Annotated in this window: 48 protein-coding genes and 1 tRNA gene; 15 read left to right on the forward strand and 34 right to left on the reverse strand. The window is 48.6% G+C overall.

The genetic code is table 11. The features are described 5' to 3' along the window. Positions 1 to 3: 3 nt before the first annotated feature. The 16 genes from tuf to BFC17_RS20870 all read right to left on the reverse strand — a co-directional run bounded on the left by tuf (position 4) and on the right by BFC17_RS20870 (position 20,547). Positions 4 to 1,188 (reverse strand): elongation factor Tu, encoded by a 1,185-nt coding sequence (gene tuf, locus BFC17_RS20800; RefSeq protein ID WP_070178447.1) that lies wholly within the window; start codon positions 1,186 to 1,188, stop codon positions 4 to 6. Between the two features lie 64 nt (positions 1,189 to 1,252). After that, the gene (fusA, locus tag BFC17_RS20805) at positions 1,253 to 3,349 is read right to left on the reverse strand and encodes an elongation factor G (protein ID WP_070178455.1); all 2,097 of its coding nucleotides are present in this window, start codon (positions 3,347 to 3,349) and stop codon (positions 1,253 to 1,255) included. A gap of 24 nt (positions 3,350 to 3,373) precedes the next feature. Continuing rightward, positions 3,374 to 3,844, reverse strand: a complete 471-nt coding sequence (gene rpsG, locus BFC17_RS20810; protein ID WP_070178456.1) for a 30S ribosomal protein S7 — start codon at positions 3,842 to 3,844, stop codon at positions 3,374 to 3,376. A gap of 74 nt (positions 3,845 to 3,918) precedes the next feature. After that, on the reverse strand, positions 3,919 to 4,293 hold the full coding sequence (gene rpsL / locus BFC17_RS20815; RefSeq protein ID WP_032097755.1) for a 30S ribosomal protein S12: 375 nt from the start codon (positions 4,291 to 4,293) through the stop codon (positions 3,919 to 3,921). Between the two features lie 307 nt (positions 4,294 to 4,600). Beyond that, complete coding sequence (rpoC, locus tag BFC17_RS20820) at positions 4,601 to 8,782, reverse strand: DNA-directed RNA polymerase subunit beta' (protein WP_070178457.1); 4,182 nt, start codon at positions 8,780 to 8,782, stop codon at positions 4,601 to 4,603. A 79-nt stretch (positions 8,783 to 8,861) separates the two neighbouring features. Next, a complete protein-coding gene (gene rpoB / locus BFC17_RS20825; protein WP_070178458.1) occupies positions 8,862 to 12,890 on the reverse strand; it encodes a DNA-directed RNA polymerase subunit beta in 4,029 nt (1,342 codons plus the stop codon). Between the two features lie 283 nt (positions 12,891 to 13,173). After that, on the reverse strand, positions 13,174 to 13,548 hold the full coding sequence (gene rplL / locus BFC17_RS20830) for a 50S ribosomal protein L7/L12 (RefSeq protein ID WP_070178459.1): 375 nt from the start codon (positions 13,546 to 13,548) through the stop codon (positions 13,174 to 13,176). Positions 13,549 to 13,605: 57 nt separating this feature from the next. After that, positions 13,606 to 14,124 carry a 50S ribosomal protein L10 gene (gene rplJ, locus BFC17_RS20835; RefSeq protein WP_070178460.1) on the reverse strand — a complete coding sequence of 173 codons (519 nt, stop codon included), beginning with the start codon at positions 14,122 to 14,124 and terminating at the stop codon, positions 13,606 to 13,608. 299 nt (positions 14,125 to 14,423) lie between these two features. Further along, positions 14,424 to 15,119 carry a 50S ribosomal protein L1 gene (gene rplA / locus BFC17_RS20840; protein ID WP_070178461.1) on the reverse strand — a complete coding sequence of 232 codons (696 nt, stop codon included), beginning with the start codon at positions 15,117 to 15,119 and terminating at the stop codon, positions 14,424 to 14,426. A gap of 4 nt (positions 15,120 to 15,123) precedes the next feature. Beyond that, positions 15,124 to 15,552: a 50S ribosomal protein L11 gene (gene rplK / locus BFC17_RS20845; protein ID WP_070178462.1), complete on the reverse strand. Its 429-nt coding sequence runs from the start codon at positions 15,550 to 15,552 to the stop codon at positions 15,124 to 15,126. 211 nt (positions 15,553 to 15,763) lie between these two features. Next, positions 15,764 to 16,315, reverse strand: a complete 552-nt coding sequence (nusG, locus tag BFC17_RS20850; protein ID WP_070178463.1) for a transcription termination/antitermination protein NusG — start codon at positions 16,313 to 16,315, stop codon at positions 15,764 to 15,766. Between the two features lie 3 nt (positions 16,316 to 16,318). Continuing rightward, complete coding sequence (secE, locus tag BFC17_RS20855) at positions 16,319 to 16,696, reverse strand: preprotein translocase subunit SecE (RefSeq protein WP_070178464.1); 378 nt, start codon at positions 16,694 to 16,696, stop codon at positions 16,319 to 16,321. A gap of 247 nt (positions 16,697 to 16,943) precedes the next feature. Beyond that, positions 16,944 to 17,020 (reverse strand) — tRNA-Trp (locus BFC17_RS20860). A gap of 156 nt (positions 17,021 to 17,176) precedes the next feature. Beyond that, complete coding sequence (locus BFC17_RS22675) at positions 17,177 to 17,344, reverse strand: hypothetical protein (RefSeq protein ID WP_175439609.1); 168 nt, start codon at positions 17,342 to 17,344, stop codon at positions 17,177 to 17,179. A 726-nt stretch (positions 17,345 to 18,070) separates the two neighbouring features. Then, on the reverse strand, positions 18,071 to 19,912 hold the full coding sequence (locus tag BFC17_RS20865) for an ABC transporter ATP-binding protein (RefSeq protein WP_070178465.1): 1,842 nt from the start codon (positions 19,910 to 19,912) through the stop codon (positions 18,071 to 18,073). A gap of 17 nt (positions 19,913 to 19,929) precedes the next feature. Further along, positions 19,930 to 20,547, reverse strand: coding sequence for an RraA family protein (locus BFC17_RS20870; RefSeq protein ID WP_175439610.1), 618 nt, complete (start codon positions 20,545 to 20,547; stop codon positions 19,930 to 19,932). A 143-nt stretch (positions 20,548 to 20,690) separates the two neighbouring features. On the opposite strand from BFC17_RS20870, the gene BFC17_RS20875 reads away from it, so the two are divergent. Then, on the forward strand, positions 20,691 to 21,554 hold the full coding sequence (locus tag BFC17_RS20875; RefSeq protein WP_070178467.1) for a CPBP family intramembrane glutamic endopeptidase: 864 nt from the start codon (positions 20,691 to 20,693) through the stop codon (positions 21,552 to 21,554). An 11-nt stretch (positions 21,555 to 21,565) separates the two neighbouring features. On the opposite strand, the gene BFC17_RS20880 is transcribed toward BFC17_RS20875, so the two are convergent. The 6 genes from BFC17_RS20880 to pyrC form a co-directional block, all read right to left on the reverse strand. Further along, positions 21,566 to 22,090 (reverse strand): RidA family protein, encoded by a 525-nt coding sequence (locus BFC17_RS20880; protein WP_083271883.1) that lies wholly within the window; start codon positions 22,088 to 22,090, stop codon positions 21,566 to 21,568. A gap of 15 nt (positions 22,091 to 22,105) precedes the next feature. Next, the gene (locus tag BFC17_RS20885) at positions 22,106 to 22,504 is read right to left on the reverse strand and encodes a c-type cytochrome (protein WP_070178468.1); all 399 of its coding nucleotides are present in this window, start codon (positions 22,502 to 22,504) and stop codon (positions 22,106 to 22,108) included. 14 nt (positions 22,505 to 22,518) lie between these two features. Then, positions 22,519 to 24,102, reverse strand: coding sequence for a flavin monoamine oxidase family protein (locus tag BFC17_RS20890; protein WP_217494046.1), 1,584 nt, complete (start codon positions 24,100 to 24,102; stop codon positions 22,519 to 22,521). Between the two features lie 364 nt (positions 24,103 to 24,466). Beyond that, positions 24,467 to 24,868 carry an ACT domain-containing protein gene (locus BFC17_RS20895; RefSeq protein WP_070178470.1) on the reverse strand — a complete coding sequence of 134 codons (402 nt, stop codon included), beginning with the start codon at positions 24,866 to 24,868 and terminating at the stop codon, positions 24,467 to 24,469. A gap of 9 nt (positions 24,869 to 24,877) precedes the next feature. Beyond that, entirely contained in the window at positions 24,878 to 26,251 is a 1,374-nt protein-coding gene (gene dbpA, locus BFC17_RS20900; protein ID WP_070178471.1) for an ATP-dependent RNA helicase DbpA, read from the reverse strand. Between the two features lie 6 nt (positions 26,252 to 26,257). Further along, positions 26,258 to 27,289 carry a dihydroorotase gene (pyrC, locus tag BFC17_RS20905; RefSeq protein ID WP_070178472.1) on the reverse strand — a complete coding sequence of 344 codons (1,032 nt, stop codon included), beginning with the start codon at positions 27,287 to 27,289 and terminating at the stop codon, positions 26,258 to 26,260. Between the two features lie 374 nt (positions 27,290 to 27,663). Here pyrC and BFC17_RS20910 point away from each other — a divergent pair, with 374 nt between their 5' ends. The 3 genes from BFC17_RS20910 to BFC17_RS20915 all read left to right on the forward strand — a co-directional run bounded on the left by BFC17_RS20910 (position 27,664) and on the right by BFC17_RS20915 (position 31,858). Further along, positions 27,664 to 30,207 (forward strand): EAL domain-containing protein, encoded by a 2,544-nt coding sequence (locus tag BFC17_RS20910; protein WP_070178473.1) that lies wholly within the window; start codon positions 27,664 to 27,666, stop codon positions 30,205 to 30,207. Between the two features lie 66 nt (positions 30,208 to 30,273). Beyond that, positions 30,274 to 30,438: a helix-turn-helix transcriptional regulator gene (locus BFC17_RS22475; RefSeq protein ID WP_139142161.1), complete on the forward strand. Its 165-nt coding sequence runs from the start codon at positions 30,274 to 30,276 to the stop codon at positions 30,436 to 30,438. Between the two features lie 232 nt (positions 30,439 to 30,670). Beyond that, the gene (locus tag BFC17_RS20915) at positions 30,671 to 31,858 is read left to right on the forward strand and encodes an exo-alpha-sialidase (protein WP_217494047.1); all 1,188 of its coding nucleotides are present in this window, start codon (positions 30,671 to 30,673) and stop codon (positions 31,856 to 31,858) included. 373 nt (positions 31,859 to 32,231) lie between these two features. Here the strand turns inward: BFC17_RS20915 and BFC17_RS20920 are convergent, their stop codons facing one another. Together BFC17_RS20920 and BFC17_RS20925 are read right to left on the reverse strand one after the other, a co-directional pair. Further along, entirely contained in the window at positions 32,232 to 32,789 is a 558-nt protein-coding gene (locus tag BFC17_RS20920; RefSeq protein ID WP_070178474.1) for a PhnA domain-containing protein, read from the reverse strand. A 79-nt stretch (positions 32,790 to 32,868) separates the two neighbouring features. Further along, on the reverse strand, positions 32,869 to 33,387 hold the full coding sequence (locus BFC17_RS20925; protein WP_070178475.1) for a lipocalin family protein: 519 nt from the start codon (positions 33,385 to 33,387) through the stop codon (positions 32,869 to 32,871). 114 nt (positions 33,388 to 33,501) lie between these two features. Between BFC17_RS20925 and BFC17_RS20930 the strand changes: the two genes are divergently transcribed. Then, entirely contained in the window at positions 33,502 to 34,446 is a 945-nt protein-coding gene (locus BFC17_RS20930) for an aldo/keto reductase (RefSeq protein WP_070178476.1), read from the forward strand. A 2-nt stretch (positions 34,447 to 34,448) separates the two neighbouring features. Then, positions 34,449 to 34,832 carry an SMU1112c/YaeR family gloxylase I-like metalloprotein gene (gloA2, locus tag BFC17_RS20935; protein WP_070178477.1) on the forward strand — a complete coding sequence of 128 codons (384 nt, stop codon included), beginning with the start codon at positions 34,449 to 34,451 and terminating at the stop codon, positions 34,830 to 34,832. Between the two features lie 2 nt (positions 34,833 to 34,834). On the opposite strand, the gene BFC17_RS20940 is transcribed toward gloA2, so the two are convergent. Further along, positions 34,835 to 35,719 (reverse strand): ROK family protein, encoded by an 885-nt coding sequence (locus tag BFC17_RS20940; RefSeq protein ID WP_070178478.1) that lies wholly within the window; start codon positions 35,717 to 35,719, stop codon positions 34,835 to 34,837. 280 nt (positions 35,720 to 35,999) lie between these two features. Here BFC17_RS20940 and BFC17_RS20945 point away from each other — a divergent pair, with 280 nt between their 5' ends. Both BFC17_RS20945 and BFC17_RS20950 read left to right on the forward strand, forming a co-directional pair. After that, complete coding sequence (locus BFC17_RS20945; RefSeq protein WP_070178479.1) at positions 36,000 to 37,949, forward strand: amylosucrase; 1,950 nt, start codon at positions 36,000 to 36,002, stop codon at positions 37,947 to 37,949. A gap of 313 nt (positions 37,950 to 38,262) precedes the next feature. After that, positions 38,263 to 38,466, forward strand: a complete 204-nt coding sequence (locus tag BFC17_RS20950) for a hypothetical protein (RefSeq protein ID WP_070178480.1) — start codon at positions 38,263 to 38,265, stop codon at positions 38,464 to 38,466. Positions 38,467 to 38,531: 65 nt separating this feature from the next. Here the strand turns inward: BFC17_RS20950 and folE are convergent, their stop codons facing one another. Beyond that, positions 38,532 to 39,218, reverse strand: a complete 687-nt coding sequence (gene folE, locus BFC17_RS20955; RefSeq protein WP_070178481.1) for a GTP cyclohydrolase I FolE — start codon at positions 39,216 to 39,218, stop codon at positions 38,532 to 38,534. Between the two features lie 145 nt (positions 39,219 to 39,363). On the opposite strand from folE, the gene folM reads away from it, so the two are divergent. The 3 genes from folM (at position 39,364) to BFC17_RS20970 (ending at position 42,092) form a co-directional block, all read left to right on the forward strand. Further along, positions 39,364 to 40,074, forward strand: coding sequence for a dihydromonapterin reductase (folM, locus tag BFC17_RS20960; protein WP_070178482.1), 711 nt, complete (start codon positions 39,364 to 39,366; stop codon positions 40,072 to 40,074). 82 nt (positions 40,075 to 40,156) lie between these two features. After that, entirely contained in the window at positions 40,157 to 41,206 is a 1,050-nt protein-coding gene (locus BFC17_RS20965; RefSeq protein WP_070178483.1) for an agmatine deiminase family protein, read from the forward strand. After that, complete coding sequence (locus BFC17_RS20970) at positions 41,199 to 42,092, forward strand: carbon-nitrogen hydrolase (RefSeq protein ID WP_070178484.1); 894 nt, start codon at positions 41,199 to 41,201, stop codon at positions 42,090 to 42,092. The genes BFC17_RS20965 and BFC17_RS20970 overlap by 8 nt, the downstream gene beginning before the upstream one ends. Positions 42,093 to 42,097: 5 nt before the next feature. Here BFC17_RS20970 and pdeM read toward each other — a convergent pair whose 3' ends face one another. Together pdeM and BFC17_RS20980 are read right to left on the reverse strand one after the other, a co-directional pair. Continuing rightward, positions 42,098 to 42,823, reverse strand: coding sequence for a ligase-associated DNA damage response endonuclease PdeM (pdeM, locus tag BFC17_RS20975; protein ID WP_070178485.1), 726 nt, complete (start codon positions 42,821 to 42,823; stop codon positions 42,098 to 42,100). Between the two features lie 9 nt (positions 42,824 to 42,832). Continuing rightward, positions 42,833 to 45,289: a ligase-associated DNA damage response DEXH box helicase gene (locus tag BFC17_RS20980; RefSeq protein ID WP_229681122.1), complete on the reverse strand. Its 2,457-nt coding sequence runs from the start codon at positions 45,287 to 45,289 to the stop codon at positions 42,833 to 42,835. 136 nt (positions 45,290 to 45,425) lie between these two features. On the opposite strand from BFC17_RS20980, the gene BFC17_RS20985 reads away from it, so the two are divergent. Genes BFC17_RS20985 through BFC17_RS20995 form a run of 3 tightly spaced genes read left to right on the forward strand, consistent with a single transcriptional unit; the run spans position 45,426 to position 48,403 of the window. Further along, a complete protein-coding gene (locus tag BFC17_RS20985) occupies positions 45,426 to 45,749 on the forward strand; it encodes a hypothetical protein (protein ID WP_070178486.1) in 324 nt (107 codons plus the stop codon). Between the two features lie 57 nt (positions 45,750 to 45,806). Beyond that, complete coding sequence (locus BFC17_RS20990; RefSeq protein ID WP_070178487.1) at positions 45,807 to 46,829, forward strand: ligase-associated DNA damage response exonuclease; 1,023 nt, start codon at positions 45,807 to 45,809, stop codon at positions 46,827 to 46,829. Next, positions 46,829 to 48,403: a cisplatin damage response ATP-dependent DNA ligase gene (locus BFC17_RS20995; RefSeq protein WP_070178488.1), complete on the forward strand. Its 1,575-nt coding sequence runs from the start codon at positions 46,829 to 46,831 to the stop codon at positions 48,401 to 48,403. The genes BFC17_RS20990 and BFC17_RS20995 overlap by 1 nt, the downstream gene beginning before the upstream one ends. Positions 48,404 to 48,807: 404 nt before the next feature. On the opposite strand, the gene BFC17_RS21000 is transcribed toward BFC17_RS20995, so the two are convergent. Further along, on the reverse strand, positions 48,808 to 49,506 hold the full coding sequence (locus BFC17_RS21000) for a PEP-CTERM sorting domain-containing protein (protein WP_070178489.1): 699 nt from the start codon (positions 49,504 to 49,506) through the stop codon (positions 48,808 to 48,810). A 728-nt stretch (positions 49,507 to 50,234) separates the two neighbouring features. Between BFC17_RS21000 and BFC17_RS21010 the strand changes: the two genes are divergently transcribed. Further along, entirely contained in the window at positions 50,235 to 52,454 is a 2,220-nt protein-coding gene (locus BFC17_RS21010; RefSeq protein WP_070178491.1) for a cytochrome c3 family protein, read from the forward strand. 372 nt (positions 52,455 to 52,826) lie between these two features. Here the strand turns inward: BFC17_RS21010 and BFC17_RS21015 are convergent, their stop codons facing one another. The 5 genes from BFC17_RS21015 to BFC17_RS21035 all read right to left on the reverse strand — a co-directional run bounded on the left by BFC17_RS21015 (position 52,827) and on the right by BFC17_RS21035 (position 57,550). After that, positions 52,827 to 53,435: a glutathione S-transferase family protein gene (locus tag BFC17_RS21015; protein WP_070178492.1), complete on the reverse strand. Its 609-nt coding sequence runs from the start codon at positions 53,433 to 53,435 to the stop codon at positions 52,827 to 52,829. Between the two features lie 53 nt (positions 53,436 to 53,488). Continuing rightward, positions 53,489 to 54,262 carry a bifunctional 2-polyprenyl-6-hydroxyphenol methylase/3-demethylubiquinol 3-O-methyltransferase UbiG gene (ubiG, locus tag BFC17_RS21020; protein WP_070178499.1) on the reverse strand — a complete coding sequence of 258 codons (774 nt, stop codon included), beginning with the start codon at positions 54,260 to 54,262 and terminating at the stop codon, positions 53,489 to 53,491. Between the two features lie 139 nt (positions 54,263 to 54,401). After that, positions 54,402 to 54,815: a DUF4112 domain-containing protein gene (locus tag BFC17_RS21025; protein WP_070178493.1), complete on the reverse strand. Its 414-nt coding sequence runs from the start codon at positions 54,813 to 54,815 to the stop codon at positions 54,402 to 54,404. Then, complete coding sequence (hemH, locus tag BFC17_RS21030; RefSeq protein WP_070178494.1) at positions 54,812 to 55,891, reverse strand: ferrochelatase; 1,080 nt, start codon at positions 55,889 to 55,891, stop codon at positions 54,812 to 54,814. The genes BFC17_RS21025 and hemH overlap by 4 nt, the downstream gene beginning before the upstream one ends. Positions 55,892 to 55,957: 66 nt before the next feature. Continuing rightward, positions 55,958 to 57,550, reverse strand: a complete 1,593-nt coding sequence (locus BFC17_RS21035) for an AbgT family transporter (RefSeq protein ID WP_070178495.1) — start codon at positions 57,548 to 57,550, stop codon at positions 55,958 to 55,960. Positions 57,551 to 57,671: the final 121 nt, after the last annotated feature.

Below are 57,671 nucleotides of genomic sequence, written 5' to 3' on the forward strand. Positions count from 1 at the left end.
CGATTAAGCGATAATTTTAGATACAACACCAGCACCTACTGTACGACCACCTTCACGGATCGCGAAGCGCAGACCTTCGTCCATCGCGATTGGTGCAATCAGTTCTACTACGAACTTCAGGTTGTCACCAGGCATTACCATTTCTACGCCTTCTGGCAGCTCTACAGCACCAGTTACGTCAGTTGTACGGAAGTAGAACTGTGGACGGTAACCTTTGAAGAATGGAGTGTGACGACCGCCTTCATCTTTAGACAGTACGTATACTTCTGCTTCAAACTTAGTGTGTGGCTTGATTGAACCAGGCTTACAAAGAACCTGACCACGCTCAACGTCATCACGCTTAGTACCACGTAACAGAACACCAACGTTCTCACCTGCACGACCTTCGTCAAGCAGCTTACGGAACATTTCAACACCAGTACAAGTAGTCTTGGTAGTATCTTTGATACCAACGATTTCTACTTCTTCACCTACTTTAACGATACCTTGCTCAACACGGCCAGTTACAACAGTACCACGACCTGAGATTGAGAATACGTCTTCGATTGGCAGGATGAACGGCTTATCGATGTCACGCTCTGGCTCTGGGATGTAAGAATCCAGTGCTTCACCTAACTCAACAATCTTAGCTTCCCACGCTGCATCGCCTTCAAGAGCTTTCAGTGCAGAACCCTGGATTACTGGCAGGTCATCACCTGGGAAGTCGTACTCAGACAGCAGTTCACGTACTTCCATTTCAACCAGCTCAAGCAGCTCTTCATCATCAACCATGTCACATTTGTTCATGAATACGATGATGTAAGGTACGCCTACCTGACGACCTAACAGGATGTGCTCACGAGTCTGAGGCATAGGGCCGTCAGTCGCAGCTACTACCAGGATCGCGCCGTCCATCTGAGCAGCACCGGTGATCATGTTTTTAACATAGTCAGCGTGTCCAGGACAGTCTACGTGAGCGTAGTGACGAGTTGGAGTGTCATACTCTACGTGTGAAGTAGAGATGGTAATACCACGTGCTTTTTCTTCTGGCGCGTTATCGATTTGATCGAATGCTTGCGCAGAACCACCGTAAGTCTTTGCAAGAACAGTAGTGATTGCTGCAGTCAGAGTGGTTTTACCGTGGTCAACGTGGCCGATAGTACCCACGTTTACGTGGGGTTTCGACCGTTCAAACTTTTCTTTTGCCATTTTTCTCGTTTCCTAAGTTAAAAGTCCGCTCCAATAGCAGACCGGACCGAACCTTCAAAATTTATTAGCTTCGTGCTTCAATGATTGCTTTCGCCACATTGTTAGGGGCTTCTGCATAGTTGAAGAACTCCATCGAATAGGAGGCGCGCCCCTGCGTAGCAGAACGCAGGTCAGTAGCATAACCGAACATCTCGGAAAGTGGCACCTTTGCCCGCACAATTTTTATGCCGGCTACGCCTTCTTCCATACCTTCGATCATACCACGGCGACGATTCAGGTCACCAACGACATCACCCATCCAATCTTCAGGTGTAGTTACTTCAACGCTCATCATGGGTTCAAGCAATACCGGATTTGCCTCAGCAGCTCCTTTCTTAAAGCCCATAGAACCGGCGATCTTAAACGCCATTTCAGAAGAGTCAACATCATGGTACGAACCATCGAACAAAGTTACCTTTACATCGAGAACCGGGTAACCTGCGAGCACACCATTTTGCGTTTGCTCCTGAATACCTTTGTCCACCGAAGGAATGAATTCTTTAGGAATAACACCGCCTACGATTTCATTGACGAATTCGTAACCAGCACCTTCTTCATTCGGCTCAATACGCAGCCAGACATGACCAAACTGGCCACGACCGCCTGACTGACGGACAAACTTGCCTTCGACTTCCACTTTTTTGCGGATAGTCTCGCGATAAGCCACCTGAGGCTTACCAACGTTACATTCAACTTTAAATTCCCGCTTCATGCGGTCAACGATGATGTCCAGGTGCAGTTCACCCATACCGGAAATAATAGTCTGACCGGTTTCTTCATCGGTTTTTACGCGGAACGATGGATCTTCAGCCGCAAGCTTACTCAGGGCAATACCCATTTTTTCCTGGTCAGCCGTTGATTTTGGTTCAACGGCAATCGAAATCACCGGATCAGGAAACTCCATACGCTCCAGCGTAATAATGTGATTAGGATCACACAACGTGTCACCAGTAGTGACGTCTTTCATGCCAATTGCGGCGGCAATGTCACCTGCACGAACTTCTTTTAATTCTTCACGGTCTTTGGCGTGCATCTGAACAATACGACCAAAGCGTTCGCGCTTACCCTTAACAGGGTTATATACGGTATCACCGGTGTTCACTACACCAGAGTAACAACGGAAAAAGGTTAACGTGCCCACAAACGGGTCGGTAGCGATCTTGAACGCCAGCGCCGAAAACGGCTCATCATCACTGGCGTGACGCTCACCGTGGCTTTCATCTTCAAGCTCACCATTAATCGCAGGGATGTCAACCGGTGCAGGTAAATAGCGAATAACTGCATCCAGTACTGCCTGCACACCTTTGTTTTTAAACGCACTACCACAGGTAGCCAGCACGATTTCGTTGTTCAGCGTGCGAATACGCAGACCTTCGTGAATTTCATCTTCAGTCAGATCACCGTTTTCTAAATACTTTTCCATTAATTCTTCGTTGGCTTCGGCAGCCGCTTCTACCATTTCAACACGGTATTCTTCGGCCTTATCCTGAAGATCCGCCGGAATGTCTTCATAGGTAAAAGTCATACCCATGTCTTCGGCGTTCCAGTTAATGGATTTCATTTTAATCAGGTCAATCACGCCACGGAATTCTTCTTCCGCACCGATGTTAAGCTGAATGGGTACACAGGTCGCGCCCAAACGCTTACGGATTTGACCAACAACCCGTTCAAAATCCGCCCCGGCACGGTCCATCTTATTAACGAAGACCATGCGCGGAACGTGATATTTATCCGCTTGTCGCCAAACGGTTTCTGATTGAGGTTCAACGCCAGAAGACCCGCAAAATACCACTACAGCACCATCCAGAACACGCAATGAACGCTCTACCTCAATGGTAAAGTCAACGTGCCCGGGGGTGTCGATAATATTGATACGATGCTGATCGAATTGTTGCTGCATCCCGGCCCAGAAACAGGTTGTCGCAGCGGAAGTAATAGTAATTCCGCGCTCTTGTTCCTGTTCCATCCAGTCCATGGTTGCAGCACCATCATGCACTTCACCAATTTTATGCGATAACCCGGTATAGAATAGTACACGCTCAGTTGTTGTGGTTTTACCCGCATCAACGTGCGCAACAATACCTATATTCCGATAGCGATCAATTGGGGTCTTACGTGGCATACTTCTCTCTCAGTTAAACGTTGATTACCAACGATAGTGAGCGAACGCTTTGTTCGCTTCGGCCATGCGGTGAACGTCTTCACGTTTCTTAACCGCTGAACCTTTGTTGTCAGCTGCATCTAACATTTCGGCTGCAAGGCGTTGAGCCATTGACTTCTCGCCACGTTTACGTGCCGCTTCTACCATCCAACGCATACCTAATGCATTACGACGAACCGGACGAACTTCTACTGGAACCTGGTAAGTTGAACCACCTACGCGGCGAGACTTAACCTCTACAGTAGGACGAATGTTGTCCAGAGCTTCTTCGAATACATCTAAGTGTGCTTTGCCGGTTTTTTCAGCAACAATATCAAGCGCACCGTAAACGATTTTTTCTGCAATCGATTTCTTGCCGTCGAGCATTACGACATTCATGAATTTAGCAAGCAGCTGTGAACCAAATTTTGGTTCTGGTAGGATTTTACGTTGACCTACGACTCTTCTTCTTGGCATCTTCTATTCTCCGTGGAATTCAGGGATAACCCAAAACTCAATTAATTCAGTTTGGCCTTACTAACGGAGAACCGTTAAGACTTAGGCCGTTTTGCGCCGTATTTAGAACGGGCTTGTCTACGATCGTTTACGCCGGCGCAGTCAAGAGTACCGCGAACAGTGTGATAACGAACACCTGGCAGGTCTTTTACACGACCGCCACGGATAAGAACAACACTGTGCTCCTGCAGGTTGTGGCCTTCACCACCGATGTATGAAGATACTTCAAAACCGTTGGTTAAACGCACACGACATACTTTACGAAGTGCTGAGTTTGGTTTCTTAGGCGTAGTGGTATATACGCGAGTACATACGCCACGTCTTTGCGGACAAGCTTGCAGGGCAGCAACGTTGCTTTTTTCAACGGGCTTTCTGCGTGGCTTGCGCACTAACTGGTTAACTGTTGCCATTAACTAGCTCCTGATTAAAAACTACAAAAACCCGGGCCTTTGTCCGGGTCGATTAATTTACGACTTTAATTCGTCGTCAGACCGTATGCTCGTTACGATCCCGGTGACATCGAATCTTTAAAACCGCGCCCTTTTTGGCGGCAAATAATACTGCTACCTTTTTTCGGGTCGCGGAATATTAAAGATCAAAGCCAGTGCTGTCAAGGTGTACAAAGGTTAACCACGCAATTATGCGATATTTCCCCGGTACAGATGACAAAATGGGGCACTACCTCCCGGTAGTGCCCCAATTTCTTTCTATTAACGCTTATTCGTCTGACGTAGATTCGTCAGAAGATACTTCGGCGTTTAACGCTTCGGTCAGTGCTTGTTCTGCTTCAGCAGCAGACACTGATAGTTCAGCAATTTCTTCATGGCGACGCTGAGCACGTTTTTCGTGATAAGCGAAACCGGTACCCGCTGGGATCAGACGGCCAACGATAACGTTTTCTTTCAGACCACGTAAATCGTCTTCTTTGCCCTGAACCGCTGCTTCGGTAAGAACGCGCGTGGTTTCCTGGAACGATGCTGCAGAGATGAAAGACTCTGTAGACAGCGACGCTTTGGTGATACCCAGTAACTGGATTTCGTAAAGCGCAGGCAGTTTGCCCTGTTTTTCCATTTCACGGTTAGCGATCTTAACAGCAGACACTTCAACCTGCTCGCCTTCCAGGAACTGAGTATCGCCTGGTGCGGTAATCATACACTTACGCAGCATCTGGCGAATAACTACCTCGATGTGCTTATCGTTAATTTTTACACCTTGCAGACGGTATACTTCCTGAACTTCGTTCACGATGTAGTTAGATACCGCACTTACGCCACGCAGACGCAGGATATCGTGTGGTGACTCAGGACCGTCAGCGATAACTTCGCCGCGTTCCACGTTCTCACCTTCAAACACGTTAAGCTGACGCCACTTCGGAATCATCTCTTCGTATGGGTCACCATCTTTCGGGGTGATAACCAGACGTTTCTTACCTTTGGTTTCTTTACCGAAGCCAATGGTACCGGAAACTTCAGCCAGGATTGCAGGTTCTTTCGGCTTACGCGCTTCGAACAAGTCAGCAACCCGTGGCAGACCACCGGTGATGTCACGTGTTTTCGAGCTTTCCTGAGGAATACGTGCCAGCACGTCACCTTCGTTAGCCACTTTACCGTCCGCCGCTTCGATGGTGGTAAAGCTAGGCAGGCGAATTTCCTGCAGACCAAACTCGTCGCTCTCCAGAATCAGTTTAGGCTCTTTCGCATTCAGCTTGGACAGGTCTTTAACCACAACACGGGTCAGACCGGTCAGCTCATCCTGCTGCATCTCGGTATTTGAATCGTCGATATCAGCAAATGAGATCTTAGACGCACGCTCAACAATGATTGGGTGACTATGCGGATCCCAGTTAGCAACAATGTCGCCAGCCTGAACAGCAGCACCGTCATCAACGGTTAAGGTTGCACCGTAAGGTACTTTATAACGCTCTTTCTCACGACCCTGCTCATCTGTCATGGTCAGTTCGGTTGAACGAGAAACGATAACTACTTTACCGTCAGTGTTGCGTACATATTTAGCATTGTGCAGCTTAAGGTTACCGGCGGTTTTCACCTGTACACTGTTTTCTGCAGACGCCCGTGATGCCGCACCACCGATGTGGAACGTACGCATGGTCAGCTGGGTACCCGGCTCACCGATTGACTGCGCAGCGATAACACCAACAGATTCACCTTTACCAACCATATGACCGCGAGCCAGGTCACGACCGTAACAGTTAGCACAAACACCAAAGTCATTGTCACAGGTAATTACTGAGCGTACTTTTACCTGGTCAACAGAGTTTGACTCAAGCAGGTCTACCAACGCTTCGTCGAGCAGCGTGTTACGTTCAAGCAGTACTTCTTCGGTACCCGGGATGTAAACGTCTTCAGCAACTACACGACCCAGTACACGTTCACGCAGCGGTTCTACAACGTCTCCACCTTCGATCAGCGGAGTCATCAGTACGCCTTCGTAAGTACCACAGTCTGAGTTAGTGATAACCAGATCTTGGGCTACGTCAACCAGACGACGAGTCAGGTAACCTGAGTTCGCAGTTTTCAGTGCGGTATCGGCAAGACCTTTACGAGCACCGTGGGTTGAGATGAAGTACTGGAGTACGTTCAGACCTTCACGGAAGTTTGCCGTGATTGGCGTTTCGATGATTGAGCCATCCGGCTTCGCCATCAGACCACGCATACCCGCTAACTGACGAATCTGAGCGGCACTACCACGAGCACCGGAGTCGGCCATCATATAAACAGAGTTAAATGAGGCTTGCTCTTCTTCTTCGCCTTTGGCGTTAATAACCACGTCAGTTTTCAGGTTATCCATCATGGCTTTCGCGACTTTTTCGTTCGCGTTTGACCAGATATCAATAACTTTGTTGTAACGTTCACCGGCTGTTACAAGACCACCCTGGAACTGTTCCTGGATCTCGATTACTTCCGCTTCAGCTGCATCGATAATGTCTTTCTTGGCATCAGGGATAACCATGTCGTCGATACCAACAGACGCACCCGCGATCATCGCATAGTGGAAGCCGGTATACATGATTTGGTCAGCCGCAATAACGGTGTCTTTCAGACCCAGACGACGGTAACAGGCGTTAAGCAGACCAGAGATTTGCTTTTTACCCATTGGCTGGTTGATCAGCTCAAAAGGCAGACCTTTTGGCAGGATCAGAGAGAAAATCGCACGACCAACAGTGGTATCGGTCAGGGTAACCTTCTCAGTTTTGCTGCCGTCTTCCGCTACGTCGTATTCAGTAATACGAACCTTAACGCGTGAGTGCAGTTCGGCATTACCAGTACGGTAAGCTTTTTCAGCTTCGTGCGGGCTGGTAAATACCATGCCTTCGCCCTGGCCGTTTACTTTGTCACGAGTCAGGTAATACAGGCCCAATACAACGTCCTGTGAAGGTACGATGATTGGCTCACCGTTCGCTGGCGACAGAATGTTATTCGTCGACATCATCAGCGCACGGGCTTCTAATTGTGCTTCAATGGTCAGTGGTACGTGTACCGCCATTTGGTCACCGTCGAAGTCAGCGTTATAAGCCGCACACACCAGTGGGTGTAATTGGATCGCTTTACCTTCGATCAGGGTCGGTTCAAACGCCTGGATACCCAGACGGTGAAGTGTTGGTGCACGGTTAAGTAATACCGGGTGTTCACGGATTACTTCATCCAGAACGTCCCATACTTCCGGCGCTTCACGCTCTACCAGCTTCTTCGCAGCTTTGATAGTAGTCGCTAAACCACGACCTTCTAATTTGCCGTAGATGAATGGCTTGAACAGCTCAAGAGCCATCTTCTTAGGCAGACCACACTGGTGCAGACGCAGTGTAGGGCCAACGGTAATTACAGAACGGCCAGAGTAGTCAACACGCTTACCAAGTAAGTTCTGACGGAAACGACCCTGCTTACCTTTGATCATATCGGCAAGTGATTTAAGAGGACGCTTGTTAGAACCGGTGATAGCGCGGCCACGACGACCGTTATCCAGCAGTGCGTCTACCGCTTCCTGCAACATACGTTTTTCGTTACGTACGATGATGTCAGGTGCCGCCAGGTCTAACAGACGCTTCAGACGGTTGTTACGGTTGATTACACGGCGGTATAAATCGTTCAGATCAGATGTTGCAAAACGGCCACCGTCCAGTGGTACCAGAGGACGAAGATCCGGTGGCAATACTGGTAATACGGTCATGATCATCCACTCTGGCTTGTTGCCAGACTGTTGGAATGATTCAAGCAGTTTAAGACGCTTGGTGATCTTCTTACGCTTGGTTTCTGAGTTGATTGATGGCAACTCTTCACGCATAGAAGCTACGTCAGCATCAACGTCGAGGTGTTTAAGCAGGTCAAATACCGCTTCGGCACCCATTTTCGCTTCGAACTCGTCGCCGTGCTCTTCCAGTGCGTCCAGGTATTCTTCTTCGCTCAGCAGTTGGCTGCGCTCAAGCGTGGTCATGCCTGGCTCTGTTACTACGAAAGATTCGAAGTACAGTACGCGCTCGATGTCACGCAGCGTCATGTCCAGCATCAAACCGATACGAGACGGCAGTGATTTCAGGAACCAGATGTGGGCAACCGGGCTGGCCAGTTCGATGTGACCCATACGCTCACGACGTACTTTAGTAAGGGTTACTTCTACACCACATTTTTCACAGATAACACCACGGTGCTTCAGGCGCTTGTACTTACCGCACAGACACTCGTAATCTTTTACAGGGCCAAAGATACGCGCACAGAACAGACCGTCACGCTCTGGTTTGAACGTACGGTAGTTGATGGTCTCAGGTTTCTTAACTTCACCAAAAGACCATGAACGGATCATGTCTGGTGAGGCAAGACCAATGCGAATATTATCGAATTCTTCAGTCTTGTTTTGTTGTTTTAGAAACTTTAATAAGTCTTTCACAAATACTCTCCCGGCGGAGTCAGTCTCTATGGCCCGGTTACCCGGGCCAACTCAATCAATTATGGCTAACAGCGCCTGCTTAGTTTTCTTCCAGCTCGATATTGATACCGAGTGAACGGATTTCTTTAAGCAGTACGTTGAATGACTCAGGCATGCCTGGTTCCATTCTGTGATCGCCATCAACGATGTTCTTGTACATTTTGGTACGACCGTTAACGTCATCCGACTTAACAGTAAGCATTTCCTGCAGGGTGTAAGCGGCACCGTATGCTTCCAGTGCCCACACTTCCATCTCACCGAAGCGCTGACCACCGAATTGTGCTTTACCACCCAGCGGCTGCTGAGTAACCAGGCTGTAAGAACCGGTTGAACGCGCGTGCATCTTGTCGTCAACCAAGTGGTTCAGTTTCAGCATGTACATGTAACCAACGGTAACCGGACGTTCAAATTCACGACCAGTACGGCCATCAAACAGGGTAATTTGCCCGCTCTCAGGAATATCCGCCAGTTTTAACATCTGTTTGATTTCAGATTCGCGCGCACCGTCGAATACTGGCGTTGCTACTGGTACACCTTTACGCAGGTTGTTAGCTAAACGCAGTACTTCGTCGTCAGTAAAGGTGCCAATATCGACCTGTTTAGGGTTGTCACCCAGGTCGTATACTTCCTGCAGGAAGCCACGCAGTTTCTGCATTTCTTCTTGCTCTTTCAGCATACGGTCGATCTTAACGCCAAGACCATGCGCAGCCATACCCAAGTGTGTTTCAAGGATCTGACCGATGTTCATCCGCGACGGTACACCCAGTGGGTTAAGTACGATGTCTACCGGCGTGCCGTTTTCATCGTATGGCATATCTTCTACCGGGATTACGGTAGAGATAACACCCTTGTTACCGTGACGACCTGCCATCTTGTCACCAGGCTGGATATGACGCTTAACAGCCAGATAAACCTTAACGATCTTAAGTACGCCAGGCGCCAGATCATCACCCTGGGTGATCTTGCGACGCTTAACTTCAAATTTCTTATCGAAATCCGCTTTGATTTCGTCGTGCTGGGCACCGATTTGATCCAGGTCGCTTTGCAGATCTGCATCTGTCAGCGGCAGGTCAAACCATTTTTCGCGTGGCATGCTGTCCAGCTTAGCCTGGTCAACACCAGCTTTAAGCAACAGGTTAGCAGCACGAGCAAAGATACCGTCAGCCAGGATATTGAATTCATCCGACAGGTCCTTCTTAACCTGACGTAACTGCATGTCTTCAATTTCCAGCGCACGTTTGTCTTTTTCTACGCCATCACGGGTAAATACCTGAACGTCGATAACCGTACCGTGTACAGAGTTAGGTACACGCAGAGAGGTATCTTTAACGTCAGAGGCTTTTTCACCGAAGATAGCACGTAACAGTTTTTCTTCCGGCGTTAGCTGAGTTTCGCCTTTTGGCGTTACCTTACCAACCAGAATGTCACCGCCCTTCACTTCTGCACCAATGTAAACAACACCAGATTCATCCAGCTTGCTTAAGGCAGACTCACCAACGTTTGGAATATCAGAAGAAATTTCTTCTGGCCCCAACTTGGTGTCACGAGCGATACAGCTCAGTTCCTGAATGTGGATCGTAGTGAAACGGTCTTCCTGAGCAACACGCTCAGAAATCAGGATTGAGTCTTCGAAGTTATAACCGTTCCAAGGCATAAACGCGATACGCATGTTCTGGCCAAGCGCCAGGTCACCTAAGTCCGTAGACGGACCATCAGCCAGTACATCGCCCGCTACGATCGGGTCACCGACGTTACAGGTTGGACGCTGGTTAATACAGGTGTTCTGGTTTGAACGGGTGTATTTGTTCAGGTTGTAGATATCGATACCGGCTTCACCAGCAAACATCTCATCTTCGTCAACCTTAATTACGATACGGCTGGCGTCAACATAGTCAACAACACCACCACGCTTGGCAACTACGGTAACACCGGAGTCAACTGCAATGGTTTTTTCCATACCGGTACCAACCAGCGGCTTATCAGCGCGCAGAGTAGGTACAGCCTGACGTTGCATGTTCGCACCCATCAGGGCGCGGTTAGCATCATCGTGTTCCAGGAACGGGATAATGCTCGCAGCAATAGATACGATTTGCTGTGGTGAAACGTCCATGTATTTGATGTCTTCTTTCGGCATCAGAGTGGTTTCACCACGGTGACGACATGGGATCAGGTCATCAACCAGTTCCATGCTGTCAGTCAGCGCTACGTTTGCCTGGGCAATCGCAAACTGACCTTCTTCAATTGCTGATAAGTAATCGATTTCATCAGTCACAACACCGTCAACAATGCGACGGAATGGTGTTTCAAGGAAACCAAAGTCATTGGTACGGGCAAAGCTCGCCAACGAGTTGATCAGACCGATGTTCGGACCTTCAGGAGTTTCGATTGGACACAGACGACCGTAGTGAGTCGGGTGTACGTCCCGAACCTCAAAGCCTGCACGTTCACGAGTCAGACCACCCGGGCCTAAGGCAGAAATACGACGTTTGTGCGTAACTTCTGACAGCGGGTTGTTCTGGTCCATAAACTGAGACAGTTGAGAAGAACCGAAGAATTCTTTAACCGCGGCTGAGATAGGCTTAGCGTTAATCAGATCCTGTGGCATAACGTTGTCCAGGTCACCCAGAGACAGACGTTCTTTAACCGCACGCTCTACACGTACTAAACCAACACGGAACTGGTTCTCAGCCATTTCACCAACAGAACGGATACGACGGTTACCCAGGTGGTCGATATCGTCCACTTCGTCTTTACCGTCACGGATCAGGATAAGCTGCTTCATCACATCGATGATGTCTTGCTTATCCAGGGTACCTGAACCTACCAGTTCTTCACGACCTAAACGGCGGTTGAACTTCATACGACCAACAGATGACAGGTCATAACGCTCTTCAGAGAAGAACAGGTTGTCAAACAGCGTTTCGGCAGCATCTTTTGTAGGTGGTTCACCGGGACGCATCATGCGGTAGATTTCTACCAGCGCTTCCAGGCGATTTGTTGAACTGTCGATACGCAGTGTGTCTGAAATATATGAACCGTGATCAAGCTCGTTGATGTACAGGGTAGTAAATTCTTTAATACCTGCCTGGCTTAACTGAGCCAACGTTTCCAGCGTTACTTCATCGTTAGCGGTTACCAGTACTTCACCGGTATCTTCGTTAATATAAGTATCACCGTAAACACGTCCAGCCAGATACTCAACCGGTACTTCCAGTTCAGTTACGTTGGCTTTTTCCAGCGCACGGGTATGACGGGCTGAAATACGACGACCAGCTTCTACCAGTACGTTGCCTTCGCCATCTAAAATATCAAACTGTGCAGTTTCACCGCGCAAACGATCAGGAATAACTTCCATCATCATCTTATTATCGGCAATACGAACCTGTACTTTGTCAAAGAAAGTATCCAGGATTTCTTCAGTGGTCATTTCCAGAGCACGAAGAATAATGGTTGCAGGCAGCTTACGGCGACGGTCGATACGTACAAACAGGTTATCTTTAGGGTCAAACTCGAAGTCTAACCAAGAACCACGGTAAGGAATGACACGTGCGTTATAAAGTACTTTACCTGATGAGTGCGTTTTACCTTTATCGTGATCATAGAACACGCCAGGTGAACGGTGCAGCTGAGAAACGATAACACGCTCGGTACCATTAATGACGAACGTACCGTTCTCTGTCATTAACGGGATCTCACCCATGTACACTTCTTGTTCTTTAATGTCTTTTACAGTACCAGGTGCTGCTTCTTTATCGAATAATACCAGGCGCAGTTTCACTCTTAACGGAGCGGAGAAAGTTACACCACGGATTTGACATTCTTTTACGTCAAATACGGGCTCGCCTAGGCGGTAACTAACATATTGTAATTCTGAATTGCCAGAGTAACTTTTAATTGGAAACACAGAGCGGAATGCTGCTTCCAAACCATATTGACCATCCGGATCGATATCAATAAATTTCTTGAAAGAATCTAGCTGGATTGAAAGAAGGTATGGAATTTCCAATACCTGTGGGCGTTTGCCAAAATCCTTACGGATACGTTTCTTTTCGCTATAAGAGTAAACCATGGGTTCCTCAGCCTGCTGATTTTTGACCCAACCTGTTGCCGTAATACACGTCGACAACAAACTTCCAGTACCCTTTCACAGGGAACAATCAGATAGCATACACCAAAAATTAACCAATTTTTAGTTAACTTGTTGGTTTGTTGCTAAATAAATTATTCTCGGTGGTGGCGCATGATGTGTACAGACAAGGGTAATAAACCGTACACCCTACAGCGCAAAAAGGCTGGTGGTCTAAAAAACCACCAGCCTGTGCCATTTCTGGCAAGCAATCTGCTAGCGCAAATTACTTGATTTCAACTTCTGCACCAGCTTCTTCAAGCTCTTTCTTCAGTGCTTCAGCTTCTTCTTTGCTTACGCCTTCTTTGATAGCTTTAGGAGCAGATTCAACTACTTCTTTAGCTTCTTTCAGACCTAAGCCAGTCGCGCCGCGAACTGCTTTGATTACTGCAACCTTGTTGCCACCGAATGAAGTCATTACAACGTCAAATTCAGTTTTTTCTTCAACAGCAGCAGCTTCACCAGCTACAGCAGGACCAGCAACTGCAACAGCAGCAGCAGATACGTTGAATTTTTCTTCAGCTGCTTCGATCAGTTCAACCAGTTCCATTACTGGCATTTCAGCGATCGCGTTTAAGATATCTTCTTTAGTTAGAGCCATTTTCTCTAAACTCCTGGGATTAAAATGTTAAAAAAATCAATATGCCAAAAACGCCAATTACTTGGTGTCTTTGACCGCCGCCAATACACGCACAAATTTGGCAGGAACTTCGTTGATTGTTTGAACGAACTTGCCAACTGGTGCTTTGAAGGTTGCAAGTAATTTCGCAAGCGCTTCGTCGCGGGTAGGCAGAGCTGCAACTGCATCCAGTTTTTCTGGACCAAGCAGACCACTACCAATTGAAAGTGCAGTTACTTGCAGTTTCTTGTTTTCTTTAATGAAGTCTTTGAACAGACGCGCTGCGCCGCCCGGAGCTTCTAAAGAAAAACCATAGATCAGTGGGCCGGTTAAGGCGCTGTCTAAGTCTGCAAATTTGCTGTCTGCTAATGCACGTTTAGCCAGAGTGTTACGTACAACCTTCAGGTATACGCCTTGCTCACGGGCTTTAACGCGCAGGGCAGTCAGCTCTGCTACTTCCATTCCACGGTATTCAGCAACGGCAACGGATAGAGCGCGAGACGCAACATCAGATACTTCTGCTACGATCTCTTTTTTAGCTGCTAAGCCTAGTGCCACTGAGTTCACCTTCTTAAAATCTGATGTTGTTACCAATGTAACGTCATCAGGGTTCACAGATTGATGCCAACGTTATGAAGGCACCGCTCTACGGTGTTTTTTACCCCAGAGAGTCTGAGTTCAAACCACCGTCTGCGCAGGCTGGTCGATTAAGTAACGCATTGAATGTAAAAGTTCTCTTACCTCTTTTACTGCGTTACGCCTGCGGTCTAGGACGGGAGCCAGAAATCGCTACTGCGAAATAATGGCTCCAACCCAAAACCGAAGAGAATGCCGATTGAATCAACCGGCAAGGGGCATTACTGACCTACGGTCGCCTTATCAACAGAAACGCCGGCGCCCATAGTGGTGCTCAGGCTTACTTTCTTGATGTAAGTACCTTTGGCAGAAGAAGGCTTGGCTTTCTTCAGTGCTTCCAGTAATGCTTCTAAGTTTTCTTTGATTTGATCCGCTTCGAAAGCGATCTTACCAATGCTAGCGTGGATGATACCGTTCTTATCGTTACGGTAGCGAACCTGACCAGCTTTAGCATTTTTAACTGCAGTAGCAACGTCTGGCGTTACAGTACCAGTTTTAGGGTTAGGCATCAGGCCACGTGGACCTAAGATTTGACCTAACTGACCAACAACACGCATTGCGTCCGGGCTGGCAACTACTACGTCAAAGTTCATTTCGCCTTTCTTAACCAGCTCAGCCAGGTCATCCATACCAACGATGTCTGCACCAGCTGCTTTAGCGGCTTCAGCGTTTGCACCCTGAGTGAATACGGCAACGCGAACATCTTTACCAGTACCGTTAGGCAGTACAGTTGCACCACGTACGTTTTGGTCAGATTTCTTAGCGTCGATACCCAGGTTTACCGCTACATCTACGCTTTCAGGGAAGTTTGCAGTTGCCAGTTCTTTTAACAGTGCAACAGCTTCTGAGAAATCGTACTCTTTAGAAGCGTCGATTTTTTCACGGATTAAACGTGCGCGTTTAGTTAATTTAGCCATTCGATTAACCCTCTACCTTCAGACCCATGGCGCGAGCAGAACCCGCGATAGTACGAACAGCCGCTTCTAAAGAAGCTGCAGTCAGATCCGGCTCTTTTACCTTGGCGATTTCTTCCAATTGAGCAACAGTCACAGTACCCACTTTTTCAGTGTTTGGACGGCCAGAACCACTCTTGATACCGGCCGCTTTTTTCAGCAGGTAAGAAGCAGGAGGAGTCTTGGTAACGAATGTGAAAGAACGATCTTCGTATACAGTAATTTCTACTGGTACTGGAGCGCCTTTTTCCAGACTTTCGGTTTTAGCGTTGAAAGCCTTACAGAATTCCATGATGTTCACACCATGCTGACCCAGTGCAGGACCAACTGGTGGAGATGGGTTAGCAGCACCAGCTGCAACCTGAAGCTTAATTAAGCCTGTTACTTTTTTAGCCATTTTAAATGCTCTCGTTATGGGTCTAACGCCTCGCAGATATCGAGATTATCTGCTCAATCGGCTTCCCGGTTCCAATAAAAGGGGCGCGAATTATAGGCTAACAAATAGCCTGATGCAACCACTATTACAAAATTGTTTGATCATTTTCTTAAACAAAAAAGCCTCAGCCACATTACCGTGGATAAGGTTTTCCGATTTAAAGGGTTGGCTGTTAGCCTTTTTCGACCTGGCCGAATTCCAGCTCGACCGGCGTAGAGCGACCGAAGATAAGTACCGATACTTTTACGCGGCTTTTCTCGTAGTCTACTTCTTCTACCACACCGTTGAAGTCTGCAAACGGGCCGTCGATAACGCGAACAACTTCGCCTGGCTCGAACAGTGTTTTTGGTCTTGGCTTGTCAACTGACTCTTCCAGTCGGTTAAGAATCGCGTCGGCTTCACGCTGTGAAATAGGCATTGGGCGATCAGAAGTACCGCCGATAAAGCCCAGAACCCGCGGCACGCTTTTTACTAAGTGCCATGAGTCTTCGTTCATTTCCATTTCTACCAGCACGTAGCCAGGGTAAAATTTACGCTCAGACTTACGTTTCTGACCTGCACGCATCTCTACCACTTCTTCAGTAGGAACAAGAACCTGACCGAAATAGTCTTCCATCTCGTGCATTTTGATGTATTCAAGCAGCGTTTTCTTTACGCGAGACTCATACTGAGAATAAGCCTGTACGACATACCAACGTTTTTTTGGTTTGTTCTCTTCAGTCATGCCTTACGCTCCTATACCCGTAATTAATCCAACAACCCAAACTAAAATACCGTCCAGTCCCCATAGCAGAAGCGCCGCAATAACGGTAGCAGCCAGTACGATAAGGGTTGTTTGGTTGAGCTCCTGACGCGATGGCCATACCACTTTGCGAACTTCCATACGGGAATCTTTAGCAAATGTCAGGAATGCATCACCTTTCACCGTGGTAGTAGCGATAAAACCAGCGATAGCAACGCCAGCCACTGCGCCAATAGCACGATAAAGCACTGATAACTCACCATACACATAATTAGCAGTGATTACGCCAGCCAATAAGGCAAACACAACCAGCCACTTGAGTAAGTCCATTGAATTTGATGGATTTTCCGTTTTTTCGCTCATTACAAGACCCTAGCAATACGGCATATTTAAACCATTCGCTTAAGAAAGCGCGCGGTCATACTAAATTTGGCAGGGGTGGAGGGATTTCCTCAGATACGTCCTGTATCTGACCGCAAGCGGCGCAAGAGCGGTACAAATCGTTCCCGACGATTTGTCAAACCCCGATGGCGGTTCTCACCCTCCACCGACTTGCTCTCCGACTGCACTTTTGGAATCAATCCATCCCGCACATTTCAACTTTTAAATTTGGCAGGGGTGGAGGGACTCGAACCCCCAACCATCGGTTTTGGAGACCGCTGTTCTACCAATTCGAACTACACCCCTAAATTCTTCTTTTCGAAGAAACTACCTCAGCCCTAAGGCCAATTTTACTTACACTCGCCTTGTGAAGTTATGTCGTCTTTTAGAGAAAAAGTGCGGCTTCGCAAGGGAGGGACGCGTATTATACTCAACAGGGTATGAGATACAAGAGGTTTATTGTTAGGGAGACAACCACAACGTTGGATTTAAAATATCCAAGTCGTCATCCCCGAATTTCAAAACAACCGTCGCCCCACATTTCAAAACAACCGTCGCCCCGCATTTCAAAACATCCATCGCCCCGCATTTCAAAACATCCATCGCCCCGCATTTCAAAACATCCGTCATCCCCGCATGCTTTTAGCGGGGATCTCCTTGCATGACATCGTAGGGTTTAATCGACCTTTGCGAAAAGGTAGTTTTCGATTAAACAGCCTTTTCAGGAGATCCCGGATATGCGCTGCGCGCATTCCGGGACGGCTGGATAAATATCGATACCTTCAACTTCGTTTATCCCTACTTGTCATCCCCGTATTTGCGCAGCAAATATCGGGGATCTCCTAGCGTGATATCGTAGAGTTTAATTAACTTTTTGCGGAAAGGTTATTTTGGGTAAAACAACCTGTTTAGGATATCCCGGATATGCGCTTCGCGCATTCCGGGACGGCTGGATAAATATCGATACCTTCAACTCCATTTATCCCTATTCGTCATCCCCGAATTTGCGCAGCAAATATCGGGGATCTCCTTGCATGACAGCGTAGGGTTTGATCGAACTTTGCGAAAAGGTAGTTTTCGATTAACCAGCCTTTTCAGGAGGTCCCGGATATGCGCTGCGCGCATTCCGGGACGACTGGATAAATATCGATACCGTCAACTCCATTTATCCCTATTCGTTATCCCCGAATTTGCGCAGCAAATATCGGGGATCTCCTTGCATGACAGCGTAGGGTTTGATCGAACTTTGCGAAAAGGTAGTTTCGGGTTAGATAGCCTGTTTAGGAGATCCCGGATAAGTGCTGCGCACTTTCCGGGACGACTACGTCGATTCCGGGACGGGAGGTTTCCTGGGTCTCATTCGAGACCCAGGAAACCTCCCGTTTGATGAGCCCAGAGTTTGGCGTAGATGCCGCCTTTATCGAGTAACTCCTGATGGGTGCCCTGCTCCACAATTTTGCCATTATCCAGTACCAATAATCGGTCCATCTGAGCGATAGTAGATAAGCGGTGGGCAATGGCCAGTACCGTTTTGTTTTCCATTACTTTATTCAGACACTCCTGAATAGCAGCTTCTACTTCAGAGTCCAAAGCAGAGGTTGCTTCGTCAAGAATCAACACAGGCGCATCTTTAAGCAGTACGCGCGCAATCGCAATTCGCTGACGCTGGCCACCAGAGAGTTTTACGCCTCTCTCCCCCACCTGAGCATCGAAGCCGGTGCGGCCATTTTTGTCAGACAACTGTTGGATAAAATCAAAGGCTTCCGCTTGCTCTGCCGCTTTAATCATTGCTGCGTCGTCGGCATCGTTGCGGCCATAAATAATATTATCTCGTACAGAACGATGCATTAGCGATGTATCCTGAGTCACCATACTAATCTGCGCTCGTAGCGATTCCTGATCAACCTCACTGATATCCTGTCCGTCTATCAAAATCTTACCGCTGGTTGTATCGTAAAAACGCAGTAACAAATTAACCAAAGTTGACTTACCGGCACCGGAACGCCCCACTAAGCCGACCTTTTCTCCCGGTTTTATATGCAGCTCAAGGTTCTCAAACACCGGCACCGGCTGATTATTGGCGCCAGGGTAGCTAAAACTCATATTTTTAAATTCGATCTGTCCGCCGTTAACAGTTAACGCTGGGGCTTTATCGATATTTTTAACCGCAACAGGCTGTGCCAGTGTATTAATGCCGTCCTGCACAGTACCGAGGTTTTCAAACAACGAAGCCACTTCCCACATTACCCAGTGAGACATTCCGTTTAATCGCAGGCATAAACTCACCGCCAGGGCTATCTCACCCGGTGTCACAATTTGTTGTAACCAAAGGTAAATCGATAAAGCGCCCACGCTAAAAATAAGAATGGCGTTGCTTAGCTCTACGCAAAATTCCAGAATGGTAACCAGGCGCATTTGCGGATAAACGGTGTGCAAAAATTTATCCATGCTTTCCCTCGCGTAGTTTGCTTCGCGCTGGCTATGGGAGAACAGTTTAACCGTGGAAATATTGGTGTAGCTGTCGACGATACGACCGGTCATCATAGAGCGCGCATCGGCCTGATGCTGTGAAACTTCCTTAAGTTTGGGGACCAGCACACGCAGAATACAGATGTATACAGTCAGCCAGACTATCAGCGGCAAAGCCAGGCGCCAGTCAGCCGTAAAGATCAGCACCACCATTGATATAAAATAAACGCCGATATAAACCATTAAATCGAGCAGTTTCATCACGGTTTCGCGGACCGATAAAGCGGTTTGCATTACTTTGGTCGCAACCCGTCCGGCAAACTCGTTATGGAAAAACGTCAGGCTTTGCCCCAAAAGATAACGATGTGCCTGCCAGCGAATGCGCATGGGGTAATTCCCCAGTAAAGACTGGCGGGAGAACAATGACCGCAGCAGGATGAAACCGGGGATTAGCACTACCACCACTAATCCCATCATAATCAGCGTAGCACTTTCCTGCTCAACGAAAGTAGCGCGGTCCTTTTCGGCAAACCAGTCCACCAGCTTGCCCATAAAACCAAATAAGGTTACTTCGAGCATGGCCACTATGGCACTCAACACTGATACGGTCAGTAAAACAGCCCACATTCCCTGTGTGTAATGCTTGCAAAAGGCCACCAATCCTTTCGGTGGCTGCATTGGAGGTTCGGTTGGAAATGGGTTGGTTAATCGCTCAAAAAAAGAAAACATCAGGCCTTTTGCTTAATTTACGTGTCGCTAAACCCCAGCTTTGTGAGGATCGCTTCAACATTATTGTGGTGATTGGCTTGCCACTCATCAAGGGTCATACTGCTGTCTTTGTCGGCACGTTTTTTAGCAATTTCAAAGGCTTCGGCAGCGGTAGCTTGTGGTATTACGGCAATACCTTCTTCGTCGGCGACAATGATATCACCGGGGTATACCGTCACACCACCACAGTTAACCGGCTGATTTAACGGATCGACGCATTTTTTAGCACCGGGTTTTGGAATAACACCGCGGGCAAACACCGGAAAGCCCATCTCACGGACTTCGGCCAGATCGCGTATAACCCCATCAACAACAAAGCCTGCGACACCCCGACGCTGGGCAATAGCACATACATTACCGCCAGAAACAGCAAACTGATCATCAGCCTCCACCACAATAACGTCACCCGGGTTAGCGCGGTATATGGCCGCGTGCAGCATAAGGTGATCACCCGGCTGACACTTCACGGTAAAGGCTGGCCCGGATATTTTCGGCACCGGCTGCCATAAGGAATGGATAGCGTAATCCATAAACTGCTCACGTGGTAAAGCATCGGCGTATTCGCATGTAGATACTGAAGAATAATCAATTGTCATCACTTTCTCCCTGGAACATGGTGGTTAATTCATCACCACTATAACAACACGTGAAGGTTAAGGGAGTTATTAGCATGTATTTTCATTATAAAGCCTGTGATATCTTGAGCTGAAATCCCGCTGAACCCTAATTTTGCCTGGCTATGGAACTGCTGCCAATCAACGCCCTCGCGGCGCTGCTGTATTCTCTGTTGGTTTTACTAAGCGCTGCGTCTGTTAACCTGTTTGTCCGTTATATGGTTCCGATGCTGGCGGTTCTGCTGTCGCTGTATTTTGTAGCCAGCCTGGTATTTGTCGTTCAGGCATGGGTTTACATTGGTATTACTTACACCCTGCGTGAACATGCGCCAACCCGGCAATGGCAGCAAAGCGCCTTGTGGGCAGGATGGCTGTTACTGATGGTGGGACTCCTTACCCATTCTTTGCCCGGGTATCATGGGCTACAACTTACCGATCACCAACCGGTAAAAGCTAATAGTCTGGCAAGTAGTATTTTCCTCAATACCGACAAAATACTGATCGCATGGGCGCTAATGCAGTGGTTGCCAATCTGGCAACGTACAGCGCCGTTCAGGCCAGCACTAAAGATTCCGGCCTGGTGGCTCATCCTGATAGCGACTGCCGGTGTTAGCCTTATTCTCACAATCGCTGCGCAACTCAATCTGCTGGCCTGGCAACCTCAGTTTACCTGGTTACTACTGATCATAGTTGTTTCGAATCTGCTTAATACCTGCTTTACCGAAGAACTGCTTTTCCGCGGTGCAATTCAGGGCTGGTTACAGCTAAAAATTGGGGGTGGGGGCGGCTTAATTGCCGCCAGCGCACTGTTTGGCCTGGCGCATTTTGCCGGTGGAATCTGGTACATGGTACTGGCGTCGCTGGCAGGATTACTTTATGGCTGGGTTTACAGTCAGTCTGGCCGACTTATCTGGGCGGTTATCTGCCACTGGAGCCTGAATACCGCCCATATATTGTTGTTAACCTGGCCTGTAGTGAAGCCAGGTTAGTCAATCAACACTTACTCAGGACGTACCGCAGTGACTTCAATTTCCACCAGATAGTTAGGGTTAGCTAACCCGGCTACCTGAAAAGCAGAACGTGAAGGCAGATTAGGCTGTTCTTCTGTACCAAAAAACTGCTTGTAGCCGCGCATAAAGCCAGCAAAATCCATCTTTCCTTCCATTGCGGGATCCCCCACCAGAAACACCTGCATTTTCATCACATCGCCCATGGTCAGTCCCAGGCTTTTCAGGTTCTCGTCGATGCGGTTAAGCACGCTCACAGTTTGTGTTTCGGTATCGCCGTAGGCTTCCATGCTGCCTTTAGGGGCATCCGGATTACTGACCCCGGGCACAGAACCACTTAAAAAAACGATAGTACTTGAGGCTGGCACTTCTGAGGCACGCAAAATTGGAAAATCAGAACCAATGAGACCATGCCGAATCACAGTTTCTTTAGCCGGTGCTGTGGCTTCGGCATCATTACAGCCGGTGGTGGCAAAAACAGTACCTAGCAATAAAGGCGCAATTAATAGTTTTTTCATTATGTGTTCCTGTATTTAACGTTGAGCAATAGTTTTGACATCATCAGCGTTGACAACATCAGTAAAGTGATTGCCAAAATGGCTACGGGTGTAATTCACCACTTCGGCGATTTGTTCGTCGGACAAATATTGTTTTAGCGCTGGCATGCCGCCCATGCCATTACTAACCATAAAAATCACATAGGGCGCGGCGCCCAGCTTAGGATTACCCGCCAGCGCCGGATACATACCAGCCCCTTTTGCGCCCTGGGCGTTGGGCATATGACAGCCCTGACAAATGGCATGATAAAGCGCTTCCCCGGTGACTTCCTCAAAGTTATTCCCCAGCGAAAAACCCGCATCGTCGGTCGCCAATAAGCTAGTACTTACCATCACCAAAGATGCTGCCAGTAAAGATTTAATTGCTATTTTCATGGTTATCCTCTCGATTATGCTGCGGTACTGACGGCTTTGTGATGCAACCGCTTAATGGCATCATGGGCCGATGAAATAGCTCCCTCTTGCCAGGCCGGCAAATTGGAAGCGTGCTCTCCGGCCAGAACCAGTCTGCCATCCACCTGACACAGATTTTCGTAGTGTTCGGCGCGTTTTTCTTCGGTCCACAGGCCATAACAGCCCTGAGTCCAGGGAACCCGGTGCCAGCCTACGGCGATACCATTATCAAACTCTTCGGCGTATTGAGGGTGGATTTGCTTACCGTATTCCACCGCTTTCTTCACCCTTTCTTCTGGTGCCAGTGAGGTAAACTCAAAAGCATTAGCACCCCACACATAAGCCCCTAACAACACCCCTTTGCCCTTATCGCAAAACTTAGTACTCGGATAACTGATATTGGTTATAGGCAAATTGGTATAACTGACGCCGCCGTAAATCGCTTCATCCTGCTCCCAGAACCGGCGTTTGAACTCCAGGCCCACTTTTACCGAAGCCGCATATGGCAACGACCGGATAGCCGCCTGCATACCACTGCTTGCCTGAACCGGGATCTGACTAAGAATAGACAACGGAATGGTGCACACACACCAGTCAGCCTGCGCGGTTTTGGCCACGCCCTGTTGTTCATAATTAACGGTTACGCCTTTGTCGCTCTGATTAATTTGAGTGACTTTGGCATGGTATTCGATGAGATCACCCACGCGCTTTTCAAAGGCCTTAGCGATATTGTCCATGCCGCCTACGGGCTGAAAGATACTGCTTTGAAACTCAATATCCTGACCATTGACGATGTATTTCCATAACTCGGATTGCAGCAATGCACTGCGATCCAGTAATTCACTGGGCTCTGGTTTGGGTGACAAGCCACCGCCAGGAGGAATGGCAAAACCACGGCGTAAGCTCACTTCATAGGATTTTTTATAATCAGCCTTATCGGTTAAGGCGCCCCAGTGCCGCAGTGATTCAAACAGCTTTTCTCTGTCTTCATGGGTCAGTGTTTCATCCAGGCCATGCTGATTAAGCACCTTGCCCAACAGTTCGGCGGTATACCCCTGATAATCGGCCTGCACTTCGCGATAACGCTGAGGTTTGCCATTAAATGCCTTGGTATTGTGAACCAGAGCGTTGTAATTAACCTGGATAAACGGCTCAATGGCAATGTTAAACTCATTAATATAAGACATCACATGATGGTGATGATAAGGCACCCGCCATGGGCCGGGATTAATGTAATTGCCGTCGGCGAACTTGCATTGTTGCGTTGCACCGCCAAGTTCGGTGTAGCTGTCACCGCCTCTTAAGGTCCAGCAACGGCCACCCGCTTTGCCATTGAATTCGAGAATTTTAACCTTATAACCGGCTTTTCTTAGCTCGTAAGCCGATGTCATACCAGCCAGGCCGGCACCAAGAACCAGTACAGTTGCGCCTTTTTTAACCCCGTCTAACTTCAACACACCTGGTTGCGACGACTCCGCAGCAAAGCCCAGCGATGTCATGGCTTGGTACATTGCGCTGGCCCCTGCGGTCTTGCCTATCCAGCCTAATAACGCCCGCCGGCTCATAGTATGATTGTTCAACGAAAAACCCCTTGTGTTGAAAATAAACTGTTGGATGCGCAAATAATGCACCGCCAGTGCCAGCTTGTTCTGAGACAGGGTTAAACTTATAAAATATACGATTAAATACTAATAGTAGCTGAGCGCTGACGAATTGCTGACCAATAACGCCATATTCACGCAAAAAAAGTAAGGGGATGTACCATTAAGATGCAACAGATTGCACTTTAACGGAACATCAACGAATAAGTTCTTTGTACAAAAAGGCAACGACCGAAGCGATGGGGGCGAAAAAGCATACGGCTGCCATGCCAGTAAATATGGCACCTGAACGGGAAAAACAGGGAAATTGACAACGGCCCGGCAGGCGTGGCCAGGATTCGACTTACACTGAAGTCAGAGATTTAAGCGCGTCGATCGCTCGCTTTGCATCAGCCTGGGGGACAAAGATATGGTCATGGTAAAAAGCCGCAATAACGTTGGCGCTGATACCTTCTTTGGTTAACGCCTGAGACATGGCAGCGGTTAATCCCACGGCCTCCAGGCTCGAGTGAATTTCGCAGGTAATGCAGTTAAACACCGTTTCGTAAGCAAAGCCTTCGGCATCTGCAACCGATTTTAACAGCACCAGGGTAACGCCTTCTTTTTCCCGAAAGGTGACTTTGGGTTCAAGACGAGTAAAGACCTCCGGGTCCAGCACTAATACGCTGACAAATACCCAGGATTCCGGTTGTAATACCGGATTAAGGCCGTGTAAAAGTGTTGCCAAATCTGTTTCACCCGCCATAGATGCTCCTTATAATTTAAACGCTCTTACTCGCTTACCTTTAATTTTCCCTTCACGAAACAGCTTTAATGCTCGTTTTACACTGCGCAGTTTTACTGCCACAAAACTTTCATTGGCCTGCACTTTGATTTTTTCGATGTCCTCACCAGGTACATCGGCATCCTTGGTTAACGCACCAAGGATATCGCCGGGACGTAACTTACTCTTTTTCCCCGCATTTAAACTTAAACACACATAATCGGGTTCGACAATACGGTTAGCGTGAAAACGTAAGCTTTGCGCCCCTTTCTTTTTGAAATCCTGTTTAGTGTGGATCTCTATTGCAGCGAGTAACGCACTCTCCCGCTCACTCATTAAGGTGTAAGCAACGCCTGGCTTTTGTGCCCTTCCCGCACGCCCTATACGGTGAATATGGGCATCGGGGTTTTCGCTAACCTCGTAGTTAATTACGCAGTCAACGCCAGCAATATCCAGCCCGCGGGCAGCAACATCGGTAGCCACCAGCACATTTAAACAATCGCTGGCAAACCGCATAAGTACCCGGTTGCGATCAGCCTGTTCCATGTCCCCCTGAATAGCCGCCACTACAAAACCCTCGGCGGCCAGCATGTCGGCCACATCCTGAGTCGTTCGTTTAGTGCGGCAAAATACCATGGCGCTCTCGGGCTGCTCGGTGGTTAACAACGCTTTTAAGGCGTTAAATCGTTGGTCGTCGTCAATGGTATAAACCAGTTCGCTAACGTTAGCGCGTTGAGCTGAGTCTACCTCGATGGTTTCCGGCTCATGCAGAAAATCCTGGGCCAGCTCAGTGGTAGCAGGCGTAAAGGTGGCAGAGAAAAACAAGCTTTGTACCGGCCGCTGAAGACCACCAAAGATTATGGCCAAATCATCAGCAAAGCCCATGTCCAGCATTCTGTCGGCTTCATCAAACACGCGAACGGTGAGTTCACGAAGATCGATGCGGCGATGCTGAACATGGTCCATCACCCTGCCAGGCGTACCCACAATAATATGGCAACCATGTTTTAGTGAGCTGATTTGCGGCCCCATAGGCTGACCACCACATAGGGTCAGCACCTTCACATTCGACATATCTCGGGCCAGCAACCGACATTGTTCCGCTACCTGTTCAGCCAATTCCCGGGTAGGACACAGGATCATTGCCTGCACAGCATTAAGCGAAACATCCAGAGCCTGCAAGCAGCCCGCAGCAAAGGCCAGGGTTTTGCCAGAACCGGTTTGCGCTTGCCCAAGCACATCTTTGCCAGCTAACACGGCTGGCAGGGTTGCTGCCTGTACGGGGCGCGGCGCACTGAATCCGGCTTTATCAATGGCCGATAACAGCTCCGGGCGTAAACCAAACTCACTAAAACTTTGGGTCATAAGGGGTTACGCCAGCTTCCAGTTAAGGGTTTGACCAGCAAAGAACGGCACCATTTCAGTACCATCTGCCAGGGTAACCAGTTCTGGTACCTGCCAGCTTTCTTTAACCAGCGTAATCGTGCCCTCATTGCGGGGTAAGCCGTAAAAATCCGGGCCGTTGTTGCTGGCAAAATCTTCAAATTTATCCATTGCATTGAGTTGTTCAAACACTTCGGCGTAAAGCTCAATGGCGCTCCAGGCACTGTAGCAACCGGCGCAACCACAGGCATTTTCTTTGCGATGTTTGGCATGAGGCGCAGAGTCTGTGCCTAAAAAGAACTTTTTAGATCCTTCGGCCACCACCTCCCGTAACCGTGCCTGATGTGTATTGCGCTTCAGCACTGGTAAGCAGTAGTTATGTGGGCGAACACCACCTACCAGCAAGTCATTGCGGTTAAGCAGTAAATGCTGTGGGGTAATCGTTGCGCCAACATTCGCTCCGTGTGCCAGCACAAAGTCTGCCGCATCACCGGTAGTAATGTGTTCGAAAACCACTTTAAGTGCCGGGAAGTCCTGCACAATTTTAACCATGTATTGGTCAATAAAGACTTTTTCGCGGTCAAAGATATCCACATGAGATTCAGTAACTTCACCATGCACCAGTAACAACATGCCATCTTTCTGCATTTGTTCGAAAACAGGGTAAAGCGCACTGATACCTTTTACCGCCGCGTCGGAATTGGTTGTAGCCCCCGCCGGATACAATTTACAAGCGGTAACACCTGCCGCTTTGGCTGCGGTAATATCTGCCGGAGTGGTCTCGTTGGTCAGGTACAATGTCATCAGTGGTTCAAACTGACTGCCAGCAGGGCGCGCCGCCAGAATGCGTTCTTTGTAAGCCATTGCTAACGAGGCATTGGTTACTGGCGGTACCAGATTTGGCATAACAATCGCTCGGGCGAAACAACGGGCGGTAGCCGGCACTGTTTCGGCTAACATTTCGTTGTCGCGAAAATGAAGATGCCAGTCATCTGGCTGGCGAATGGTAATTGACTGCATAAAAAGCCCCGAATGCTGAACACATGGTTGGTTAAGATCAGTCGGGCATTATAGCAACTTTATAGAACAAGTGCTTGTTCGCTGTTGTTGTTTACAGGGCATTATTACCACTTATAGCGGCATAATTTATTTATGTCTTATTTATATCGCCTCCCTGGCAACGGATACTAACCTCAGCCCTCTTCCGAATCTTTCCAGCGCATGTGAATAAAGGCCTTTCCACGCGATAAACCGACTTTATTGACCCATGACCAAAAACCTTACTTTTATCATGGCTTTCAGCTAAAAATTGTGCACAATGAAAAAGTATAGCCCTTAAAAGAATAAATTATTCAATAGTTTGTTCATCGGGATTTTTCTGAAGGTCTTACCGAATGCCACAAAAAGACTCGCTATCCAAAGTGTTTGTTCAAACCCTCGAACAGGCCATTGATGCAGTGGTTGTGATTAACGCCAGCAATGACATTATCCTGTTTAACCGTGCGGCAGAGCTGTTATGGGGTTATTCCCGTGACGAAGTCATCGGGCAGAACGTCAAAATTTTAGTCCCTGATGATCTGAAGCCCCACCATGATGAATACATCAATGCTAACCGTACTACAGGGATTGATAAGATTGTCGGGGCTAATCGGGACATTCAGTTTCCCCGCAAAGATGGCTCTACCTGCTGGGGTACCATGTCGATATCGATGTTCGAACTGGATAATAACCAGTTTTACACCGCTATCATTAAAGATATCACTGATCTGGTGAAGCAGCGTAAACGCCTCGAACTCTTGTCGATGGTAACCGATAAAACCGACGAAGCCATTTTTATCACCGATGAAAACGAAAACATTGTATATGTAAACAATGGTTTCGAAAGAAAACTCGGCTATCCCGCCGAGCAGGTATTAGGTCTGCAAGCGTCATCACTGCTACTGGTGCATAAAGATCCGGGGGTGATTCAGGCCCGGGAAGAAAGCATAAGAGCGGGCAACGCGATTAGCTTTGATGAAATTCTTCACACCCGCACTAATCAGCAACTGTGGTTTTCAATCACGGCTAATCCGGTGTTTGACGATAACCAGAAATTTCAGAACCTGGTTGTCGTGATGTCCGAAATTACGCAAACCAAACTGCACGAAGTTATTCACACCAAACTGTTAGAAAAAATAGCCCGCGAAGAGGCGCTGGAAGTCGTCATGGACAGCGTATGCCGGGAGATAAGAACAATTTCCGGGGAGCTCTATCCCGCCATATTCAATATCTCCGCCCAAAATACGCTGCAATTACTGGCGGCTCCTGATGTACCGGCTGAACTTATCACTGTGTTTCAGGAAGTCGAAGTAGCCGAAGGAAACGGGTGCACCGCAACTGCCGCATTCAGAGCAGAACAGGTTACCGTATCAGCCCAAAACGAACCTGAAATCTGGCAATTTATCAATCAGCAAGTCGCTCCCTACAAATTACAGCGGTGTAGCGCTTACCCCATTAAAAGCAGTCAGGGCAAAGTGTATGGCGTACTGACCATTGCCAGTGAAACAGCAAAGCCAGATATCAATTTGCTCAATATTATTGTCGATATTCTCTGCCCGCTGTGTCTGCTGGCGATGGAACGGGAAGATCAGAAGCAGAATATTCGCCGGCTGGCTTATTATGATAGCCTCACCGGCCTGCCCAATCGTAACCTGTTACTGGCAAACGCGGATCAGGCGCTAAATACCGCTGTCAGCCAGAACCAGCAACTTGCCGTGTTGTTTTTTGATGTGGATAATTTTAAACAGATTAACGATTCCTTTGGCCATCCCGCTGGAGACAGCGTGTTGGTTAACGTTGCCGCGCGGCTTAAAAAGGCCTGCGGTAACCAACACGTTTGCGGCAGATTATCCGGCGACGAGTTTGTCGCCATTGTGGTGGGACTCAATTTTGATGAACTGAATCATTTTGTTGAAGAACTCAAAAGCCACATAAGTGCACCTATAGAGGCCGCCAATGCTCAGTTGGTGATTAAAACCAGTATTGGTATTAGTTTGTATCCCGGCGATGGCCATGATGTCGAAACCTTGTTGCATCGGGCCGATATGGCAATGTATCAGGCAAAACTGGACGGTAAGGGGCATTTTGCCTTTTACAGCCACGAAATTAACCAGCTCGCACAGGAAAAACAAGCGTTAGAAAACGCCCTGCGCGAGGCTATAGAAAACCATGAATTAACCTTGTCTTATCAGCCTCAGGTTAATCTGACTACTAACACCCTGTACGGCGTTGAAGCCTTGTGCCGATGGACTCATCCCAAACACGGCAGTATATCACCGGCCAAATTTATTCCGCTGGCAGAGGAAACCGGCCTTATCCACGACTTAAGTCAGTGGGTACTCAAAGAAGCTTGCGAGCAATTAGCCCACTGGCGCCGGCAGGGACTCCCAATTCCGGCTATCTCAATTAACCTGTCGGCCATGAATTTTCATGACGCGCAGTTAAAAAACCTGATTATTGACATACTGAACAAAAACCAACTGACACCTGGCGATATCACCCTGGAGCTTACTGAAGGCGTCTTACTCGACGCAACTGCGGGGGTTGTGCAGCAACTGGAGGATATTTACAACGCCGGAATTGGGCTGTCGATTGACGATTTTGGCACCGGCTATTCCAGCCTCAGTTACTTACAGCGGATCCCCATTAAGGAGCTTAAACTCGACCGCAGTTTTGTTACCGAAATTTCCAGGGACAAAACCAGCCGAACCCTAAGCGAGGCAACTATTCTGATTGGCCGCACCCTTAATTTAGATGTGGTTGCAGAAGGTATTGAGGACGAATCTCAGCTACAGGCGTTAATCGAGCAAGGTTACAACATAGGTCAGGGCTACTTTTTCTCACAGCCCGTTACAGCAGAAAGCCTTGGCAATTGGGTAAGGCAATTTGTAGCGCAATAGTCTTAGCGCTTGCACTGACACCTTGTTATAGTTTTTTACTGTATTCCAATGGACGGAATTTGCGCAATGACGACTAACCATCAAACGCTTATCGACGAGATTAACTGCTTCATACTGGCTAATCTCACCGAAAAATTAGCCGTTAGCGATCTCGCCCGGCGATTCGGCGTTTCTAAATTTCATTTGCATCGGGTTTTCTTTGCCCACATCGGTTTAGGCCTAGGCCAGTAACAGCCCATGTGGCAGTTTATGTCAGGACAAAGAAGGAGTAGACACAGCGGCGGTGCACAAGCAAATGCTCGGTACGATATTTGGGTTTATGCATAGCCAGCTTTAGCGATTTGCTATTTTACCGCAAGTGAGGAAGACTGAATTACCAATAGTAAAACGCCTTAACTCATGTCGTATTTTAAACTGCATAAGGATCATTGAGTGGGCCAGCCAGGTAAGGTGGCAGACAAGCATGGAAAAAATGACAAAAATGTTCACACGCATGTTATGGCGTTTAACGCTTGTGGGGGTTGCCACGCTACCTTGTCTCGCGGCTGAAGAGTCGACATTTAAGGTAACCATGCCAGCAACACTCATTGATATGACGATGCCTGCAACTTTGGGTCTGCCAGCTGCAGAGCGTGCCAGGCATTTTACCGTATTTTCCGCTTCAAAAGGCCTGGCGCAATATAACCATGGCGCAGTTTTGTTCGCTTTTAAGGGCAAGCTTTACTGTCAGTGGCAAACGTCCCGACAGGACGAAGACAGTTCGGATACGCATGTTATCTATAGCAGCAGTGTTAATGGTTTAACCTGGCAAACTCCAGCAACGCTGGCAGCCCAAAGGGATAATGCCATTGTTACCAGTGGCGGATGGTGGTCGGATGGCGAGACATTAGTGGCGTTTGTTAATGTCTGGCCCGAAAATAACAATCCTAAAGCCGGTTATACACAATACTCGCTCAGCAAGGATGGCGTCTCCTGGTCCGAATTTAAGCCGGTAACTGATGATCAGGGCAATCCGCTTTCAGGGATTATCGAACAAGACCTTAAGGCCACGCCAGGCGGCAGAGTTTTAACGGCTTTTCACCGTCAGCCCGGTTTAATCGCAACGCCCTATTTCACTGAGCACCCACTGGCTATTGCAGGCTGGCAAGCGGCCAAATTTACTAACCTGCCCTTTACCGGCCCTATCAGCAGAGAGCTGGAACCTTCCTGGTACCATACGCCTAACGGTGAGCTGGTCATGACTTTTCGGGATCAGGGTAGCAGCTATAAAATACTCGCTGCTTTGAGCTCGGATAATGGTAACACCTGGACAACGCCGCATATCTCTGACATTCCGGACTCCAGAGCCAAGCAAAGCGCTGGCAATTTACCTGATGGCTCCGCTTTTATTGTTAACAATCCCACCGGTACTAAAACCCGTATGCCGCTGATTATATCCCTCAGCAATAATGGTCGGGTATTTAATAAAGCGTTTATTCTGCGCGGAGAAGACACCTTGCCCCCGATGAAATATGCAGGTAAGTACAAGCGCATTGGCTATAGCTACCCGAAAAGTTACATCTGGAACAATGCCCTTTGGGTAAGTTATGCAGTAAACAAAGAAGATATCGCGGTTACTCAGTTACCACTGCCTTTAGAAAACACTGAGTGAAAAAAGGCTATTCAGCAGACCCCGGATAACGCCTGAAAGGTGTTTTGAGTTAGACAAGCTTTTCGGGAGACCCTGATAACGCCTGAAGGATGTTTTGAGTCAGGCAAGCTTTTCGGGAGACCCTGATAACGCCTGGAGGATTTTTTGAGTTAGACAAGCTTTTCGGGAGACCCCGGATAACGCCTGAAGGATTTTTTGAGTTAGACAAGCTTTTCAGAAGACCCTGATAACGCCTTAAGGATTTTTTGAGTTAGGCAAGCTTTTCGGGAGACCCTGATAACGCCTGAAGGATTTTTTGAGTTAGACAAGCTTTTCGGGAGACCCCGGATAACGCCTTTGGCGTTTCCGGGGTAAAAACAGGCTATGCCTGTTTTTATTTCTTCGTATATGCCGCGATGATTACTATGGTTTGGCCGTTTACTTTACCTTCGATGTGCAGCGGGTTGTTGGTTAACCGAATATTACGCACCGGTGTTCCACGCTTGGCAGTAAAGTTTGCGCCTTTTACGGTAAGATCTTTAATCAGGTGCACCGAGTCACCCGCTTTTAGTACGTCACCGTTACTGTCCAGCGTTGGCTCCCGGTCATCAATGCCTGCTTTTGCCCATTCCAGGGTATCTTCGTCAAGATAGAGTATATCTAGTAAATCCTGAGCCCAGGTTTCACCTTCCAGTTGTTTTAGCATCCGCCATGACACAACCTGTACGGCCGGCACTTGCGACCACATAGCGTCGTTCAGACAGCGCCAGTGATTAACGTCAATGCTGTCTGCATCGTTAAGCTGCGGCAAACAGGTTGAACACACAGCAATAGCACAGTTGTCAGAATCATTAGGTGACTCAGGCACCATATACAGGCTTAAGCCTTCACTGTTCCCACATAATTCACATGCGTCATTTGCACGCTTAAATACTGCCTGTTCGTTTGCCATTATAAGTGCCCCGGAGATAAAAAACGGCGAGTATAGCACACGCCGTACTTTTTATAAGCGGCAATAATTTAATTTACAATTAACTATGATCAACCCAAATCAGTTTACTGGTATCAAATCCCAGTGATTCTGCTTTGCTAACCAGGCTATCGAGCACTTCCTGAGGCAGTTGCGGCGTACGGGAAAGGATCCACAGATAGGTTCTGTCCGGCCCGGTTACCAGTGAATAGCTGTAGTTTTCCTTATCGAGCGCGGCAACCACATAGCTGGCATAAAATGGTCCGAAGAAAGACACTTTAAGATGACCGGTTTGCGCATCCTCAACAAAATACGCCTTCCCTTCAGCTTCGCTCCACTCCCCGTTTTCTGCATTGTAACCACGGTTGATTACGCGAATGCCACCATCTTCACGTTTGCTGTAATTTGCCGTGATTTTCGATAACCCCCGCTCAAAACTGTGATCAAAGCGGGCAATTTCGTACCATGTTCCCAGATACCTGTCCGCCTCAAAATTCTCCACCGGCTTGACCCCCTCAGGCACTGATGTACAACCGGCAATAGCCACCACCAGCAGTAGTAATGTAGCAAGACGACGCATGATCCTTCCTTAAAATAAAACCGACAACTCAGCCAATACGAGGGATAACAATATTTGTATCACTTAAAGGTTTAAGATAGTGTGTTACAAAAATGCTAATACGACGAATAAACAATGCTAACCACACAATTTCCTCACGCTTCTAAAGTAATTTTTGGCTGCATGGGCCTCGGTGGTAACTGGAACCACCAACCTTACACAAAAGCCGATTTGAATCTTGCCAACAAAGCCGTTGAACAGGCATTAAGCTGCGGTATTACCGTGTTTGACCATGCCGATATTTACACCCACGGTAATGCCGAGAAAGTGTTTGCAGAGGTACTCAGCCAACACCCTGACTGGCGCGAAAAAATGATTATTCAGTCAAAGTGCGGTATCCGCTTTGCCGATAATCAAGGGCCTAAACGCTACGACTTTTCGCCTGAGTGGATTGCTGCTTCGCTGGACGGCATTTTGTCACGTCTGAACATTGAGCAGCTGGATGTCTTACTTTTGCATCGCCCGGATCCGCTGGCAGATTTACCCGAGGTGGCCGATTGCCTCACTCGCCTGCATCAGGAGGGTAAGTTCCGTTATCTTGGTGTCTCTAATATGCATTGGTATCAAATTGAAGCTTTGCGCAAACTGCTGCCCTTTGACATTATCGCTAATCAGCTGGAAATGAGTCTGGGATATCTGGACTGGGTGGAAGACGGCATTTGTAATAATAGCCACCATAACCGCCATAACGGCTACACTCCGGGCACCCTGGAGTACTGCCAGCAAAATGAAGTGCAATTGCAGGCCTGGGCTCCTCTTGCTCAGGGCAAATACTCAGGTAAGGGCGAGAGCAATTGTGCCACCAGCTCACTGGTCCGTCAGTTAGCGGCCGAATACGGCGTTAGTAAAGAAGCCATTGTATTGGGTTGGCTAATGCGTCATCCCGCACGTATTCAACCCGTTATAGGTACAACTAATCCGGCGCGAATTGCGGCTTGTGCGCAAGCTGAAGATGTAACGCTGTCACGCGAACACTGGTATCAGCTGTTTGAGTCAGCCCGCGGACAGGACGTTCCATAACCATGTTTAAAGCTATTCACCACGTTGCCATCATTTGTAACGACTACGCGGTTTCAAAAGCGTTTTACCAGCAGGTCTTAGGTTTAAAGGTTATTGCCGAGAATTACCGTGCAGAGCGGGATTCTTACAAATGTGACCTGGCGCTGCCTGATGGTACGCAAGTCGAACTCTTTTCGTTTCCCGGAGCGCCAGCCAGGCCCACGCGGCCAGAAGCCCAGGGGCTGCGGCATCTGGCGTTTAAGGTTGCAGATATTGAGCAAGCTATTGCCCATCTGAACAGCCACCACGTCGACTGCGAACCGGTCAGGGTCGATCCCTATACCCAGCGGCGTTTTACCTTTTTTAATGATCCCGATGGCTTGCCGTTGGAGCTTTACGAAGATTAACGCTAGCGGTCAAGCATGGCCAGCGCACCAAACAATCCAGAGCGGGTACCCAGGCCTGGCAGACAAATAATGTCGTCCAGGCCAGTGCCCTCGGGCATCACAATGTAATCATTAAGCGTTGCGCTGGTGGTAGCCAGTACTTTTGCCACCAATCCTTCTTTTTGCATAACACCACCGCCCAGAATTATTTTTTGTGCACTTAAAGTTACCATCAGGTTATGACACATCTGGCCCAGCACTTCTGCTAATCCATCCCAGGCAGGATGGTCATCGGCAAAAGTATGTGAGGGTTGTGACCAAATCTTGCCTAACGCCGTACCCGAGCCAAGTCCTTCAACGCAGTTGGTATGGAACGGACATACTCCTGTCACACCCGCCGGTGGCTGCACCAGCATGTGGCCAATTTCGGGATGTACCAGTCCATGTAAAGGCTTGCCATTAATGACTACGCCGCCGCCAATACCCGTGCCAACGGTTACGTACACCGCTACGTCGGCATTTTGGGCCGCGCCCCAGCGATATTCTCCCAGCGCCGCACCATTAACATCGGTATCAATAACCACTTCGCAGTCCAGCGCCTCAGCCAGAAAACCGGCCAGATTAGTATGACTCCAGTCCGGCTTTGGCGTTTTGGTGATATAACCATAGGTTGGCGAACCCTGGTGCAAATCCAAAGGGCCAAAACTGGCAATACCGAGTCGCGCAAAATGAAAACCCGCCTTATGCTGTTGCTGAAAAAAATGCACCGTTTTACCCAGGGTATCCGCGGGCGTTGTGGTGGGGATACGAATTTCGGCGACGATTTCTCGCTGTGGCGTAACGACAGCGCAATTAAATTTAGTACCACCAGCCTCTATGACTGCATAAAAGGAATCGGTTAACGCCATAATCAGTTACCTCGGGATTAAATACGCGCGACTTGGTTATTTTTTAACAAAAAACAAACAACAATCAAAACTTAAACAACTTACATAATTTAAGAAAACACCAGACAAATAATAGTGTTAGTTACAATCTATCATTCTCCAAGGATATTTCTTTGTAAAATTATTGCCAAATTAACTTAATCGTTTAAGATTAAAGCTAGCAAAGCAAATAATTGCTGTAAATGTTTTTGTGAAACTTTTGTAAAACTCAGGCGAAATGAGTAGTGGTTGGAGATCTTTGATGAATTACGCGGCGTCAAGCGAGCAATGTCTCAGCAGAATATTGGCTGGCCTGGACCTATCGTTCTTATCTCAGCGCGATTACAAGCTGTTTAATGAACGCTTACACACCCATTTTCATGATTTATTCAATCGCTACGTAGATGTTTACGGTCATCAGTATGACTGTTATTACCACTTATCACAGCTGGTTTTATCCCTGGCAATGGGACTTAAAAACCGTAAGGCTGACTTAAAACGCCTGGATAAAGCACGCAGCAGTGATGACAGTCTGTGGTACCAGCAGGAAAACCAAATAGGCATGGCTTGCTACGTCGATTTGATGGGGCCAACACTCAAAGATCTGGAAGCGAAAATCCCCTATTTTCAGTCGCTGGGGTTAACTTATCTGCATTTAATGCCACTGTATGCCTCACCGGAAGGCGACAGTGATGGCGGCTACGCGGTGTCAGATTATCGCAAGGTCAACCCTGTTCTGGGTAATATGAAAGACCTTGAGTCATTATCCAAGGCTTTGCGTAACGCTGGCATAAACCTGGTGCTGGATTTTGTGTTTAACCATACTTCAGATGAACACCGTTGGGCCAAAGCCGCCCTGGCCGGCGAACGTAACTTTCAGGACTATTATTACCTGTTTGATGATCGCACTATTCCCGACCAGTACGAACACAACCTGCGGGAGATATTTCCTCAGGTACGACGAGGCAGCTTTAGCTGGAACGAAACCTTACAAAAGTGGGTCTGGACCACCTTTAACAGTTTTCAGTGGGACTTAAATTACAGTAATCCCGCCGTATTTAATGCCATTACAGAAGAAATGTTGTTTCTGGCCAATATCGGTTGCGCCGCTCTACGGCTTGATGCGCTGGCCTTTATCTGGAAAGAAATGGGCACCAACTGTGAAAACCAGCCTAATGCGCACAAGCTTATTCAGGCATTTAACTGTTGTCTGCAAATTACTGCCCCTGCCGTTGTATTTAAATCAGAAGCCATTGTACACCCTGATGAAGTACTCAAATATATTCGTAAAGACGAATGCCAGATTTCCTATAATCCGCTGTTGATGGCGCTGATCTGGAACAGTCTGGCGACTCGTAAAACGCGGTTATTAACCAGTTCCATGCAAAAAAGCTTTGCTATTCCTCAGGATTGTTCATGGGTTAATTACGTGCGCTGTCATGATGATATTGGCTGGACCTTTGATGATGCGGTAGCGCACCAGCTGGGCATCAATCCCTACGATCATCGTTATTTTCTGAATCAGTTTTTTACCGGACGATTCGACGGTTCCTATGCTAATGGCGTCCCCTTTGCAGAAAACCCATCCAATGGTGATTGCCGGGTATGTGGGTCGCTTGCATCGCTTTGTGGTTTAGAGGGGGCGCTTGAGGCTAAGGATGATGACGCTATCGACATTGCCATAAAGCGTATTATGCTGGTGCATGGCATTATCATGAGTATCGGCGGGATCCCGCTGATTTATTCCGGTGATGAACTGGGGTTACTTAACGACTACAGTTACCGTGAAAACCCGGCAAAAGCCCATGATGACCGCTGGGTCAACCGAATTGCGGTTACGGCAGAACATATTCATCGGATAGAAGAGCCGGTCAGCCAGACCGAACCGCTGGAACGGCAGGTTCAGAAAATGATTTTTGCAGGGCTCAGAAAACTTATCACGCTGCGCAAGGCGCATGGGGTATTTGGTCGTGCCCGCACTCACATTTTGCAAAGCAATAATCAACATTGTTTTGTTTACTGCAGAGTGGCCGACAACGGCGAAAAGCTAGTGGCATTGTACAACTTTAGCGAGCAGCCGCAGACACTATCAACCGATATTTCCGGGCTGTTTGATAGCCTCACCGTTACCGATTTACTGACGCATCAGCCTTATTCAGTAGCGGAAGACATCCAGTTAGCCCCGTATCAGATGTGTTGGTTGCACGGCTAAGCTTTTTACGATTAGGGCGGCCCGACCGCCTTATATCGCTTACTACATTGCGACCATTTGTGATCGAAATCCTACTGACCTGAGTATCCCCATTGTGGTGTAAAAGCCCCTCTCGAAACTTTATCTTGTCAAATAACTGCTATACTTGGGTAGCGTGTGACATAAGCTAAAAAAATAAAGGCCTGAATTCACATGTGACTGAGATAATTGGTGTTTAAGTTACACTAAACACCCGGGACACAAGAAACAGGGTAACAACCGGATGTTGTTATTAACGGAATCGCTGTTTCGCCATAATAGGAGCAAAAGGAAAATGCTAAAACCGGCTTATTTAGAATATCGCTGTCCGCGTTGCGGTTTTATTAATGCTATTGCCAGAGACACGGTAATAGACATGTATAAAGAACAGCTGGAAGATTGTCAGCACTGCCAGCAAAAGCTGGAGATTATTGCCGCTAACGGGATTAATGACAAAATTAATCTTATCGTATTTGAACAGGACGACTACGCCAAGTAGGGCTTACATACAAAAAAAAGGGGATGCTTAAAACGCATCCCCTTTCGCTATTTATTACCCGGCCATTAGTTGCCAAAAAATTCCCGGCGTAACTGCGCATCAGCCAAAAACTGGCCTCCCAGCGCTGATGTTTTGGTGTAGGACAGGCTGTCCCGAATACCACGGGCTTTCACACAGTAATGTGTTGCATTAATAACTACAGCCACATCCTCAGTACCGGTGAGTGCTTGCAGTGCCACCAGTACCTGTTGAGTCAGGCGCTCCTGTACCTGTGGACGTTGCGCAAAAAAGCCAACCAGACGATTTATCTTGGATAAGCCAATCACGGTGTCTTTAGGAATGTAGGCCACCGTCGCTGTACCATCAATAGTGACAAAATGGTGCTCACAGGTACTGGTAAGACTGATATCGCTTACCTGAACCGGCTGGCCAACCTGCATTTTATTTTCAATCTGGGTGATTTTAGGAAATTTGCGGTAATCCAGTCCCGAAAAAATCTCATCAACATACATTTTAGCGATGCGCTCGGGGGTCTCCGCCAGACTGTCATCGGTTAAATCCAGGCCGAGTGTTTCCATCACGTCCCGCATGGCGCGTTCAATCCGCTGGCGCTTAGCATCGTCGCTAAGACCATTTTCTAACATAGGCGTTTCCAGGCCTTTATCCACCAGCGCTTCATGTACCAGTAGTGCCTCTTTGGAGATGCCCAGTTTTACTGCATCGCGCACAACAACCGCTTCTTTTGCTAACATTCACTCATTCCGTAACAACGACTAACTCTGCTTATACTGCCTGGACCACAGATTAGGATTAAAATAATAACCTGTTAATTTGTCATTAAAACGATCTGCAATCCGTGTAAAGTCGTAATTAGTACCAAAATTATCGGAGGTATTTTTGTCTTTACCTATTCTCATCACCGGCGGGAGTCAGCGCCTGGGGCTTGCTATAGCCCTGGATTTACTGGCGCAGGACCAACCGGTCATCATCACATACCGACGACATAAATCGTCTGTCGACCAGCTGAAAAATGCCGGTGCAATTGTGTTGGAGGCGGATTTTAGCACTCAGCAGGGTATTTCGCGAGCAATAGACGAAATAAAACGCGTAGCGCCGGCGTTACGGGGCATTATCCATAATGCGTCGGATTGGGTACCGGAAAGTCCCGAGCGTGACCCTGGCAAACTGATGAATGACATGATGATGGTGCATACCAGTGCCCCCTACCAGCTAAACCTGGCACTTAAAGATGCTTTAGTTAACGACAGTGACCAGCTAACCGATATTATTCATATGACTGACTACGTGCAGGAAACCGGCAGTGAAAACCACATTGCCTATGCTGCCAGCAAAGCCGCCTTGCATAATCTGACCTTATCCTTTGCCCGGGTATTTGCCCCTCATGTTAAGGTCAACAGTATCGCTCCGTCGCTGGTGATGTTTAATGACGATGATACCCAGGAATACCGTGACAAAGCACTGAACAAAAACTTGCTGGGCATGGTACCAGGCGCACAGGAAGCCGTAAAAGCGGTGAATTATTTGCTGTCTGCGGATTACGTCACCGGCCAGACGCTGCACTTAAATGGCGGTCGAAACTTAAAATAATGGCAGCTGGTCGTGTAAACCATTGGCCACTTGTTTTGGGCCGCGTATAATCGCGATTTCAAACACTTAATCAGGAAACCACGTGACCACTTCACTCATTCCCGAATGGAAAGCCAGCGAAGCCATTATTCTGGCATGGCCTCACCAGGACACCGACTGGGCGCCCTGGCTGGAAGACGTCAGACAAACCTACCTGTCCATTATTCGCGTCATTAATGCGAGTCAGACTGGCGTAATCCTGCTGTGCCGTGAAGACGACATGGCCGATGTGGAGTCACGCCTGTTAAGTGACGCCAAAGTGATGTTGATTCAGGCCGACTATAACGATACCTGGGCCAGGGATTTTGCTTTTTTAAGCTGTGGCAGTACCGATGCTCCTTTCCCCGTAGAGTTTAGCTTTAACGGTTGGGGGAATAAATTTGATGCGAGCAAGGATAACGAAGTTAATAAACGCTACCTTGCGCCATTGTGTCGCGAACCGCTACGAACATCTTCCATCGTTGCAGAAGGTGGAGCATTGGAAATCGACGACAAGGGGAATCTGTTGTCGACGGCATCATGCCTGTTTAACCCTGAGCGCAACGGCGACATGCAAGCCGATGCTTACCAACAGGAATTTACCACCTACCTGGGTTGCTCAACGTTTACCATTTTTGAACATGGCCATTTAGAAGGTGATGACACCGATGGTCATATTGATACCCTGGTACGCTTTACCCCAACCGCAGGGTTGGTCATTCAGGCGGCAGAGAATCGTCCCGATGACAGCCATTATGAAGGATTAGCAGCACTGGTGCAGGAATGTGCTGCGGCCTTCCCGGATCATGAGTTGTATTTACTGCCACTACCAGCCATGTTTAACGAAGATGGCGACAGATTGCCGGCGTCTTACGCTAACTATTTAATCTGTAATCATACTGTTTTACTGCCGGTTTATGGTCAGCCGGAAGACAGCGATGCGGTAGCCGTGATGCAACAGGCATTCCCGCATCACGACATCGTGCCCGTTAATTGTGCCACACTGGTCCAACAGTTTGGCAGTCTGCACTGTATTTCGATGCAAGTGCCATGTAATACATTAACTACTGATGTCATCCATCAGTTAAATTCAGGAGTGACCCGTTATGTCTGAGCGCAAAATTAAGGTTGGACTGGTACAGCAGTCTGTCGCCGACAACGACAAAGCCACCAACTGGAATAAAAGCGCTGCAAGAATTGCCGAGCTGGCTGAACAGGGAGCAGAACTTATCCTGCTTCAGGAGTTGCACAGTACGCTGTATTTCTGCCAGAACGAAGATACCGATGCGTTTGATTTGGCCGAGCCAATTCCAGGCCCTGCCACTGACTTTTTCGGTGAAATTGCTGCAAAGCACAACATCGTGCTGGTAACGTCTTTGTTTGAAAAACGCGGCTCAGGGCTATATCACAACACCGCGGTGGTGTTTGATCGCAGCCGTGAAATTGCCGGGAAATACCGCAAAATGCACATTCCGGACGATCCGGGGTTTTACGAGAAGTTTTACTTTACGCCGGGGGATATGGGCTTTGAGCCAATCCAAACCAGCATAGGCAAGCTGGGCGTATTAGTGTGCTGGGATCAATGGTATCCGGAAGCCGCCCGTTTAATGGCCATGGCTGGTGCTGAAATTTTGTTTTACCCCACCGCCATTGGTTGGGATATGACAGACACAGAAGATGAACGTCTGCGTCAACACGATGCCTGGCATACCATTCAGCGTGCCCATGCAGTGGCTAACTCAGTGCCCGTAGTTGTGGCTAACCGGACCGGATTTGAAGCCTCTCCTACCGATGGCGATCCAGGGATCCAGTTCTGGGGGCAAAGTTTTGTTGCCGGGCCGCAGGGCGAAGTGCTGGCTCAGGCCAGCAGCGACAAGGAAGAAACCCTGTTAGTTGAGCTTGATATGACCCGCACCGAGCAGGTTAAGCGCATCTGGCCATATTTCCGCGACCGCCGAATCGACTACTATGGCGAAATCGTTAAACGCTGGCGCGACTAAAAAGCTTAACTCCCTTTCGGCAGCGCCAGCACGCGCTGCTCGCAAAGTAAGTAGCACTGGCGAGCCCTTTTGGGCGCCAGTGCGGTTAACACTCCATCTTCGATATTCAGCCCACCGGTATACTGCCCAAGCGCAGGTAGCAACATCAGGTTCTCAGTCGTCACTAACGCCTTGCCCCGAAAACGCCTTACCGGCGTAGTCAGCAGAGCCTTAGGGTGATAATGCCCGGCTATTTGTAAAGCATCAGATGTATCCGGAATATGCTGGCATTTTATCTGTTTTCCCCCGCGGGTTATCAGTATCAGGGTTTCGTCCCGGTGGCCTGGAATAGATGCCGGAATGGCAGGATCATGATTTCCCACCAGCCAGTTCCAGCACGGCACACTGGCAACGATTGTGTTTAATTGTTGCAAATCTTCGGGCAAAAGACGGCTAAATGCACCGATATCATGAAAACTATCACCCAGACAGAGCACTCGTTCAGGGCTGTAAGTCGTTATCAGTTCAGCTATGGTCTGCAACGTCGATTTTGAGTCATAACGCGGTATTGGTGAGGCATACTGAGAGAGAAAACTGCCCTTCTCAAAGTGCAGATCGGCGATTAACAGGCAATCCTGCTCAGGCCAGTAAACCGCCGCCCGATGATCAAGCAGCCACACACTTTCGCCAAAGCGAAAAGGCAGAACTTGTCTGGCGAGGATAAGAGGTTGCAGTTGAGATTCTGACAGCATAAAACTCAGTTAGGGTTGAGCCGAAGATAACAATTCACGCACTTCGTCCAGCATAGACTCCGCTTCGGCATAGAGTGCAGCCTGATCCAGCAGCGCTTGCTCACCAGCACCTTTTACCTGTTCGCTGCGTACATCCAGTACAATAGGAATAGCCATAGGAGACACCTTTGGTAAATCAATAAAATCAGTTTTACCGACAAATCGAATCAAAGTATCCGCTAATCGACGAAGATCAAGCAACTCTCTTTCTGCATCCTCACGCGCCACCTTTAGTAATATATGATCCGGCTCATATTGCCGCAGGGTATCGTAAATCAGGTCGGTGGAAAAGGTGACCTGCTTCATGGTCTTGCGGGTACTGTGATAGCGTTGTTCGGTAAGCCCGCTGACTATCGCCACCTGGCGAAACGAGCGTTTAAGCATTGGCGCATTCAGCATCCAGTCTTCCAGTTCGTCGCCCAGTATGTCCGGCTGGAACAGGCTGGCGATATGCGACTCATCAAGCGGCTTTAACGCGCAGACCGACAGGCCGTAATCGGTTACGCTAAAACTTAATGGCTTCAGACCGAGCTTTTCCATTCGGCGGGTGATCAACATACCCAGAGTCTGATTGGCCTTACGACCCTCAAAAGTATAATAGAGTGAATAATACGCCCGCCGGTATGGAAACTGCTCAATCAACACCTTATCCGGTGCCGGTATTTTTGAATACGCCTGTTGCAACGCCAGCCATTCCTGTACCTGTTGCGGTAGTGCCGACCAGTGCCCGGGTTGGTTAAGCAGCCGCCTGACACCATCCGCCAGGTAGGTAGACAGCGGTAGCTGACCGCCAACGTAACTGGGTATTTTCGGTTCTTTACCTTTATCCGGGCGGGCGTGCAGCTGCATATCACGGATCCCTTCGAAGCGCAGCATCTCGCCGGCAAATAAAAAGGTGTCACCCGGCGTAAGTTGTTGCGCGAAGTATTCTTCTACCTCACCAATAATTTTACCCTGATTGCCGCGCCTGATGCGTTTGACCTTAAGCTTGCCCGCCTCCACGATAGTGCCGATGTTTTGCCGGTGGCGTTGCACAACCCTCAAGCTGGCGGGTTTATAGCTGCCATCGTCCTGCTCTGTTAAGCGCTGGTAGCGCTCATAAGCTTGCAGCGCGTAGCCGCCATCCACACTGAATTGCCACAGCTGGTTAAATTCGTCCTCAGATAAGCCCTGATACGGCGCGGCATTAAGAATTTGCTGGTACAGCTCCTGCGGGGTTACTGCCGCCGAACAGGCACAATTAATAATAAACTGCGGAATGATGTCCATGGCACCGGATTGTACGCTGGCGCCATCCCGGGCCCCCTGTGCTATAGCATCGATTGCTGCCTGACACTCCAGTGCTTCAAACCGGTTTGCAGGCACCAACAGCGCCTGACTTGCCTCGTCAAACCGGTGATTAGCACGCCCGATACGCTGCAATAAACGGCTGACGCCTTTTGGCGCACCTACCTGAATAACCAGGTCTACATCGCCCCAATCAATCCCCAGTTCCAGTGCCGACGTGGTAACAATGGCCCGTAACTTCCCCGAAGCCATCATTTCTTCAGTTTTGCGCCGCTGCTCTTTACTTAACGAACCGTGATAAAGCGCGATGGGCAATACCTGGGAATTCTCTGACCACAGCAGTTGAAATAGCAACTCCGCCTGCGCCCGGGTGTTTACAAACACCAGCGTAGTCCCCGCCTTTGCGATGGTCTGGTAAATGTCAGCAATAGCATATTTCGCCATAAAGCCACCAAAGGGCATGCGCTGGGCTGACTGTAAAATTGCAATATTGGGTTTGGCCGTATCGGCGACTTCTAACAAGCCAACCGGCTCGCCGGTTGGCCCCAGCCAGCTGGCCACCAACGCCGGTTTTGCCACCGTGGCAGACAAACCGACCCGCAGATAGCCTGGAGCCAGTGTTTGCAGTCTCGCTAACGCCAGCGTTGTGAAATCACCGCGCTTATTGCCAATCAGGCTGTGAACTTCGTCGATAATGACATATTTAAGCCTGCCAAAGATTTTAGGTGCATCGGCGTAGGAGAGCATCAGCATCAGTGATTCGGGCGTAGTAAGCAAAATATGCGGCGGGCGTTTACGCTGGCGCTGGCGCTTGTGCGAGGGGGTATCGCCAGTTCGGGTTTCTACCGTTATCGGTAGCGTCATCTCCTCTATCGGGCGCAGCAGGTTACGGTGAATATCCTGGGTTAGCGCTTTTAAGGGCGAAATATACAAGGTATGCAGGTATTCAGCAGTTTCGTGCTGCATATCTACCAGCGCAGGTAAGAATCCCGACAGGGTTTTACCCGCCCCGGTGGGCGCAATAAGAAGTGTGGCCTGACCATCCCTGGCTCGCTCCAGCATAGTTTGTTGATAGGGCCGCACAGCCCAGCCCTGAGAAGCAAACCAGGCAGCGAATTCGGCAGGTAACAACGCGCTCAAAAATCCAGAAACCATAACGTAAAGTAAATAGTTAATACGCCGTTTTGCTAAAAGCGGTTTACTGGCCATAGCAGGAAACTCGCGAATGCGGGTATACTATTAACTCTGCTTACTACCAACCAGAAATCAGCGTGTCATGAGATTACCATTTACCGGGCTGCCTGCATTAGGCCTTTTGCTGCTGACTGCATGCTCAGAAGCTCAGTTGCCCACCATCGGACGAACCCTCGGTGATGTCCCTATGAGCCGGCTAATCAGTTTTGATAGCCAGCAAAAATGCTATCGCTTTTTAAAAAGTGTCGCCTTCGAAGCCCCCTTCGCCGACGGCATGGCATACCAGCAAAGCACCTGTCTGGCTAAAGACATTAAAGTCGGTCGTAAGACCATGGAAGAGGTATCTCAACTCCATGTTTCGCTCACCTCAGACGGCGAATATTATATTGTGAAAGGCGGCTACTGAGCCGTTATGCACAGCCCTGCGTAAAAGAAGCTCTATTGCCACAACACAGGAGCGCTTTTGCAAGCTGATCAATGGTTACAGCCCCGCGAGGAAGGGCTATATTGTGTGCCTGCCGATGCCTACATCGACCCAACCCGGCCGGTGACACTGGCTCTGATTACCCATGGTCATGCTGATCACGCAATCAGCGGTCACCAGCAGGTAATTACCACAGCGCAAACACTGGCTATTATGCATACCCGCTATGGCAATGATATGGCGCAGAGAACCCGGGCGATGGAGTACCAACAAACTTTTTGCCTGGGCAGCGAAGACGACCCGGTCCTTTGCACTTTTTTTCCTGCTGGCCATATTCTTGGCTCGGCACAGATTCTGCTGACGTACCGGCAGACCAGAGTGGTTATTTCCGGCGACTACAAGCGTCAGCCCGACCCAACCTGCCCGCCTTTTCAGGCCATACCCTGTGACGTATTTATCACCGAGGCAACCTTTGCCTTACCGGTATTCCGGCATCCACCTATCGAACAGGAATGTCAGAAGCTCTTACAGTCACTGGCACTGTTTCCTGAGCGTTGTCATTTAGTGGGCGTGTATGCTCTGGGTAAATGTCAGCGCATGATCCTAGGACTGCGGGCGCTTGGCTATGATGAACCACTATATTTGCACGGTGCTCAGCGCAAGTTGTGTGATTTATACCAACAACAGGGCATTAAACTGGGCACGCTGACTGACGTAAGCGATGTGGCAGATAAAACACAGCTAGCCGGTAAAATTGTACTGGCACCGCCTTCTGCGCTGAGCGACCGCTGGTCACGTTCGTTACCACAAGTACGCAAAGCCATGGCTTCGGGCTGGATGCAAATTCGTGCCCGGGCCCACCAGCGCCAGGTAGAACTGCCGCTGGTAGTCTCAGACCATTGTGACTGGCAGGCGCTGCTCGACACCATCGCCGAGGTCAATCCGGGCGAAGTCTGGATAACCCATGGCCGCGAAGATGCGCTGCTTCATCAGCTAACCAAACAAGGTGTCAGAGCGAGGGCGCTGTCCCTGATAGGCTATGACGAGGATGCAACGGACTAATGAAAGCGTTTAGCGAACTCCTCCAGCAACTGTATTTTACCAGCAGCAATAATGAAAAAAGCCGACTGCTGCGTCATTACCTGAAAACAACGCCCGATCCCGATCGCGGCTGGGCCATTGCCGCACTGGCGGGCACATTGAAATTTGAATTTTTTAAACGCAATGCAGTAAAGACGCTGATGCTGGAACGGGTAGACCCCGAACTTTTTGCCATGAGTTATGACTATGTCGGCGAAATGAGTGAAACCGTCGCGCATCTGTGGCCGGATGCATCAGCACCGGTGGAACTACCGTCACTGACCACGCTGATTCATCAGTTTAACCAGGCTAAGCGGGACGAGGTTAAAGTATTACTTAACCACTATCTGTCTGGCATGACAGCAGAACAACGCTGGTCACTGCTTAAGTTGGGAACCCGGGGCCTTCGGGTTGGCCTTTCGGCGCGCAGCGTCAAGCGCATTCTGGCCGACTACGGCAACAAGGAAGTCAGCGAAATTGAAACCCTCTGGCATGCCCTTGAGCCACCTTATACTTCGCTGTTTGACTGGCTGGAAGGTCGCGCTGACAAACCGGATATAACCGGCGCAGTCACTTTTCATCCGGTTATGCTGTCTCATCCGTTGCCTGAAGATGCTATTTCCCGGCTCTCGGCAGCAGACTGGCAGGTTGAATACAAATACGATGGAATTCGTGTGCAGTGGGTGTGCACTGAACAGGGCAAAGCACTTTACAGTCGTACCGGTGACGATATCAGTGACGCCTTTGCAGATGTGCTGACAGCAACGGATATCCAGGGGGTTATAGATGGCGAATTACTGATCATAAACAACGGTCAAATCGACACATTCAATGCTTTACAGCAGCGCTTAAACCGTAAGAAACCCTCAGCAAAACTCATGCGGGAGCGCCCTGCCGGGTTGGTAGTTTATGACATTCTCCACGATGGCAATAAGGACGTGACGGCTTTATCACTGCAGGAAAGGCGCAACATACTGCAACAGTGGCTGTCAGCAGCAGACAATCACAAGTTAATTTTGTCGCCGGTACTGCCGGTGCACAACCTCGATGAACTGCAACTGGCATACAAAGCCGCCTCGGCTGATCAGGGAGTGGAAGGGCTGATGCTCAAGCGCAAAGACAGCCTCTATCAGCCGGGCCGTCCTGTGGGTCAGTGGTATAAGTGGAAGCGTGAAGCCCGGCATCTGGATGCGGTTATTATGTATGCCCAGCGCGGTCATGGTAAGCGCTCAAGCTACTATTCAGATTTTACTTTTGGCGTTTGGCAAGGCGATACACTGCTGCCCATCGGCAAAGCCTACTCGGGCTTTACCGATGAAGAACTAAAAAAGCTGGATAACTGGGTGCGGCGCAACGCCACTGGCCGCTTTGGTCCGGTGCGGGAAGTCCAGAAGACACTGGTAGTGGAAGTGGCATTTGATGCTATTCATCCTTCGAGCCGACACAAATCCGGCGTAGCCCTGCGCTTTCCGCGCATTCACCGGATCCGTTGGGATAAGCCCGCCAGTGAAGCCGACACCCTGGAGAATGCGCGCCGACTCATTATTGAAACCTAAACACATAGCGTGATAGCTGGCACTTTTTCCTATTTTTGCCAGGATGATTTATAGGCATTTAACTCATGGACACCGGTGACTCAATGACACAGCAGGCAACCAGAGAAAACGGTTTTGAATTCAATATGGGTAAAGGATCGTATCAGCTAACCCTTTCTGACTCTTCACGGAGCACAGTAAGACGGTTTTTGATTAGTCAGAGGATGTGAATAAAGGAAATCAAAGGCAGCATCAGACGTCTTGGGAAAAGCCTGTACCATGACACGAGCGAATCGACGGAACAGACTTCCTTAAAGAAACCTGCAGTCAGATTAACTGAAGATTAATCACCCACCAGCTAACTAAGAGTTGCACTGATGGGCAGGTATTTTAATGGATTACAGTTTATGAATAACCAGATGCTCTTATGCTTGTCTTTTTTTGCGCTTTGCACTTACCAGTAACCCCAGACCGAAAAGGCTGAGTACGCCCGGTGCAGGAACCGGTGTTTGTGGCTCTGTTGAAGCTACATTAAGCGTCAGGGACGCATTATCAACATAAGCCCCTGAGTTTTTGGTTAAGGAATGCAACCCAAAAGCCACAAAGCGGGTATTTACATCCAGGGAAATTGACGTATAGGAGACCTGCTCCCAGGTAGACTCATCAGCATCTGTGGCGTTGCCAAAGTTATCGAATAATTTTGTTGTATAACCACTCAAACTACCGGAGAAAGCAGGTAAACTCCAAAAGGACAGTCCAAGTCCACTTACCATGCCAGCAGAATTAAAATAAGCAGAATAATCGATAGTTGCAGTACCTGCGTCAATCTCTGTAGCCCATGCAGAAACATCTATAATCTGGTAAGTGTCATGGTTACCGCCAATCAGGTTATTGCCTAAAAATTTGTACATCCCGGAGCCAGATAGTGGATTCACACCAGACTCGGCACTAACAATAGAAAAACCATCGCCACTCCACTGCCCGATACTTACTAATGGTATCGGCCATTCAGTATTTTTCGTGGTTGTAGCCTCAAAACCACCATCGCTTAGAATTTCTATTGGTGTTGCGACTGCAAAAAAAGAGACAAAATATAGTACGGAAAGCAATATGACTTTTTGCATGATTAATACATCCTCATTGTTTTATTTTCAACCTATGCATTTGCCATTAATACATTTTTCGCGCCAACTTTAAAATTAACTTTTATTCAAGCATTTGTAACCGTATAAAAAAACAAACCTCATAGACTGTAAAGAAAATCGACACGCTACCTTAAGAAAAAATTAACAACTAATTTGTATAAATCGGACAGTCATTTTTTCCTTTTTTAATCAGTTTGCGATGACAGTAAATAGTAAGTATCAGTCCGACAAGCCCACCTACCGCTTAGCAAACTGCCATGGTAGCAGTAACTCGACGACTTCAAAGCTACCTGTCAATAGGGCCTTGATGAACGGCTACGTACCAGAAAAGGTATTGCAATGTCACGCTCGATGAGATTAGCTCTTTCTGGATATTCGGCAATTCTGTGGCTGATGACGTCAACTAAACGCTTAATATTCACATGACCAGGGGCTTTGACACGTTCGAATTTAGACACACCTCGCTCTTGCGCAATAACGTCCTCAAGGAAGAGCATTTTTTACCCTGCTAATTAAACTGCTCCGATTATGGTTGTTTTTAGTCCACCAAAGCGGGGAGCGGTTATTGAGGGAAATAATAACTTTAAGGCACTTGTTTATCTCCCGCCTATCGTAGGTTGAAAACCAGTCGGATACATGCAATAAAGCCTGTCTGATATCTACTGCGTTTTGGTCTGGAGCACATCATAAAATCCTTTTTTAACGGGTTGTTACTTACCCTGCTACTTTTTCTTGCGGAGACGACGGGCCTGGTAAATGCAAACGAAAATTACGTTGGCGCTCAAACGTGTATTGCATGTCATCAGCAGCAAGGCGAAGCCTGGCGAAACTCCGACCATTTTAAGAGTATGCAACCGGCTCAACAGGAATTTGTTTTAGGTGATTTTTCAAATGTAACCTTCAGTTTCGGCCGCCGCACGTCCCGCTTCTTTGCCCGCGACGGAAAATACTTTATCGAAACGCTGGACGCTGAGGGAAAACAAACAACATTTCAGGTGCGTTACACCTTTGGTTACGAGCCACTACAGCAGTATTTACTGCAAACCGGGGGCGGGCGTTTACAAGCTTTTGATGTCGCCTGGGACAGTCGTCCGGCTTCACAAGGTGGCCAACGGTGGTTCCAGTTACAGGATGAGAACGTTACCGACCCGGAACATCCTTTTTTCTGGAGTGGCTATTATCAAAATTGGAACAGCCGCTGCGCTGCCTGTCACACTACCGATTTTAACAAGCACTACGATAGTCAAACCAATCAGTTTCAATCTACCTGGAGCGACATTAATGTAGCCTGCGAAAGCTGCCACGGCCCAGGTAAAGCACACACAGAGCATATCCGTAATCACACTTTCTCCCCCGCTCATACCGGACTGCAGGAGTTAGGCAAACAACTGACTTTCCATTTAGTTGACGGTGATCCAATTGCCCGGGCGGCAGAAACAATGCAGCAACCATCACTGGCCCTGGAAACCTGTGGCGCTTGTCACAGTCGTCGGGCAGACTTACAAGCTGCCGTCTCCTCCGCACCGTTTCATCAGCAATTTCAGCTCGAGGGTATAACGGAGCCAAACTATTTCAGTGATGGTCAGATACAGGATGAAGTGTTTGTCCTGGGCTCTTTTTTGCAAAGCAAAATGGCTGAAGCCGGCGTTACCTGTACCAACTGCCACGATCCGCATACCGGTCAAACCAAGCTACCCGGTGCGCAGATTTGTAACACCTGCCATGCGCCGGCGGTATTTGCTCAACCTCAGCACACTAATGGTCATGCACAAGCCAACTGTCTGGATTGTCATATGCCGCAACGTGTTTACATGGGTGTTGATGCGCGCCGGGACCATCGTTTTCATCGCCCTGGTATTAAACATCCAAACAGCAGCGCTCCCTGTAAAGTCTGTCATGTTGATGAGTCTGACGACTGGCTACACCAAGCATTAACAGCCTGGCCCAAACGGGACGGAGCGTCAGCGGATACGCTGGGCGACTGGGCCGCACTAAACCAACGACTCGCTGAATTTGACAGCACGGCAATAAATGATGCACTTACTTTTCTCAACCGTAATGCCTTACCGTCATTGGAAAAAGCGGCGCTTATTGAAAAAATGGTCGTCATCGCACCTGAGCGTACAACAGACAGCATTACAAGTCTGGCCAGCAACCAGGACCCTGTTGCCAGGCAAAGCGCCGCTCGCGCTGCGGCCGGCTTACCTTTGACTCTGAGCTACCCGATTTTGCTCAAATTGAGTCAGGATCCGGTTAAATCGGTACGTGCCGTAGTGGCCGGTACTATTCTGACTGTCGCGCCTGAATGGTTCATCAAAGCTCCTCCACTAACAGCACTATTAGAGGAATATCAGCAGGTTTTACGAGGCACGCAGGATAACCCCGGCGCTAACCTTGGCCTGGCTCACATCGCACAGTTTCAACAGGACATCCCCGCGGCGATAAACGCCTATGAGCAAGCCCTTAGAATAGATCCACAATATATTCCGGGCTTACTTAGCTATGCCGATTTTCTGCGCCGTTTGGGTAATGAAGACCAAGCCAGGCATCAGCTTGAGCTCGCTTTACGCTACGGCAAAGAACTCGGCGCAGTGCAGTTTGCTTATGGATTACTAAAAATCCGCGAGCAAGCTTATGCTGCAGCGTTGCCATTTCTGGCTAAGGCAGCGAGTACAAAGGACGCGTTACCACGGTATGCCTTTGTTTATGCAGTGGCATTATGGCAACAACAAAGCCGCCAGCAGGCCGTCGAAGTACTGGCTAGTGCCGCGACTCGCTGGCCCGGTGACTACGACTTGCTGCAGACCTGGGCTAAGTATGCTTACCAGCTTCGTGACGTAACGTCATTACAGCAAGCGGTAAAAGCCTTTGGACAACATTATCCGGATGATAAGACCTACCGGCAGCTGAAAAAGATAGTTAAATAACGATTTGATGGTCAGGAAGACGTAAGACTTAGGGCCTGATACTTTACTGCAATAAAGCTTCCCGGGAATATACTTTTACCTTAGCACTCAAAGAGCAGACCAACCGCTACCTAATTCTCATTTTGTGGCGCAGCAAACCACGTATGCTATTTACTGTTACTCATACCGAGTTTTAGGTTTGGCTAAGTGGTTTCTGATGTATTGATAAGGACCCACCCTTACATCAATCGAGAAAACGTAGTAGTAAAGTGTTTGTTGTTCTCAAGGGGCTGCTTAGTCTTTTTGTCTGCGAGCTGCTGGTCAGCAATAGATGTCTTTACCAGCAGCTCATTCGGAGTGGCTACAACATATCAATGAGGCAGACCTGATTCATCAGGCCTGGGCACTGGGTCGGGAACTTACCTCGGCATACCAACGCTGCAGATTGGTTTGGTTTTCACCAATGCGAATTTTTACCACGCGAGCAAAGTCGATAGCGCACAAGGCAATAATGTCGGCTATCGAGAACTGCTCACCAGCAATAAATTTCGTCGTCGCGAGCTGTTGTTCAAGTACATCTAAAAAAGCCACCGCGTCTTTTCCGGCGACCTCACCGTACTCAGCAACCGGCGTCATCCGATCACTAAAATAGCCGGTAGTGTGCTGAAAACAATGAACCACAGTTTGCATAAGACACAAATCCACCCGCCGTTGCCACATTGCGATTACCCCTTTTTCTAAAGGAGTAGAGCCCATTAACGGCGGTTCGGGATATACCGCTTCAAGGTAAGCGCAAATGGCGTCGCTTTCGCTGATACAAGTACCGTCATCTAATTCCAGAATAGGTATTTTGGCAGTCGGGTTTTTCGCCCGCATTTCAGGCGACAGGTTTTGCCCGCCTTTCAAATCAATTTGAACGCTGTCGACCTCGACGCCCTTTTCCGCCAAAAATATGCGAACGCGTCGAGGATTGGGGGCTGTTTTCGTATCGTAAAGTTTCATTCTGTTCACCTGATTCCGGGAGTGTTTTTAGCCTAATGGAATTGGTGATTAAATCAACTGACAAATTTGCGACGATACACCTGAATATAGTTAACCGCTAAAGAATGAGACAGTCGCCATTTGCCGGTTAACGGGTTCAGTTTCATACCCGTCTCACTGACTAGTTCAAATGCCATTGGCGCCAGCCATTGCGCCATCTCTGATGGTTTAACGAACATTTTCCAGTCGTGTGTGCCTACCGGTAGATAGCGCATTACATATTCAGCACCAAGTATGGCAATAAACCAGGAGAGCAGCGTGCGGTTAAGCGTTGCCAGAACCAGTGTGCCGTCTGGCTTTAACAAACTGGCGCACTGGCTTATTAAACTGGCCTGGTCCGGAACGTGTTCAACAACCTCCGCATTGATCACAACATCAAACCGCCAGTCTTGCTTAAGTAAATCGGTGGTCAGGCAGTGGCGATAGTCTATGTCCAGTCCGGATTGTGCCGCGTGTCGCCTCGCCACCTCAATACTGGTGGCGCTGGCGTCAATACCGGTTACCCTGGCACCTTTTGCTGCCAACGCCTCGCTTATCAGACCGCCGCCACAGCCCACATCCAGCAGGCTCAGGCCACGTAAACAGTCTTTATCCTCTGGATTACGGCCGTGGCAACGGGCCAGCTGATGAAGGATGTAGCCGGTGCGTGCGGCATTAAACGCCAGCGCCGTTTTATATTTACCCTCAGGATCCCACCAGCTTTCAGCCAGCGCATCAAAACGGGCTATCTCTTCAGCCGAGACATTCTCCTGCCGCAACTCGCCACTTTTTTTACTTTTATCCAGCATCGTTTTTATTATTTTCAGTTTCTGCAGAAAAGGTCTGGCCGTATAAAACAGCCAGCGCACGGGTAACACTACCAGTAACTACGTAGAATGGACAAAATGGTTTAGTTTAAAGCCAGCACCAACGGCAATATGCTGGCCTTTATTGTGCGGCTTTCCAGTTATCCAGCAATTCCCGGGCGCGCTGGTCTATGGCTGCTTTGTTATTGCTAACCCAGTACTTTTCCATTATTCGCACGTTGGCCTGATTAGCTTTGTAGAAAAAGTCGGCAATGTCACCGACCACGGGAATAAACCCCAGGCCAAAGTCCAGTAAGCAATTGCGGAGCATTACTTTAAGCAGGCCGCGAGGCAGCCCTAATTGCTTACCCAGGTGCACGATACGCAGAGAAACCAGCAACATAATGACATCACCAGCGCCGGGGATTAGCCCCACCAGTGCATCCAAGCCAATGCGAAAGTTGATCACCGGGATCCTGATAGAGGTATCCAGCAAATTTGCCAGTTTTTGTGCTTTCAGCAGAGGTTTGGGTGCTACGCCGGTGTAATCGGTCATCTGGAACATCCATGTTTACTGGCCAGTTCAGCTCGCTGTTGAACATTCAGGTCAACCTGCCAGCCATGCAGGTTTTCCTTTACGAGATCGAACAGCATCTTAATATGCGCAGGTTCACTGTTTAGCGCCGGAATATACTCATAACGCTCACCGCCCGCTTCCATAAAATAATCACGGTTTTCTTCGCCTATCTCTTCGATAGTTTCCAGACAATCAGCAGAGAATCCGGGGCATACCACCTGTACCGATTTAACCCCTTCCGCCGGCAAGGCTTTCAGGGTTTCGTCAGTATAAGGCTTAAGCCACTCTTCACGACCAAAGCGTGACTGAAAGGTGGTCATATACTCACCACTTTGCATGCCCAGTTCTTCGGCTATCAGTCGTGATGTTTTTAAACATTCGCAGTGATACGGGTCACCATTCAGCAAGTAACGCTTTGGCACACCATGGTAAGACAAAATGAGTCTGTCGGCTCTACCATAGGCATCCCAATGCTGACGAATGCTGTCAGCCACCGCTTTTATATAGCCCGGCCGGTCGTGGTAATGACTCACAAAACGAAAATCCGGTAACCAGCGACGCTTAACAAAATCACTGGCGATAGCATCAAAGGTAGAGCCCACCGTTGAAGCACTGTACTGCGGATACAACGGAACAACCAACAGTTTACGCACCCCGTTTGCCAGCATCTTTTCGATTACTTTGTTCACAGCCGGCTCGCCGTAACGCATGGCGTAGTCCACCACCACGTTGTCGCCGAACTCGCGCTCACAGCGCTCAGCCAGAGCCCTGGCCTGCGCCTTGGTGTGTACCATCAGCGGTGAGCCGTCTTCTGACCACACAGAGGCGTATGCCTGCGCAGAACGTTTGGGACGGATGTTTAGTATGATGCCGTTGAGAATAAACCACCAGATTAAACGGGGGACTTCAACCACCCGGGGATCCGATAAAAACTCCTTCAGGTACGGTTTTAGTGCAGCCTTAGTAGGCGCTTCAGGTGTCCCCAGGTTAGTGATCACCACACCAATTTTATCTGCCTGTTGATGGCTAAAACCCGCGTTACCGGCATACTTCATAAATAACGAATCTCAGTTAAAAAAGATAAACAGCTACTAATACGTGTTTATTACTAAATTGGACTGTCAGGGCTGATAATAAGTTGCCGCACCCGGTCCAACTGGCATACCCAGTACAAACACCCATAAATAAAATAACAAAGTCCAGCCGACAATAAATACCATGGAATAGGGCAACATCATCGCAATCAGGGTTCCCATACCAACGTCTTTTTTATACTTGGCGGCCATCGCCATGATTAAACCAAAGTAACTCATCATAGGCGAAATAACGTTAGTAACCGAGTCGCCAATGCGATAAGCAGCCTGAATCACTTCCGGCGCAAAACCAATCAGCATTAACATGGGGACAAATATCGGCGCAGTCACCGCCCATTGTGCCGACGCGCTGCCAAGCGACAAATTGACCAGGCCACACATGGCGATAAACAGGATAAAGACCTCAGGCCCATCCAGCCCCAGATGTTGCAACAGCGCGGCACCCTCAACCGCTAACACGGTGCCAAGATTGGTCCATTTAAAAAACGCCACAAATTGCGCGGCAAAGAAAACCAAAGTGATATACAGCCCCAGTGAACTCATACTTTTTGCCATGGCGTTAATAATATCGCGGTCATTTTTCATTGAACCGGAAATGCGGCCGTAGACAAAACCGGGCACAGCAAAGGTGATAAAAATAAACGCAACAATCCCTTTTAAGAAAGGTGATCCGGCAACAGCCCCCGTCTCAGGATGCCGTAAGATGCCATTCTCAGGCACAATGGTCAGCGCTAAAATGGCGCACACCACCACAAATGAAATACCGGCCCATTTCAAGGCTTTCATTTCCAACGCGTTGGGCGCTTCCATTTTCTGGCCATCCAGCTTTTCTGAGGCTTCGCTGGCATCGTAGACCCCCAGTCTTGGCTCAACAATTTTCTCGGTCACCAGGGTGCCCATAAGCGCAATCAGGAAGGTACTGATAAACATAAAGTACCAGTTAACTTCAGGCCCTACCGTATAGTCGGGATCGATCATATGCGCCGCAGCTTCGGTAATGCCGGAAAGCAGCGGATCCACCGTACCGAGTAATAAGTTGGCACTGTAGCCAGCAGACACACCGGCAAACGCCGCCGCCAGACCAGCCAGAGGATGACGGCCAAGGGCATGAAAAATTATCGCGGCCAGAGGAATAAGTACCACATAGCCCAATTCAGAAGCCGTGTTTGAAATGATCCCGGCAAACACAATGGCAAAGGTCACCATACGCTTTGAAGCATTCATTACCAGCGAACGCATTGCCGCAGATAACAGCCCGGAATGTTCGGCAACCGATACCCCAAGCAATGCCACCAGAACGGTGCCCAATGGCGCAAAGCCGGTAAAATTGGTCACTAAGCCGGTCACAATTCGTTGTAATCCCTCAGCGCTTAGCAACGAGATAACTTCGATGGTGCCATCAGGAGCCCGCCCTTTAGCCCCCTCAGGCCGTGGATCAGCTACAGCGACATCAAAGTAACCAAGGATTCCGCTTAAAATTACGATGCCGACTGCAAGCATGGCAAACAGCGTTACCGGATGAGGAAGGAGGTTTCCCAGCCATTCTACCGTGGCGAGAAAGCGTGCAAACCAGCCTTTATTATTGCCGGCTGATGATGGATTCGTTTTTTCTGTCAAAATGTATCCTCTGCCTTTCTTATTATACGGCGGTCCTGGCCGTTAAAAGTTGAGAGTGTTGTTATCCACCGAATACCTGTAGTGGTTTCGGCATTTATTATTTAAGGCGGCAGTTTACCTTAAA

The sequence above is a fragment of the Marisediminitalea lipolytica genome (assembly GCF_001758465.1).
GTDB lineage: Bacteria > Pseudomonadota > Gammaproteobacteria > Enterobacterales > Alteromonadaceae > Alteromonas > Alteromonas lipolytica.

Excerpts from the sequence above, each read along its gene's own strand:
- tuf (WP_070178447.1), bottom strand. The coding sequence starts at position 1,188 with ATGGCAAAAGAAAAGTTTGAACGGTCGAAACCCCACGTAAACGTGGGT.
- fusA (WP_070178455.1), bottom strand. The coding sequence starts at position 3,349 with ATGCCACGTAAGACCCCAATTGATCGCTATCGGAATATAGGTATTGTT.
- rpsG (WP_070178456.1), bottom strand. The coding sequence starts at position 3,844 with ATGCCAAGAAGAAGAGTCGTAGGTCAACGTAAAATCCTACCAGAACCA.
- rpsL (WP_032097755.1), bottom strand. The coding sequence starts at position 4,293 with ATGGCAACAGTTAACCAGTTAGTGCGCAAGCCACGCAGAAAGCCCGTT.
- rpoB (WP_070178458.1), bottom strand. The coding sequence starts at position 12,890 with ATGGTTTACTCTTATAGCGAAAAGAAACGTATCCGTAAGGATTTTGGC.
- rplL (WP_070178459.1), bottom strand. The coding sequence starts at position 13,548 with ATGGCTCTAACTAAAGAAGATATCTTAAACGCGATCGCTGAAATGCCA.
- rplA (WP_070178461.1), bottom strand. The coding sequence starts at position 15,119 with ATGGCTAAATTAACTAAACGCGCACGTTTAATCCGTGAAAAAATCGAC.
- rplK (WP_070178462.1), bottom strand. The coding sequence starts at position 15,552 with ATGGCTAAAAAAGTAACAGGCTTAATTAAGCTTCAGGTTGCAGCTGGT.
- nusG (WP_070178463.1), bottom strand. The coding sequence starts at position 16,315 with ATGACTGAAGAGAACAAACCAAAAAAACGTTGGTATGTCGTACAGGCT.
- secE (WP_070178464.1), bottom strand. The coding sequence starts at position 16,696 with ATGAGCGAAAAAACGGAAAATCCATCAAATTCAATGGACTTACTCAAG.
- BFC17_RS22675 (WP_175439609.1), bottom strand. The coding sequence starts at position 17,344 with ATGACGGATGTTTTGAAATGCGGGGCGATGGATGTTTTGAAATGCGGG.
- BFC17_RS20865 (WP_070178465.1), bottom strand. The coding sequence starts at position 19,912 with ATGTTTTCTTTTTTTGAGCGATTAACCAACCCATTTCCAACCGAACCT.
- BFC17_RS20870 (WP_175439610.1), bottom strand. The coding sequence starts at position 20,547 with ATGACAATTGATTATTCTTCAGTATCTACATGCGAATACGCCGATGCT.
- BFC17_RS20875 (WP_070178467.1), top strand. The coding sequence starts at position 20,691 with ATGGAACTGCTGCCAATCAACGCCCTCGCGGCGCTGCTGTATTCTCTG.
- BFC17_RS20880 (WP_083271883.1), bottom strand. The coding sequence starts at position 22,090 with ATGAAAAAACTATTAATTGCGCCTTTATTGCTAGGTACTGTTTTTGCC.
- BFC17_RS20885 (WP_070178468.1), bottom strand. The coding sequence starts at position 22,504 with ATGAAAATAGCAATTAAATCTTTACTGGCAGCATCTTTGGTGATGGTA.
- BFC17_RS20895 (WP_070178470.1), bottom strand. The coding sequence starts at position 24,868 with ATGGCGGGTGAAACAGATTTGGCAACACTTTTACACGGCCTTAATCCG.
- dbpA (WP_070178471.1), bottom strand. The coding sequence starts at position 26,251 with ATGACCCAAAGTTTTAGTGAGTTTGGTTTACGCCCGGAGCTGTTATCG.
- pyrC (WP_070178472.1), bottom strand. The coding sequence starts at position 27,289 with ATGCAGTCAATTACCATTCGCCAGCCAGATGACTGGCATCTTCATTTT.
- BFC17_RS20910 (WP_070178473.1), top strand. The coding sequence starts at position 27,664 with ATGCCACAAAAAGACTCGCTATCCAAAGTGTTTGTTCAAACCCTCGAA.
- BFC17_RS22475 (WP_139142161.1), top strand. The coding sequence starts at position 30,274 with ATGACGACTAACCATCAAACGCTTATCGACGAGATTAACTGCTTCATA.
- BFC17_RS20915 (WP_217494047.1), top strand. The coding sequence starts at position 30,671 with ATGGAAAAAATGACAAAAATGTTCACACGCATGTTATGGCGTTTAACG.
- BFC17_RS20920 (WP_070178474.1), bottom strand. The coding sequence starts at position 32,789 with ATGGCAAACGAACAGGCAGTATTTAAGCGTGCAAATGACGCATGTGAA.
- BFC17_RS20925 (WP_070178475.1), bottom strand. The coding sequence starts at position 33,387 with ATGCGTCGTCTTGCTACATTACTACTGCTGGTGGTGGCTATTGCCGGT.
- BFC17_RS20930 (WP_070178476.1), top strand. The coding sequence starts at position 33,502 with ATGCTAACCACACAATTTCCTCACGCTTCTAAAGTAATTTTTGGCTGC.
- gloA2 (WP_070178477.1), top strand. The coding sequence starts at position 34,449 with ATGTTTAAAGCTATTCACCACGTTGCCATCATTTGTAACGACTACGCG.
- BFC17_RS20940 (WP_070178478.1), bottom strand. The coding sequence starts at position 35,719 with ATGGCGTTAACCGATTCCTTTTATGCAGTCATAGAGGCTGGTGGTACT.
- BFC17_RS20945 (WP_070178479.1), top strand. The coding sequence starts at position 36,000 with ATGAATTACGCGGCGTCAAGCGAGCAATGTCTCAGCAGAATATTGGCT.
- BFC17_RS20950 (WP_070178480.1), top strand. The coding sequence starts at position 38,263 with ATGCTAAAACCGGCTTATTTAGAATATCGCTGTCCGCGTTGCGGTTTT.
- folE (WP_070178481.1), bottom strand. The coding sequence starts at position 39,218 with ATGTTAGCAAAAGAAGCGGTTGTTGTGCGCGATGCAGTAAAACTGGGC.
- BFC17_RS20970 (WP_070178484.1), top strand. The coding sequence starts at position 41,199 with ATGTCTGAGCGCAAAATTAAGGTTGGACTGGTACAGCAGTCTGTCGCC.
- pdeM (WP_070178485.1), bottom strand. The coding sequence starts at position 42,823 with ATGCTGTCAGAATCTCAACTGCAACCTCTTATCCTCGCCAGACAAGTT.
- BFC17_RS20985 (WP_070178486.1), top strand. The coding sequence starts at position 45,426 with ATGAGATTACCATTTACCGGGCTGCCTGCATTAGGCCTTTTGCTGCTG.
- BFC17_RS20995 (WP_070178488.1), top strand. The coding sequence starts at position 46,829 with ATGAAAGCGTTTAGCGAACTCCTCCAGCAACTGTATTTTACCAGCAGC.
- BFC17_RS21000 (WP_070178489.1), bottom strand. The coding sequence starts at position 49,506 with ATGCAAAAAGTCATATTGCTTTCCGTACTATATTTTGTCTCTTTTTTT.
- BFC17_RS21015 (WP_070178492.1), bottom strand. The coding sequence starts at position 53,435 with ATGAAACTTTACGATACGAAAACAGCCCCCAATCCTCGACGCGTTCGC.
- ubiG (WP_070178499.1), bottom strand. The coding sequence starts at position 54,262 with ATGCTGGATAAAAGTAAAAAAAGTGGCGAGTTGCGGCAGGAGAATGTC.
- BFC17_RS21025 (WP_070178493.1), bottom strand. The coding sequence starts at position 54,815 with ATGACCGATTACACCGGCGTAGCACCCAAACCTCTGCTGAAAGCACAA.
- hemH (WP_070178494.1), bottom strand. The coding sequence starts at position 55,891 with ATGAAGTATGCCGGTAACGCGGGTTTTAGCCATCAACAGGCAGATAAA.